At 48.9% G+C, this 57,671-nt stretch carries 41 protein-coding genes (2 of these 41 running past the window's edge); 23 read left to right on the forward strand and 18 right to left on the reverse strand.

Translation table 11 applies throughout. From position 1 onward, the window contains the following. From P0M28_RS08365 to P0M28_RS08405, 9 genes are all read left to right on the forward strand, one after another. Positions 1-3,134, forward strand: the 3' portion of a protein-coding gene (locus P0M28_RS08365) for a SusC/RagA family TonB-linked outer membrane protein (protein WP_302209335.1). 343 nt of this gene lie to the left of the window's left edge; 3,134 of the gene's 3,477 nt are visible here — the last part of the coding sequence; its start codon lies beyond the left edge, outside the window; its stop codon occupies positions 3,132-3,134. Between the two features lie 12 nt (positions 3,135-3,146). Then, positions 3,147-4,688: a RagB/SusD family nutrient uptake outer membrane protein gene (locus P0M28_RS08370; RefSeq protein WP_302209337.1), complete on the forward strand. Its 1,542-nt coding sequence runs from the start codon at positions 3,147-3,149 to the stop codon at positions 4,686-4,688. Between the two features lie 65 nt (positions 4,689-4,753). Further along, positions 4,754-5,878 carry a hypothetical protein gene (locus tag P0M28_RS08375; protein ID WP_302209338.1) on the forward strand — a complete coding sequence of 375 codons (1,125 nt, stop codon included), beginning with the start codon at positions 4,754-4,756 and terminating at the stop codon, positions 5,876-5,878. Between the two features lie 21 nt (positions 5,879-5,899). After that, a complete protein-coding gene (locus P0M28_RS08380; RefSeq protein ID WP_302209339.1) occupies positions 5,900-6,904 on the forward strand; it encodes a glycosyl hydrolase in 1,005 nt (334 codons plus the stop codon). Beyond that, positions 6,901-8,316: a hypothetical protein gene (locus P0M28_RS08385; RefSeq protein WP_302209341.1), complete on the forward strand. Its 1,416-nt coding sequence runs from the start codon at positions 6,901-6,903 to the stop codon at positions 8,314-8,316. The genes P0M28_RS08380 and P0M28_RS08385 overlap by 4 nt, the downstream gene beginning before the upstream one ends. Positions 8,317-8,352: 36 nt before the next feature. Next, positions 8,353-10,560 carry a sulfatase-like hydrolase/transferase gene (locus P0M28_RS08390; RefSeq protein ID WP_302209342.1) on the forward strand — a complete coding sequence of 736 codons (2,208 nt, stop codon included), beginning with the start codon at positions 8,353-8,355 and terminating at the stop codon, positions 10,558-10,560. 160 nt (positions 10,561-10,720) lie between these two features. Continuing rightward, entirely contained in the window at positions 10,721-12,946 is a 2,226-nt protein-coding gene (locus P0M28_RS08395; protein ID WP_302210868.1) for a T9SS type A sorting domain-containing protein, read from the forward strand. A 588-nt stretch (positions 12,947-13,534) separates the two neighbouring features. Then, a complete protein-coding gene (locus tag P0M28_RS08400; protein WP_302209343.1) occupies positions 13,535-14,161 on the forward strand; it encodes a hypothetical protein in 627 nt (208 codons plus the stop codon). A gap of 517 nt (positions 14,162-14,678) precedes the next feature. Then, complete coding sequence (locus P0M28_RS08405; protein WP_302209345.1) at positions 14,679-15,350, forward strand: RNA polymerase sigma factor; 672 nt, start codon at positions 14,679-14,681, stop codon at positions 15,348-15,350. Positions 15,351-15,424: 74 nt separating this feature from the next. Here the strand turns inward: P0M28_RS08405 and P0M28_RS08410 are convergent, their stop codons facing one another. Beyond that, complete coding sequence (locus tag P0M28_RS08410) at positions 15,425-15,592, reverse strand: hypothetical protein (RefSeq protein ID WP_302209347.1); 168 nt, start codon at positions 15,590-15,592, stop codon at positions 15,425-15,427. A 148-nt stretch (positions 15,593-15,740) separates the two neighbouring features. Here P0M28_RS08410 and P0M28_RS08415 point away from each other — a divergent pair, with 148 nt between their 5' ends. The 6 genes from P0M28_RS08415 to P0M28_RS08440 all read left to right on the forward strand — a co-directional run bounded on the left by P0M28_RS08415 (position 15,741) and on the right by P0M28_RS08440 (position 21,040). Beyond that, the gene (locus P0M28_RS08415; protein WP_302209349.1) at positions 15,741-16,985 is read left to right on the forward strand and encodes a mandelate racemase/muconate lactonizing enzyme family protein; all 1,245 of its coding nucleotides are present in this window, start codon (positions 15,741-15,743) and stop codon (positions 16,983-16,985) included. A 330-nt stretch (positions 16,986-17,315) separates the two neighbouring features. Further along, the gene (locus P0M28_RS08420) at positions 17,316-17,726 is read left to right on the forward strand and encodes a hypothetical protein (RefSeq protein WP_302209350.1); all 411 of its coding nucleotides are present in this window, start codon (positions 17,316-17,318) and stop codon (positions 17,724-17,726) included. A gap of 27 nt (positions 17,727-17,753) precedes the next feature. Next, on the forward strand, positions 17,754-18,389 hold the full coding sequence (locus tag P0M28_RS08425; RefSeq protein WP_302209351.1) for an outer membrane beta-barrel protein: 636 nt from the start codon (positions 17,754-17,756) through the stop codon (positions 18,387-18,389). 98 nt (positions 18,390-18,487) lie between these two features. Then, complete coding sequence (locus P0M28_RS08430; RefSeq protein ID WP_302209352.1) at positions 18,488-19,648, forward strand: glycoside hydrolase 5 family protein; 1,161 nt, start codon at positions 18,488-18,490, stop codon at positions 19,646-19,648. 83 nt (positions 19,649-19,731) lie between these two features. Continuing rightward, the gene (locus tag P0M28_RS08435) at positions 19,732-20,325 is read left to right on the forward strand and encodes a Crp/Fnr family transcriptional regulator (protein ID WP_302209353.1); all 594 of its coding nucleotides are present in this window, start codon (positions 19,732-19,734) and stop codon (positions 20,323-20,325) included. 37 nt (positions 20,326-20,362) lie between these two features. Continuing rightward, positions 20,363-21,040, forward strand: a complete 678-nt coding sequence (locus P0M28_RS08440; RefSeq protein WP_302209354.1) for a cysteine hydrolase family protein — start codon at positions 20,363-20,365, stop codon at positions 21,038-21,040. 200 nt (positions 21,041-21,240) lie between these two features. Here the strand turns inward: P0M28_RS08440 and P0M28_RS08445 are convergent, their stop codons facing one another. Further along, positions 21,241-22,467, reverse strand: a complete 1,227-nt coding sequence (locus tag P0M28_RS08445; protein WP_302209355.1) for a mandelate racemase/muconate lactonizing enzyme family protein — start codon at positions 22,465-22,467, stop codon at positions 21,241-21,243. Between the two features lie 217 nt (positions 22,468-22,684). On the opposite strand from P0M28_RS08445, the gene P0M28_RS08450 reads away from it, so the two are divergent. The 6 genes from P0M28_RS08450 to P0M28_RS08475 all read left to right on the forward strand — a co-directional run bounded on the left by P0M28_RS08450 (position 22,685) and on the right by P0M28_RS08475 (position 31,705). Continuing rightward, positions 22,685-23,626 carry a FecR family protein gene (locus P0M28_RS08450; RefSeq protein WP_302209356.1) on the forward strand — a complete coding sequence of 314 codons (942 nt, stop codon included), beginning with the start codon at positions 22,685-22,687 and terminating at the stop codon, positions 23,624-23,626. A 93-nt stretch (positions 23,627-23,719) separates the two neighbouring features. Beyond that, positions 23,720-27,208 (forward strand): SusC/RagA family TonB-linked outer membrane protein, encoded by a 3,489-nt coding sequence (locus P0M28_RS08455; RefSeq protein WP_302209357.1) that lies wholly within the window; start codon positions 23,720-23,722, stop codon positions 27,206-27,208. Between the two features lie 18 nt (positions 27,209-27,226). After that, complete coding sequence (locus tag P0M28_RS08460) at positions 27,227-28,666, forward strand: RagB/SusD family nutrient uptake outer membrane protein (RefSeq protein ID WP_302209358.1); 1,440 nt, start codon at positions 27,227-27,229, stop codon at positions 28,664-28,666. 36 nt (positions 28,667-28,702) lie between these two features. After that, positions 28,703-29,611 carry a hypothetical protein gene (locus P0M28_RS08465; protein WP_302209359.1) on the forward strand — a complete coding sequence of 303 codons (909 nt, stop codon included), beginning with the start codon at positions 28,703-28,705 and terminating at the stop codon, positions 29,609-29,611. Positions 29,612-29,650: 39 nt separating this feature from the next. Continuing rightward, positions 29,651-30,559 (forward strand): twin-arginine translocation signal domain-containing protein, encoded by a 909-nt coding sequence (locus tag P0M28_RS08470; RefSeq protein WP_302209360.1) that lies wholly within the window; start codon positions 29,651-29,653, stop codon positions 30,557-30,559. Between the two features lie 18 nt (positions 30,560-30,577). Beyond that, on the forward strand, positions 30,578-31,705 hold the full coding sequence (locus P0M28_RS08475) for a CapA family protein (protein ID WP_302209361.1): 1,128 nt from the start codon (positions 30,578-30,580) through the stop codon (positions 31,703-31,705). Positions 31,706-31,985: 280 nt separating this feature from the next. On the opposite strand, the gene P0M28_RS08480 is transcribed toward P0M28_RS08475, so the two are convergent. The 11 genes from P0M28_RS08480 to P0M28_RS08530 all read right to left on the reverse strand — a co-directional run bounded on the left by P0M28_RS08480 (position 31,986) and on the right by P0M28_RS08530 (position 51,079). Then, positions 31,986-33,311 carry a GntP family permease gene (locus P0M28_RS08480; protein ID WP_302209363.1) on the reverse strand — a complete coding sequence of 442 codons (1,326 nt, stop codon included), beginning with the start codon at positions 33,309-33,311 and terminating at the stop codon, positions 31,986-31,988. 103 nt (positions 33,312-33,414) lie between these two features. Continuing rightward, positions 33,415-34,542, reverse strand: a complete 1,128-nt coding sequence (locus tag P0M28_RS08485) for a mandelate racemase/muconate lactonizing enzyme family protein (protein ID WP_302209365.1) — start codon at positions 34,540-34,542, stop codon at positions 33,415-33,417. 30 nt (positions 34,543-34,572) lie between these two features. Continuing rightward, complete coding sequence (locus tag P0M28_RS08490; RefSeq protein WP_302209367.1) at positions 34,573-37,392, reverse strand: glycoside hydrolase family 2 protein; 2,820 nt, start codon at positions 37,390-37,392, stop codon at positions 34,573-34,575. Between the two features lie 18 nt (positions 37,393-37,410). Then, positions 37,411-38,811 carry an alpha-L-fucosidase gene (locus P0M28_RS08495; protein WP_302209368.1) on the reverse strand — a complete coding sequence of 467 codons (1,401 nt, stop codon included), beginning with the start codon at positions 38,809-38,811 and terminating at the stop codon, positions 37,411-37,413. A 20-nt stretch (positions 38,812-38,831) separates the two neighbouring features. Further along, positions 38,832-40,349, reverse strand: coding sequence for a sulfatase family protein (locus P0M28_RS08500; protein WP_302209370.1), 1,518 nt, complete (start codon positions 40,347-40,349; stop codon positions 38,832-38,834). 51 nt (positions 40,350-40,400) lie between these two features. Continuing rightward, complete coding sequence (locus tag P0M28_RS08505) at positions 40,401-42,791, reverse strand: T9SS type A sorting domain-containing protein (protein ID WP_302209371.1); 2,391 nt, start codon at positions 42,789-42,791, stop codon at positions 40,401-40,403. A gap of 39 nt (positions 42,792-42,830) precedes the next feature. Next, entirely contained in the window at positions 42,831-44,255 is a 1,425-nt protein-coding gene (locus tag P0M28_RS08510; RefSeq protein ID WP_302209373.1) for a sulfatase family protein, read from the reverse strand. Continuing rightward, the gene (locus tag P0M28_RS08515; protein ID WP_302209375.1) at positions 44,252-45,706 is read right to left on the reverse strand and encodes a RagB/SusD family nutrient uptake outer membrane protein; all 1,455 of its coding nucleotides are present in this window, start codon (positions 45,704-45,706) and stop codon (positions 44,252-44,254) included. Before P0M28_RS08515 ends, P0M28_RS08510 begins: the two co-directional genes overlap by 4 nt. 17 nt (positions 45,707-45,723) lie before the next feature. After that, positions 45,724-49,254: a SusC/RagA family TonB-linked outer membrane protein gene (locus P0M28_RS08520; protein ID WP_302209377.1), complete on the reverse strand. Its 3,531-nt coding sequence runs from the start codon at positions 49,252-49,254 to the stop codon at positions 45,724-45,726. A gap of 73 nt (positions 49,255-49,327) precedes the next feature. Further along, positions 49,328-50,305 carry a FecR family protein gene (locus P0M28_RS08525; protein ID WP_302209378.1) on the reverse strand — a complete coding sequence of 326 codons (978 nt, stop codon included), beginning with the start codon at positions 50,303-50,305 and terminating at the stop codon, positions 49,328-49,330. A 153-nt stretch (positions 50,306-50,458) separates the two neighbouring features. Further along, entirely contained in the window at positions 50,459-51,079 is a 621-nt protein-coding gene (locus P0M28_RS08530) for an RNA polymerase sigma factor (protein WP_302209379.1), read from the reverse strand. 908 nt (positions 51,080-51,987) lie between these two features. Here P0M28_RS08530 and P0M28_RS08535 point away from each other — a divergent pair. Continuing rightward, a complete protein-coding gene (locus P0M28_RS08535; RefSeq protein WP_302209381.1) occupies positions 51,988-52,440 on the forward strand; it encodes a DUF4920 domain-containing protein in 453 nt (150 codons plus the stop codon). Between the two features lie 159 nt (positions 52,441-52,599). Here P0M28_RS08535 and P0M28_RS08540 read toward each other — a convergent pair whose 3' ends face one another. The 4 genes from P0M28_RS08540 to P0M28_RS08555 form a co-directional block, all read right to left on the reverse strand. Next, positions 52,600-53,235, reverse strand: a complete 636-nt coding sequence (locus P0M28_RS08540; RefSeq protein WP_302209382.1) for a porin family protein — start codon at positions 53,233-53,235, stop codon at positions 52,600-52,602. A gap of 110 nt (positions 53,236-53,345) precedes the next feature. Continuing rightward, positions 53,346-53,654 carry a protease inhibitor I42 family protein gene (locus P0M28_RS08545; protein WP_302209383.1) on the reverse strand — a complete coding sequence of 103 codons (309 nt, stop codon included), beginning with the start codon at positions 53,652-53,654 and terminating at the stop codon, positions 53,346-53,348. Between the two features lie 57 nt (positions 53,655-53,711). Continuing rightward, positions 53,712-54,128, reverse strand: a complete 417-nt coding sequence (locus P0M28_RS08550) for a hypothetical protein (RefSeq protein WP_302209385.1) — start codon at positions 54,126-54,128, stop codon at positions 53,712-53,714. Positions 54,129-54,145: 17 nt separating this feature from the next. Continuing rightward, complete coding sequence (locus P0M28_RS08555; RefSeq protein WP_302209386.1) at positions 54,146-55,240, reverse strand: C1 family peptidase; 1,095 nt, start codon at positions 55,238-55,240, stop codon at positions 54,146-54,148. A gap of 573 nt (positions 55,241-55,813) precedes the next feature. Between P0M28_RS08555 and ald the strand changes: the two genes are divergently transcribed. Further along, complete coding sequence (ald, locus tag P0M28_RS08560) at positions 55,814-56,926, forward strand: alanine dehydrogenase (RefSeq protein WP_302209387.1); 1,113 nt, start codon at positions 55,814-55,816, stop codon at positions 56,924-56,926. Positions 56,927-56,955: 29 nt separating this feature from the next. Here ald and P0M28_RS08565 read toward each other — a convergent pair whose 3' ends face one another. Beyond that, positions 56,956-57,671: the 3' portion of a DoxX family protein gene (locus tag P0M28_RS08565; RefSeq protein WP_302209388.1), read on the reverse strand. 166 nt of this gene lie beyond the right edge of the window; the window shows 716 of its 882 coding nt (coding positions 167-882); its start codon lies off the right edge, out of view; it ends in the stop codon at positions 56,956-56,958.

Here is a 57,671-nt window from a genome sequence, read left to right on the forward strand (position 1 = left end):
ATGTATACATTCTTCAAGAGGCTAAATCTCAGCTAGCTCCGCTACCCCAGAAGAAGCCTGATGCTGACGAACTAGCTAAGCCGACAGGTTTGATAAAAAAAGTAGAAAGCTTAGGCAATCAGCTACCCGCCGGTACCAGTAAAAACGAGGAGCAAACCATCGCTGGGCAAGTAATTGACTTGTCAACAGACGAGGGTCTGCCAGGGGTCAACGTATTGGTGAAAGGAACTACTGTAGGAACGGTCACCGATGTTGACGGCAACTACCGATTAACGGCTCCCGACGATGCCGAAACATTGGTGTTTTCCTCAGTAGGTTACGAAAGTGAAGAAGTATCCATCAACGGACGCAGTACCATCGACTTAGCACTGGCCCCGGATATTCAATCGCTCAGCGAAATAGTGGTGGTGGGCTATGGTACGCAGAAACGAAGCGATCTGACCGGGGCAGTAGGCTCTACCAAAGCCGAAGAGATCACAGCGTTTCCAGCGGCTAATCTCAACCAAGCACTGCAAGGACGGGTAGCCGGGGTGAATGTTACTTCTACTAACGGCAACCCAGGATCTAATCCGCAAGTAACCATTCGGGGGATCACCTCGCCTTTTTCCAATAGTGCCCCTCTGTATGTAGTAGATGGTTTTGTGGGAGGAGTACTGCCCCCACCGGAGGATATTGCATCGGTAGAAGTACTCAAAGACGCTTCGGCAGCGGCCATCTACGGTTCGCGCGGTTCTAATGGGGTAATTATTGTAACTACTAAATCAGGAAAAGCCGGAGAACCGGTCGTCGAAGTAAACACGTCCTACTCACCTCAGCAGGTGATCCGGCAACTGGATTTACTGAACCGCTCACAATTTGAAGACTTAGTGCTAGAGGTTGATCCTAATTACAACCTTATTGAAGATCCGTCTATTGATACTGACTGGCAAGATGAGATATTCCGTACGGGAAGTATCCTAAACACACAATTGTCTATTTCCGGTGGATCAGAAGATGTGAAGTACTTCGTCTCCGGAAGTTACTTCGACCAGCAAGGCACCATTGTCAACTCTAATTTTGATCGGTTTAGCCTTAATAGCAATCTGGATTTTAATGCTTCGAGCTGGCTATCGCTGAGTGCGAACCTTTTATACCGCAGAAGTACTTCCAGCGGGGTGGTGACCCAAGAACGTACTGGCGGCCCCTTATTTCAGGGCGCAGTTTCGTCGGCCTACTTATTTGCGCCCGATTTAGGGATATTTAACGACGATGGCACCTACACCACAGCCCGTACCGGACAAGGGTTTAACAACCCAGTGGCTATTGCTAACGAGCGCATCAATGACGCTACGAGCGACGATGCTCAGATGAACCTACGGGCGAATATAGAATTTACGAAATGGCTGGACTTCACTTCTACTTTTGGCTACAGCGTAAATAACCGAAACCGGGGCAGATACATTCCCTCTACGTTAGTAGCCGGAGAGCCAGGTGGAGTAGCCCAAGTCGATTCACGTCGAAACACGAACCTGATTAGTGAAAACTACCTGACTTTTCAGCAGAAAATCGGCGAGGCCCACGATCTTAAACTCATCGCCGGAGCTTCGTATCAAGACGAAGTGTTTACTGACAATGCATCGGGGAACGAAAATTTTATTACCGACAACTTTGGGTACTGGAACTTAGCCAATGGGATACTCATTACGCTACCGGAATCCCGCTTCCGCCAGGCCGAGCTATTTTCGGTATACGGTCGGTTGGAGTATGATTATCAGTCACGCTACTTTATCACGGGTACCCTACGCTACGATGGGTCGTCCCGGCTGTCAGAAGGAAATAAGTACGAACTCTTTCCGTCGGTCGGTCTTGCCTGGAACCTAAAGAATGAAGCCTTTCTGGACGGGGTGTCTAGCATTGAGCTGTTCAAGCTCCGCGCCAGCTTGGGCACCACCGGTAACCAAAATATTGGAATTTATTCCACCTTGCCCACGCTCAATACCGACATATATTCTGATGAAAACAACAACATTGTGACTGCTCTCAATCCCGGACAAATCCCTAACACTGATTTGACGTGGGAAACTAGCCGTCAGCTAAATGTAGGATTTGACGGAGACTTCTGGGGAGGCAAATTGTTTTTGTCGGCTGACTGGTATCAGACCAATACCACAAACCTATTGTTTGCAGTACCTCTCAATCCACTGGTAGGCGGTTCGGCCCAGCAAAACCGGAACTTAGGTGAAATTCAGAACCGGGGACTTGAGCTAGCTATTGGTACCAACAATACCTTCGGTGACCTGCGCTGGAGTGCCCGCTTTAATATCAATGGTAACCGAAACCAAGTAGTCTCGCTGCCCGAGGGTGAAGACGTATTTTATACTACGGTGCCCGACCACATTAATGGGCTGAATAGTAATACCCAGTCGCAGGTACTACGCGAGGGGGAACCTATTGGGGTATTCTTTGGCTTCATCTACGATGGGGTATACCAAGAGAGTGACGATTTTGTTGAGGGATCCGGCTTTGAGCAGGAAGCCGGGGGCGAGAGGTTCCGGGATATTGCCGGAGGGCGCGATGACGATAACCAAGTCATCTTTGAGCCAGACGGTACTCTAAATAGTGATGACCGCACTATTATCGGTGACCCTAACCCTGATTTTACCTTTGGGTTTGATAATACTTTTTCTTACAAAGGCTTTGATCTGAACATCTTCTTTACCGGCTCGCAGGGTGGACAGATTTTGAACTTCACCCGAATGGAGCTAGAGCTACTGAACGGGGGAACTAATGCCACTACGGCCGCCCTGGATCGATGGACCCCACAGAATACTAATACCGATGTTCCGAGAGCATCGGTGAATGGCCGACAAGCTAGAATTTCTACCCGTTTTCTAGAAGATGCCAGCTTTATTCGGTTAAGAAACCTATTATTGGGATACAACTTGCCGAAAAGCGTACTAGACCGGATCGGAATCAACCGTCTACGTGTATACATCAGTGCCCAGAACATCCTTACGTTTACCGACTACCAAGGAGTAGACCCAGAAGTAGCCTATCGCCGTGGTGAGGGCGGCCGATCCCAAAATCTGGGGATGGACTACGGCAGCTACCCTAACAGTAAATCGTATACCGTAGGACTAAACTTAGCTTTCTAAAATAGCAATCACATGAAAAATATCAATAACATACTAAAGACAATAGTCTGGAGCGCATTGGTACTAACCATTAGTGCCTGCACTGATCTGGAAGAAGAACCAGTATCTGAACTATCGCCTCAAGTGATCTCCGACGAAAAAGGGGTAGAGAGCATTGTAGTAGGAGGGTACGCCCACCTGGCCACCAGCACCTTATTTGGGGGCAACCTAAACACTGCCCTAATGGTACGAAGCGATATGGTGAGTACCTACGTAAACACCAGTGCCGAGCGCCGGGGCCTTGACAACTTTGCTGAAGATGACGCTACCGGGATTATGAACGGTGTCTGGAATTTTTTCTTTAAAACCATCGCTTCGTCTAATGCGGCTATTGCTGCGTCCGAAAATATTGAAGATGTAAACGGCCGTAACCGTATCGCTGGTGAAGCCCGGTTCATTCGGGCACTTAGCTACTATCATTTGGTACGATTATTTGGCGATGTGCCCTACGTTGACTTTCAGGTAAGTTCGTCAGAGGGAGCCGATGGGCTGAACGATTTACCCCGGGAGCCGGTAGCACTGATTTACGATGAGTTGATTATTCCTGATTTTCAGTTTGCCAAAGACAATCTGCCGCAGGTGAAGAACGGCGGCACCCGCACCCGGGCTACGCAAGGCACAGCAGCAGGGTATCTATCCTCGGTATTTCTGACCCTGGAACGCTACCAAGAGGCTTACGACGAAGCTAAATTTGTGATTGACAACAGTGGGGCGTTCGGCTACCGGCTAGAACCTAATTTCCAGGATTTGTTCAATGCCAACCAAGCGGCTTCAATTCAGGAGCCCCTGCTGACAGTAGCCTTTACCTCTCAAGTGTTTGATTTTCCTTTTCAGGACGATATTCTTCCTGCCCTCACGGGAATTCCTATCGCTGGTTCATTTAATGGCTGGGGAGCCTTGGTACCACCGATGGAGGTATACGAAAGTTTCAACCTTGGTGATTACCGCACCCAAGTGAGCTTCCAAACAGAGGTTGTTAATTCCGGTGGCGATACAATTTCTTTTGAGAATTATCCGGAATTCTCCCGGAGCTCTTCGCAACCGGCACTACCGCACGTAGCAAAGTTTCGCCGATTTCCAGGCATAACTAAACGGCCTATTGGTCGCGAAACCGATAACGACTACATCGCGATGCGCTACGCTGAGGTACTGCTTATTGCTGCTGAAGCGGCCAATCGCTTAGGTAATGCTTCGGAAGCCATTGGGTACATAAATCAGTTACGTGAGCGCGCCCGCAATGCCGATGGCGTTGCCCGAAGCGAACCGGCCAATTTATCGGGAGGTTTGAGCGGGGAGGAACTGCATGAAGCAATCATTGAGGAACGACGGGTAGAACTGGCTTTTGAGTTCAAGCGGTGGTACGATATCAAGCGTTTGCGACTGGGGCAAGAAGTGTTTCAAGGGGCTAACTCACTAGACCCTCAACCTACTTTTACCGACGATAGGTACCTATTTGCTATTCCAGCCAACCAGCTAATATTTAGTCGGTCCTGGCAACAAAATCCGGGGTACTAATTATCTCAAGCAGAAGGGCTATTATCCCCTTCTGCTTTTTTTACACATCCTGATAATCTACGTAGATGAAGGCATCCATTATTCTCTTTTACTTATACGGGATGATCGTATATGGGACCCATGCTCAAACAGATGATCCCTACGGAGGGTATCCGCTGGGGAAAAGTGAGGCTACCGGATTTTTTCGGATAGAGAAGATGAAGAACCGATCTTTTTTCATCACTCCTACCGGGCACCCCTTTTTAGCACTGGGCATCAACCATTTTCATACACTGGATAACCCCGACTACGATGCAGTAGTAGATAATATTCAAGCATGGGGTTTTACGGCGGGGTGCTATCAGGGCCCTGAATGGATGTGGCAGCGATTTCCTTACAGCAAGGGGATTAACCTACTGGAGATACGATCTTACAAATCAGACGACGATTTTGCCTTTCAGGATGTCTTTGATCCAGCCTACTTACAAGCGCTGGAAAAGAAAATTGCCACTATTGTTCAACCCCAAGCCTCCAACAAAAATCTACTGGGCTACTTTCTGACGGATATGCCCGTATGGACGAACAAAAGGGCCGGAGGCTGGATTGCATTCTTTAAAAACCTGGATCAAACCGCCCCCGGCTACGCGGTATGGCAACGTTGGAAAGCAGAAAACCCCGACCTACCGGAGGAAGCTTTTCTAGGTATCATCGCCCGGCAACTGTACCAAATGGGTACAGACTATATCAGAAAGTACGACTGCAATCATTTGATCTTCAGTGATCGTTACAATGAAGAGGACGTTTCAGACTACGTTATCCAAGAAGTGCTTCCGTACGTAGATGCCATTGCTACCCAGCCCGCTGGAGAGTTTCATCTGGAGTATTTTGAACACCTTAGCTCGTTCGGTAAACCCATCTACATTGCCGACCATGTAACTTCATTCTCCACCGAAGAACATCCGGTAACTATGGGACAGGTGGCTAACAGTCAAGATCAGTACTTAGAGCATTACACCCAGTACTTGGAGAAAGCCTTTGCCCAACCCTACATTATCGGTTACAACAAATGCCAATACGTGAACGAACCTCGGGAAACGCTGCTCAAGCAGGGGTTGGTAAACGAAGAGGGTGTTCCCTACTCGTATGTTCACAAGCTCAATGAAATTCACACCTCTGTATTACAAAAGGCTTACCAAACGCACCACAAATAAACACTACCCAACCGATCAACCATGAAAAGCAGCCTGTGTCTGTTTGTACTCAGTTTAGCGCTTTTTCTCAAAGCCAGCCTATCAGTCGCCCAAGCAGTCCCAGTGAACCCAAAGGCAAGTAAAGAAGCAAAGCAGTTACTTTCCCTCCTCTACAAAACCCGGGGCGAACGCATCCTGTCTGGTCAGCATAACTACCCGCATGAGCTTTCTGTGTATTCCGACAGCGTGGTGACCATCACTGGGAAACGACCCGCCCTATGGGGCAGCGACTTTAGCTATAAGCCCGAAGCGGTTCCCCATCGACAGAAAATCATTGATGAAGTCATTCGGATGCATGAGCAAGGGCACATTATCACACTCATGTACCACCAGGTGCGCCCTCAGGACAGCGAACCGAATGGCTGGAAAGAAAGCATTCAAAACGAAGTAACCAAAGAAGAGTGGATCGACTTACTCACTTCGGGTACCAAGATACACCAACAGTGGCTAGAAAAAATAGATACGGTAGCTTACTTTTTAAAGCAGCTCCAAGACCGTCAAATTCCAGTACTGTGGCGACCCTATCACGAGATGAACGGGGAATGGTTTTGGTGGGGCGGTAAAGAAAGTTTTGCCAAACTATGGGTCATGCTGTACGATCGTTACGTACACCACCACCAGCTCAACAACCTACTGTGGGTATGGAACGCCAACGCCCCCACCGATAGCACAATGGCCTACGCGGATTATTTTCCGGGGTCAAGCTACGTAGATGTGCTAGCTGCCGACGTGTATCACAACGACTATCGGCAGAGCCACCACGACGAGCTACTGGAGCTCGCAGAAGGAAAGCCGATTGCGCTGGGCGAATGCGGAACCGCCCCTACTCCGGCCATTCTAAGCCAACAACCGCAGTGGGCCTGGTTTATGATCTGGACGCACTTCTTATGGACCCATAACCGCCCAGAAGATATTATCAAGTTGTACGACGACCCGCGCGTAATGACCTTGAATGAAGTTGGCTCACTAAACGTACCAAACCGATGAAGCGCAGAACCTTCGTTCGCCGAGCCGGTTCAGCTGCCTTGCTAGCTACGGGCCCGCTCGGCTTGGGTATACGTCCGAGCCTATCAACCAAGTGGGACCGGTACGGTGGGTCGCCCAGGGTGAAGGGGGAAAAGACCGGCTACTTCCACCTAGAGAACATCAACGGAAGGTGGTGGTTAATCTCCCCCGAGGGAAACTCTTTTTTGTCCTTTGGCATCAATCATATTTACCCGGAGCTGATGAAACGGGACGAAAACCGGAATTTCTGGGAGAAGCGTTTGGGAGTTGCCGACCTGGAGGATAAGGTAGAGTTTTATCCTGCTCTAGAGAAAAAGGTGGCTGCCGATATGGAGGCTTTTGGCTTCAATGTATTTGGTTGCCATACACCCACAGAGTACTACACTAACCTACGGTTTCCATACGTAAAACAGATTTTATTTGCGCCTATCTGCCACTTCCGCTCGCTCACCGAAGAAAGTTTTGCCGACGTTTTTTCGCCGGACTTCGCCCGAATGTGCGATACGATGGCCAAAGTAATATGCCACCCTCTTCGCGATGACCCTTACTTAATTGGGTATAAGTTTGCTAACTGTCCGGTATGGCGGGAGGAAGAGTCCCGGGCGAGAGAGGTCGTTATGTACGGTGGGCCTAGAAAGGAAACCCCTACTTGGCCGCGGGTGCTCCGGAACCTGCCCCCTGAAGCTCCGGGCAAGCGGGCCTACGTAGGTTTTATGCAGAAGCGGTACGATAAAAATATTTCTCACTTCAATCAGGTGTACACTACCTCATTTTCCTCTTTTGAAGAACTTCGGAATGCCACCGACTGGCGAAAAGAAGCTGACACTGACAATCAGGCCGAGCTACAGGACCTAGATAGCTTCTTGCTGACAGTTTTGGAGCAATACTACGAGGTGATTTGTGGGGCTATTCGCAAATACGATCGCCAGCATATGATACTTGGGGATAAAATCAATGGTAATACCCAAACCCCGGTAGAGATCGTTCGGCTGACGGCAAAATACAGCGATTTGATCTACTACCAATGGTACGGGCTGTACGATGAGCAAAAACCACGGTTGGATGCTTGGTCAGCCGCTACGCAGGTACCGCTGTACAATGCCGACTCCTGCTACTCCACTCCGTCAGAAAGGATGCCCCACCCCAATGGCCCCCACTGCGCCAGTCAGGAACAGCGGGCGCAGGTTTCGGCCGCCTTTGCCCGACAAGCATTTGCCCGGCCCGATTTTGTGGGTTGGGACCACTGCGGCTGGATGGATAGCTGGAACACGGCACCCAAACAGCAGGATCGGCAGCACAGCGGGTTGCAAGATCCCTTTGGCAACTATCACGAACCTATGCGAAAGGCCTTTCGCCAATTCTCTGACGAAAAATACCGAATTGTGGGTGGTTAACTAAAGAAGTAGAAGCAACACCAAGAAAAAGAAGCCATGAGACTGAGCCAATTTTTGCCCCGCCACTCTAAAATAAAACACCCAACGGCGTTAGTAACCTTGCTCGCCCTACTACTACCAATAGTGACTTGGGCTCAGACGACTAGCGAAGCAACGCCTCCCAATGTCGTGCTTTTTCTGGCGGACGACCTAGGCTACGGCGACATTAGTTTTGAAGGAAATCAGGCGTTAGAAACTCCCGGCATTGACCGTATTGCCCGGGAGGGGCTTCGGTTTACTCGCTTCTACCAAAGTGCTGGGGCGTGTGCCCCCACCCGAGCCTCTTTGCTTACAGGTCGCGACCATTTGACTACCGGGGTGTGGGGAGTACACTGGGGGCGGGACTTTATGCACCGGGATGAACACACGCTGGGTAACTTGTTCCAGCGGGCGGGTTACCGGACGGGAGCCTTTGGCAAGTGGCACAACGGCAAAACTTGGGCTTACTATAGTTGGAACCGGGGCTTCGACGTGGGGGTCCACCCTCGCCTTTACGATTACTACGACGCGCAAGTGCTGTTCAACAACAAGATCGTGCGCGTAGCTGGCCCCGTACCGAACGTGCTGGGTGACCAGGCAACCAAGTTTATCCGGAAAAACCAAGACCGTCCGTTCTTTTGCTATCTTCCATTTCTCTCGATACACGGTTCGCACAACTGCCCTGATGACCTGTTTCAGAAATTCAAAGCCCAAGGCTTTAGTGACCATGTGGCAAGGGTGCTGGGTATGACTGAGCAAATGGACAAAAATGTGCAGCGCGTATTAGAAACGCTGGACGAGCTTCGCTTGGCCGACAACACTATCGTAATTTTTATGGTGGATGATGGCCCCTCCGGTGCCCCCGACCATCAGCTAAAGCGCCGTATGAACGCCGAAGAATCTGCGGAAAGGGCTGCCCTATGGGGGTACCACCTCAAAGGCACCAAAGCTACCATCTGGGAAGGGGGTGTAAAGTCGCCTTGCTACGTACGCTGGCCCCGAAAAATAAAGGCCGGACGACAGGTTGACACGATTGCGGGAGTGCTGGACATCTACCCCACCCTGGCGGACATGTGTGATATTGCCTTCCCGCCCGATCAAAAAACATTAGACGGAAAAAGTTTGTACCCGCTGATTAAAGGCGAAGACACCTCCGAACTACTGGCTAACCGTACCTACTTTGACAATACCAATCTGTATCTGATTGAAGAAGATCAGTTTGACAGAAGTGCCCCCCGGTTACGTGATATTTCGGTGCAGCATCAGGCGTACAAACTCGTACGAAAAGACAACTACCTAAACGGACGAGATACGGTGACCTATTTCCTGCATAACGTGATCGACGATCCGCAGGAGACCGAAAATCTAGCTACAGCCCAGCCTGAACTGACAGACAGCTTAAAACGCTCAGTTAATCGGTGGTACCAAAACATAACAGCTTCAGGGCGGACGTTTCAACCTGCTGTGTATTGGGTGGGGCACTGGGAAGAGCGAAGCAGCCCTATTAACGCAGATGGTGTTAGCCAAGTGTACGGCGACCTGGAAAGAACCGGACCTGGCAAGTTCTATTTTACCAACTGGGCTTCGCCGGGCGATGGCCTGAGCTATCAACTGCACGTAGCCGATAGCGGAGACTACCAAGTTGAGCTGCTGATTTCGCCGTCAGATAGCAGCTCCCAGGCTACTATGAAGGTATTCACCGAATACGATACCATTGTGGGGTCGGTAGATAAAAAACCTGCTACCTCGCTGTTCAACCAAGCGCTCACCTTGCCTTCGGGCAAACAAGTACTCACGATCTTATTAGAAGACACTCTCTCGCCAAGCAGCGGGCTCACTCAACTGAAAGGAATTGTGTTGCACCGAGTGGCTCAGGAAAGCGATCAGGTATTGGTAAATGCAGGTATAACACTCTCAATTGGTGATTCTCTAATCGCTAAAAGTACGCTCGCTCAAGAAACGGTTGATTTCCTCTTTCGCTTAGGTCGCCCGGTATACCCGTTGGTTCAACATGAGAACTTTACCATTACTCCCTTTGCCGACAATCCGGAGGTGATCCACTCTGTAAAATACTTCATTGATTTTGAATTAGTAAAGGTAACAAGCTCGCCCGACCATCGCTTTCGACATTCATTCAAGGATAAGGGACAATACACAATCAACGCCGAATTTAGCGACACCAAAGGAGTGAAAAATTCCTCACGGATATTGGTAGAGGTGATATGATTAATGGATAAGTACTTAACAGAATACTATACAATAAGATAGTCTTCAACTAATACTTTCAACTAAAAAATCTACTTATGAGAAATGTAAATTATCTATTAGTCACATTAGCCCGCCTGCGTGGTGTGGCATTCACACCACGCAGGCGGGCACAATAGTTATTACCCCAAACGATAATCTCAACAATGCTATCAATAATGCTTCGCCGGGGGATGTGTTGCTAGTACAACCCGGCAAGTATGATCGAATCGACATCAGCAATGTAAACGGTACGGCCAGCAACCCAATTGTTATCAAATCATCCGATCCTGGACAGCTTGTACGCATCGATGGCAACGGCCAGGGTAAAATTGGTACCATCAAAAACTGCCGATATCTTGTATTCGAGCGAATTCAATTTAGAGATGGTGACTTGGGTGTTGAAGTGTTTGGTAGCGACCATCTTATTTTTAAAGAATGTCAGATCATCAACACAGGAGGCTTCGGGCTCAAAATGCGTAATCGGAGTAACTCCTCAGTGACTGACCGTGAAGACCAGTCACACCACATTGATTGGTTAGGTGGCAAAGTATCGGAAACCGGTCAAAATAACGGTGGGAAGTTTGGTGAGGGAATCTATGTTGCCCAAGCCCAGCAGGCACAAGACCCTACCCATAATATTTGGATAGAAGGAGCCGAAATATCCAATACCAACGGAGGAGAGGCGGTCAATATTAAGGCAGAAGCCTATCGGGTGATGATTAAAAATTGCACCATTAAAAATGTAGAAATCTACGCAGTAGGTGGCGGTCAAACTAACGACTGCGCTATCGGTGTGGAAGCAGGTAATAGTGGTGTCCATAACGCGGAGGTCGATAGCGAAGTATGGGTGGTAGGAAGTACTATTGATGGAGTACGTAGCATTACCGGACAACCTTCGCGAGCGGGAGGTATCTTGGTCTACAATAATCCTGGGGTTAGAATCAAAAATAATATTATCAAAAATGTGCAAGGGCGGGGTATTGAAGGATTTGGTAACGATCGAGATTACACCAACTATCGCTTTAATAATACCTTCATCAACACTGGTTTAGGAAATGTTAGTAACTCAAATCAGATGATTTTGCTCAATCAAGACCCCGGTAATCCTTCTTTTGGTCCCCAAACCTGGTACGATGATGTTGACTCCGATCCGAACCCGGGGCCCACTTGCGGCCCAGTAATTAATTGGCAGAACAATAGCTTGGCTACCCAAGATGGCAACTTCACCGCCACCTGGAACATGACCCCCAACGGCAACAATATGGACGGTGCCCTCGGACTCTCCGATGGTGCCGCTTCCGCCTGGTCCGATCTGGCTATCACCATCCGGTTCAATGCTAACGGACAACTTGATGCCCGCAATGGCGCAGCCTACGCAGCCGATGCTTCAGTCAACTACCAGGCCGGTACTACCTACGCTATCCGTACCGAAGTAGACCTGGCCAGCCACACCTACGATGTGTTCGTTACCCCCGACGGAGGTGGTGAAATACCGCTAGCCACCAACTTCGCTTTCCGCACTGAACAACAGAATATTCCCCAGCTCACTCACAGAGTTATCAACACCGTTAGCTGCGATCTTACCATAGCCAACTTCGCCGTCAGTAGCAATGGAGGAGGACCCGACCCTAATCCTAGCGACCTGAGTGGTACTTACTTCTTAGAGAACCGCGATGCGGGTAGACGGATGCAGAGCCCGAGTGGAGCGGGGGGCGATATGTTCTTAGGATCTGCTACGGGTAGCGGCGATGCTTATCGGTTTACATTAGTGGCCGTAGCTGGGGAAGAAGATACCTACTTCATTGAAAGTGTGCTTACTGGCTTCCGACTTAGCCCTGATGGGGGCAGCAGTCAGGCAGGCAAGGTGATAGAAGCCTATTCCGGTGGGGGCAATAGGGTCAAATGGAAGGTCTTCGCTGCCGAAGCAGACTACTTCTTCCTGGAAAGCAAACTCTCTTCGGGTAGCAACTTACTCAAGATGCGCAACGATAACTGTGCCGATGGACAAAACACCAAGGTAGAGACCCACGTGGGCACTGGCAATTGCACCCAGTGGAAGCTTATTCCTACCACCAACGCCAGAATAGCTAGTGGCAAAAGCAATAAGATAGTAGAGAAAGGTGAGCTGAGTAATCTAGCCGGAGTACGGTTGTATCCCAATCCGGCGCATGAGGCATTGCACTTACAACTTGACGGCGAGTACTCCTATTCCATTTACGATCTACACAGCCAACAACTCCTACAGTCTGGTAAGGGTCAAAACCGGACAGCTATCAATGTTAGCAATTTTCAGCCAGGGCTTTATATATTAAACATTGTGATAGGTTCTAAAGAGTTGATCAAAAGAAAGTTAATGGTAAAATAATAAACATCAATCATTCTGACCGTTTACTATAAGGCTTACTATTTGCCAGACCAGGCTTCTGGATTAAAGTAGTTAGCGGGTGAGAGTAAGCAGTAGTCCTTTGGCTATAGTTATTCCAGCTAACTGCCTACTGCGGGGCAACCACCCGCTTTCTGCCTGCTACCGAAAAACTACTGCAAAAAATCAGAATAAACTCTAATAGAAAAGTCGAGACCCTTACTATCTAGAAAACTGATGCAGTGAAAGATATGTCAGGTATCTCTTCACTAAGGTTAAAATAACTGAACCTTTTTTTTATAAAAGTTTAGAAAAAGTTAAATAGCTAGCAACCTAATAGTTTTACATTCGTAAATGATAGCAATGCTACTAATTTGGTTGCTATGAACCGATATATATCTGTATTTTTTGCGCTAGTTGGATTGATTTTTTTCTCTTGTGATGATGATGACAGTACCTTAGATGAGGTACGCTTTGAGCGAACCTGAACTTTCTACCTTTAACTTTTCCTCGAACTATCCTTATTGGTCTGTAGAGGTCTCTCGGATAACTTTTTTCTATGTTCTACTTTAATTCTAACTTTTATCAATCATGAAGCACTTAATATCAAAATTAACGCTTATACTTAGCCTTATCTTTTTAGGAATCACCACCACAAGCTACGCCCAAGATGACTCCCGTACTTTATTCAACAATCCGGGCTCGCTATCGGAGCTGGGTTTTTATATAAATCCTACTTATCAAATTGGCAACTTAGATGAAGCTACCGCTCACATTTTTGGGGTACGCGGTGGGGTGATGTTAAGCCCGAACCTCACTGTAGGAGGTGGCTACCACTGGACAGTAAACAACATTGATCCGGTTAGTGAACCCATGAATAACCTTTACTTAGACATGCGACTGGGCGGGGCGTTTGTGGAATACACTGTTTGGTCGAACAACACCTTTCACTTAACTTTTCCTCTGATGGTGGGTATGGGCGAGGTAGAAATGGATCGGGAAACCAGCAACGATACGGACACTAATCCGTTTGGTGAGCAAAACTTCTTCTTTGTAGAACCTTCGGCGCAATTGGAAGTAAACCTTATGCAGAATGTTAGGTTGCACACCGGTGTAGCCTATCGGGTTGTAGGTAATATGGATTATCGGGCATTGGATCAGTCCAACATTGATGGGCTAACAGGGGTCGTTGGACTAAAGGTAGGGTTGTTCCGTTAAGATTTTTTTAGTGAGGGGGGCCGGGGCCAGGATTTCTGTCCGGTTCCTCACTTTCATTTACAATATTTAGATATACACCTTTACAGTTTACTCAAAAGATGGAGCGCTCGCTCCGAAGATTATCACCACTGGTAGTATAGTTACCACACTACAAGGCACTGAAGTGGAAATAGAATAACCTCAATCCCAACCGCGGTATTGAGGTTTTTTTTTACGGTGTGTCCAACTGAAGTTCTTACCTTTAGCTTCCCGATGATTTTATGTGGTTGTGGAAGCAGACACCCTAACGGGTATAGAAGATGTCCGACGCTTGGGCAACCCAGTGCTTTTCTGGGCAATCGCTTCTGAAACGTCGGACATCTTGTCCGCTATAACCACTTGGATTCACGTAGAACCACCTCTATTAAGACTATACCAATAATCATTTCGCGTTGCTCTCAGGGGCACTTTACTAATACTAATTCTATGATTTATCAAAAATATTTGAATATTAAGTTCTATTTTTCTAAAATTGATAATGGGCAATCCTACTCACAAATGTACTGCCAGCTCCCTCGCCAAAGAACATGATCCTTTTGGAAAGCATACTGCTAACAAGCCTTGGTCTGAATACCAAAATTGCGAAGTAATTAGCGACCTGCAAAGGGGTGATCACGCTATGTTTACTAGAGTTACTCGTGAGTATAATGAAGATTTGAAACGCTTTGCCCAGCGGGAGTTAAAAAGCGAAGCCTTAGCTGAAGACGCTGTGCAGGAAGTATTTAGTAAGCTTTGGCAAAAACGTAGTCAACTAGACCCTTCCCGATCATTACGAGGTTTTTTATTCACCTGTTTGAAGAATTACATCCTTAATGCCGTACGTACTCGCCAAAACGATATACTGAAACATTATCATTTCTCACTTGTGCAATCGGCTAGCTGTCATGATACCGAACATGCCGTAACCACTCGTGAAATAGAGTACCGGATAAGTCGGTGGATGAGCGGTTTATCTGTGCTGAAACAGCGTATTGTGCAACTTGGGTTGTACGGTGGACATTCCAATGCACAAATTGCCCAAGAGCTGGGAGTTTCGGTTACTACCGTAAAAATCTACCTGAGTCAAACCTCCCGTCAGCTACGTCACTTAATTCAGTCTTCTAAACTCAAAGTGTGGTGGATACTTATTGCCAGCTATTTTATACAATAAACGAGGTAAGTAGTTACCCCTTCTACCAGGAATATTACCTACTAGAAATAGTGGCGTACTGATAATTAACGTTACTAATGCGATTGGTCGGAGTCAGTCTTCGTTACTGGATGCTGACCTAATAGTGCTCGGTGCTCAGCAACTACCGCTTCCATTTCTGGTTGCAGGATAACGTTTACATTCTCCGCCGGATCATTTTGCCAGCCTATGGGCAAGAGAATAATTGGAACCAGCGTTTTCATTTTTACAGCTTTCAGTTTGCTTAAAAAGAGAACGGCTGAGTATACGCCGAAAATCAGGAGATTTACAGTACGAAGCAACCGAACTCCCTGATAGTTTATCAACTTTTCAATACCTTCGTCAAATTCGTATACCTCGTTACCATCAATTATGTCTACCTCTCGTCGTCAATTTCTGAAAGCAGCTTCAGCCATTACTGCTGGAAGCAGCTTGCCTTTCACTGGTTATTATTCTTCTTCTCTGGCTAACCCTCTAGACGATATCTTAGCTCAACCCGTACTTAAGCGCGAACTGTTCCCCAATCCGGTAATCATTGATCGGCTCGAGTTGCTGCGCTACGAAAATAGTTTTCTGTGCCGGGTTACTTCTACCGACGGAGCCGAAGGTATATCGGTAGGACATAACCGCAAGCTCCAAGTGCTACACCCCATTTTCACTGAGCTACTACAACCCTTCTTTCTGGGTAAAGATGCCCGCAACTGGGAGCAACTGCTGGAGGAAGTGTATGTGTATAAGAGCAACTACAAGATGCAAAACTTGGCTCTGTGGGTGCCGTTGGCAACTATTGAGTTTGCCGTACTCGATTTGCTAGGACAAATTGCCCAACAGCCCATTGGGGCACTCATCGGTGATATTCACCACCCTGAAATTTCAGTCTACCAAGCGAATAACTTCCGAGGTAAATCTGCTGAAGAGTCCATTGATCTGATTAAGCAGCAGGTGTACGAAACCGAAGCCCAGGCTATGAAATTTAAAATGGGCGGCCGGATGAGCAAGAATAAAGACTACCCGGCCGGACGTAGTGAACAGCTCATTCCGCTGGTACGCAAAACCTTTGGTGACGATATGGTGATCTACGCTGACTCTAACGGTAGCTACAATGTGGCCGAAGCCATCCGCATCGGTAAAATTATGGAAGAATATAAGCTTGACATGTACGAAGAGCCAGTACCTTTTGATTGGTATCCTGAGACAAAACAAGTAACTGAGGCGATGGGCATTCCGGTATCAGGTGGCGAACAGGAACCTAGTATGCGGAATTTTCACTGGCTTATTCGGGAGGATGGGTTAGACATTGTGCAACCCGATATTTTTTATTTTGGTGGCATGGTGCGTGCTATGAAAGTAGCCCGGATGGCCGCCAGCCGAAGTAAAACCTGCGTGCCCCACATTTCAGGTACCGGGTTAGGCTATCTCTACATGATGCACTTTGTATCAGCCGTACCCAATGCCGGACCGTACCATGAGTTCAAGGGTTTTAACAAGAAAATTCCATTGGAATGCCCCACCTCCGACTTAAAAAGCAAAAACGGTGTGGTAAAAGTACCGACCGGTCCCGGGGCGGGCATTGTTCTCGACCCTGATTTTGTGGCTAAACATAAGGTAGTAGGATGATGAGGCAGATACTAAACTACTGCGTAAGTTACTACACCAGGCCAAACTGTAAGATTGTGTAAGTACGTGTAGTAAAAACACTTAAAATAAGAATTAGGATGAGGATAGCTACCTGACAGACAATGGCAGAAAGCGCGTACGAGCCTATTAGGCACTATTCCTTCTTAGCCTATTTTATAATCTTTATTTAGTCACGTAAGTATGCTATAATCGCTTTATTCATCTCAAATTAACAAGTAGATTATTATTATTGCATATCAAAATATTACAAACTCTGAATTTTTGGTTATGCAAATTTTACAAAAACAGCTTTCAGTCGTATGGCTACTTGTGTTGGCTGTCGCAATGCTTTCCTGTAGTAAAGACGATGAAGTGAAGTACACGCAAGCCGATGTTCTCGGAGAATGGAACATCACTTCGGCTACTCCTGATATAAAAGTAACTGACTTAGAGAAAGTTAATACTGATAGTCTTCTTCAGCATGGAAACATTTTGTTAGAGGGTTATACTTTTTCCTTTGAAGAGGAGAGTGAGATGACGATGGGTGTCATCCTTTTTTCATTGGAAGGAACTTGGAGACTCTCAGGTGAAAGGCTTTACCTATCTTGGGAAGGTGATGAAGATGAAACGGAGACAGAATACGTCATTCAGTCTATAGATCAAGAAACAGCGGTGCTATTGCAGCCTATGACATCGGAAGGAATTTCGTTTAACTACGTCTATAAACTGGAAAAGCAGTAGTTATTACTTGCGTATAATCTGATGGACATGATACTAATTAAAAGGACTTTTACGCTATTGACGCTTGTTATCTTCGGAGCATACGGATCACTGCTGGCCCAGTCCAATACCGAAGGTTTGTTTCTGAACATCGGGATAGCCAGCAGCAGCCACAGCTCGGATCTTCGGGTAGAAAATACCAATCTGGATGTGTTTGATGGGGATAGAGGAGCAGGACTGAATTTGAAAGCAGGCTATGGATTTTCGCCGTTGTTTACTCTGTATGTGGGCTACCATATTGCGGGTATGGAACGTGACGGTACTGACATTCCGTTCTGGAACGGTGACGACGAATACGCACTGAGCCTGTTTGAATTAGGTGGGCGGTTTACGTTTTTGGATAACAACAGTAGTTTTCGGCCCTACGCCGATGTAGCTCTATCCAGCGTAGTGGCTGTGTTTGATGATGATCCGGAAACCAGTGCTAAAGGTGGAGCTATCTCACTAGGGGGAGGTGCCCAGTACTTCATTAACGAAATATTTGCGGTAGACGCGAACTTAATGCTAAGCCCCGGTGCTTTTAACGACGTAGTTTTCTTTGACAACGATGCTGGGGTAGATGACGATAAAGGCTTTTTTATTACCCGATTATCCTTAGGGCTGAACGTGTATCCTTTTCAGTAGTTAGTAGCCCATCGTCGTAGAAGGTGTGACAAACCAACGGACTGAATACGTTCGTTGGTTTTATTTATTATAAGGGTTTCTAAACAATATTACCATAGATGACTAACATTGGGCGAAGAACCTTCCTAGCTTCAGCTATTAGTAGTCTACTACTTGGTACAGCTATCCGGGCAAATCCTGTAGGGATAAAAAAGAGCATGGAGGAACCTTCTTTCTCCCGGCTGGAAAAGCGAAAAGGTCGCTGGTGGCTGATACAGCCCGATAATTCGCTCTTTTTTTCGCTGGGGCTGAACCACGTAGACCCTGCCAGCTTACGCTACCCTGAAAACATTCATATCTGGGAAGACAAGTACGGCAACTCTATGGAGCGATGGCTGAAAGAATCAGTGCAGCCACGCCTACTGGATTGGGGCTTCAATTGCTTGGGCTGGAGCCGGGAAGTGATAACCCGGGGACTGACCCACCACCGGCACTCCCGCCACTTTACCTACGAAGAATACCAATGGCTAGACATGCCCTACTGCCATCAGTTACCCTTTGCTGAGTTTCATCAGTGGGAAGCCGAAACTCGCCACCCCGATTTCTTCTCCCCAGTATTTGCCGAGTGGTGTGATTTTGTGGCTCGGGAGCACTGTGTGCCCCTGGCAAACGATTCCCAGCTGATTGGCTATTTTTACATCGACTGTCCTACTTGGGTACACACCCGCCCGGAAAACGAGTGGAAGGGACCGCTGTTTGATCCTGAACGGCTTAAAACCACGACCGGACGAAAAGAGCTAAAGAAGATGGCCACTCAGTGGTACCGGGTCACCCACGAGGCTATTCGGCGCTACGATCCCCATCACCTCATTTTAGGCGACCGCTACGAAGCCAATGAGCCCTTACCAATGGAGGTAGTAGAAGCTGCCCGTCCCTACGTGGACGTACTTTCCTTTCAAGATTTTCGCGATCCGGTGAACCATTTAAAAGAATGGCATCAGCAAACCGGTATGCCCGTACTATGGGCTGATGGAGCAAAGAAGCTATCTACCGATAACCCGGACATTCACCGTAATGACGGTCGCTGGTATGCCGAGGTGCTCAGCGGGCTTCGGCAGAATCCGGGGTGTGTGGGAGCCCATCTGTGTGGTGCCTACCTTCGCAACAAAATTAGAAAACGTGGACTGATTGACCGTAACAACGTGCCAGATGAAGAAATGATTAGCTTTATTCGGGAGGCAAACCAAGAAGTACAAGCGTGGGTAGCTTCGCACCGCTAACTAGGGCGGTTGACAGTCAACATGAACCAGTATAACCGGCTTTGAGTTAGATCAATGTACTTTACAGCAAACTGACTTTCTTCATGTTACTCAGTCAAAAGCCGTTTCATCTTCAGCATTTAAAAAAAGAACTTGAGCACTTCGGCAAATTGTCAGAGGCCTGTTGGACTGATATTCGGGGTAATCTTAAGGAAAAGACACTGGAGAAAGGTCAGTTTTTCTCACGAAAAGGGCAGTACAACCGTGAGTTTGCTTTCGTTTCTTCTGGAATCGGCAGAATATACATCACCACCAAAAATGGAGATGAGTTCACTAAGTATTTCTTTCAGCAGAATGATTTTTTGATAGCAAGCATTGAACCCCAGATGCCGAGCCAAGTAAACGTTCAAGCACTTACGGAAATTTGCTACACTTATGTTCCATTTTCGACCTTCGATTCGCTGATTAGCAGATATAATGAGTTATCTCAAATTTTAAATAGGCTTCTCCTGGGCTATTTCGGAAAAAAACAGCAGCGAGAGATTAATTTACTTTCCAACAGTGCCACGGAGAACTATAAGCTTTTTCTACAAGAATATCCGGAGTTAGAAACCAAGATTCCTCACTACCACATTGCCAGCCATCTAGGAATCACACCTGTACAATTAAGTAGAATCAGGAAAAATTTAGCTCATTAACATTTGTTAATGCATCTGGCATAGAATCATCCGAGCTTTGTCTCAAACGATTGAATTGATGATTCAAAAAATAAAATTTTCACTTCTTATGGCGACAATTTTGAACAGCTCTCTAGCTTTTTCCCAGAACGTGTATGATAGTTTGCAGCTTGACAGCTCAAATACTGCGATTATTGTAATCGAATTTCAAAAGACCTGGACACAAAAAGGAAACTTTCTGAATCGCCTTATTCGTAAGCCACTCAGAAAAAACAAAATAATCCCTAAGACTAAATCCTTCCTAGACTCAGCCAGACAAAGAGGGTATACCATTATCCATACCCCACTTATACTGGATAAAAACAACAAAGAGGAATATAGGAAGATGCCGTTTATGCCTAAGTTGATGGGTGCTTTCACTGCTAACACCTGGAAAGCTGAGTTTGAAGAAGGCATAAGAAAAGATACTGATATAGTGGCTGTTGGAAGAACAGGGTTTGATGCGTGTGAGGGAAGTAACCTTCAGGAGTTAGTGCAGGGCTATCAGAACTTACTAGTAGCAGGATTTCTGACCGATCAGTGCGTGGAAGCAACGATGAAAACACTGAAAAAAAACGGTCATAACTGCATTATGATCTCTAATGGTACAGCTACCAACTTTAAAAGCGTACAGCGAAAGGTAGAAAAGCGAAACCATTCCATAAAAACAGATGAGTTACTGACTGTTATGAACTAACTATAGGCACTAAACAAGTAACGTATAGCGTACGCCTCTTTACATTAAACGCTATCCGCAAATCAGATACTCTTGTATCACATAGCTGGCAGCACGTAACAAAGGGGCTAACCTACTACTACCCGGCTAATGTACGATAGGGTAACTGAATGTATGCAAGCCATTCGCACTTAGCAAACGCCCCTAAACGGTCAATCATCCTATACTGTCTTAAATTTCTTCAGAAAATCCAGGTCGTAGTCCACTCCAAAACCTGGCTCAGTAGGCACTTGTACCATACCGTTCTTTACCGGGAAGTCAGGCGATAGGTCAGAGTAGCCATCCAACTTCGCCCGATACTCCTGAAAGGGGTCAATATTGGGAGTGATAGCCGCAAAGTGTAGCATACAAGAAGCAATGGCGTTACGTTTAGGCGAGTGTAACGTACAGTCAATTCCCGTGTCGGCAGCCATCTTCGCTACCTGTAGCGTGCGGATCATCCCGCCGTTGTACATAATATCGGGTTGGGCAGTATCAATCGCCCCACTCTTAATCATCCACTCCCATTTGGGTAGACTGCTATCTTGTTCACCGCCCACTACAGGCATAGCCAGTCCTTCGTTTACGGCTTTGGTACCGGCAAAATCTTCCCAGAACACCGGTTCTTCGTAGAACCCAATATTGTAATCTTGCATGAACTTACCCATCTCAATGGCGTTAGGCACATCGTAGGAACCATTAGCATCCATGTAAATCGTAAAAGCATCACCCCAAGTTTCTCGCGACAACCGGATAAGATCTTCTGACCGGCCGGGGTAAGCATCCACGTTTTTGCTCATCCGTCCCCCAATTTTGAGCTTAGCAGCTTTCGCGCCGGTCTCCGCAATTCGTTTGCCAACCCACTCCACTTCTTCTTCAGCAGTAGTAGAACGTAGGGTGCTAGACATATAAATAGGTACCTCGGTACGCACAACTTCACCTAAAAGTTGACTCACTGGCAATTGAGCGGTTTTACCTAGCATATCCAAGGTAGCCAGTTCTACTTGCGCCACACTATTCCACAGGGTCATTCCGGCGTACTTATAATTCCTCCGGAAGTTCATTACCGCCTCCAGCAGAGGCTCAATTTGCGTAGCGTCTTTTCTTTCAAAAAAAGGTTTGATCTGCCGACCAAAAAATGTGAGCATACTAGCCAACTTGCCATTGCCTACGCAAATACCCTGCACCCCATCAGTAGAAGTAACAATAGTGACAAACTCTTTTTTATACTTAAGCAACTCCACTGATTCAATCATCACCGGGCCACCGAGCTTTTTCTTAAGGTCAGGAATAATCGGATCAGCAATAGAAGGGCGAGACAGACCGGGCAGTACGGGAAGAAAAATGGCCCCTGCCGAGGTAAGAGTCGCTTGCTGTAGGAAGCTACGGCGATTGATTCGAGGTGACATACAAAAACAGGTTAGATAAAATACTATTTGTAGCTGTGCTAATAGAAGTTATTGTCGCTAAAAGTAGTAATCAAACCAGTAATTCCCAAAAGGATGAACTGGATAATAGACCAAGTTTAGCTAGAACAGAAAAAAGAATTTCTCAACTTTTTTCATATTTTCTATATACAATCCATCCGTTGCTGTGTAGTATATTATAGAGTATTAAGATAAACTCATGTCAGCACCCGACTATAAGCATTTACAACGTTACTTTCGCGAGCAGGCCACCCTGGAAGAAGCCCAAGAGGTGCTAACGTGGTTGGCTACTGCCGAGGGGCAGCGTTTTTATAGTGCCTACCTCGACGAACGTATCCGCAAAGAAAGCACCGGGGCTAATCTGACTGGTGAGGTAGATATACGAATGGTAATACAAACCATAGAAAGCCAAACCAGGCAGCCGAAGCAACTGTATCCCTACTATACGGTAGCGGCAGCGATTGTACTGCTACTCCTGGCGGGAGCTGTCTTCTGGATAAACCGAACGCCTGAGTGGAGTACACTGAGTACGGTTTACGGAGAAACTCAGTCCGTAGCATTAGCTGACGGCACCCAAGTGATACTCAACGCTAACTCTGTGATGCGCTACCGTACTGAAGACCCGCGTGAGGTATGGCTGGAGGGGGAAGCTTTTTTTCAGGTAAAGCATACCGAAGCAGATGCCCCCTTTCACGTTAATACTTCAGATTTGGTAGTATATGTGCTAGGTACTGAGTTCAATGTAAATACCCGCCGGGCTAAAACCGATGTAGTACTGAACCAGGGTAAAGTAGTGCTGTCACTACCTGCAAACAATGCTGATTCTACGGTAGAGATGCAGCCAGGTGACCGAGTACGCTATTCCAAAGCTAAGCAAACAGTAGAAAAGCAAATAGCAAACCCCCAGGTGTACACGGCCTGGACCCAGGGCACTATGATCCTGAACCATACTCCGCTACGCGAGGTGTTTCAACGGATTGAAGATATTTACGGAGTGCGCGTAGAGGCCTCTGACCCATCTGTGCTTGGGCAAGAACTTAGCGGTCAGGTAGACCAAGACCTGGAACTTATTATTTTACTGATAGAAAAAAGCTTTGATATAACCATCACCCATCGGGCCAACGTGCTTTATTTGAACTAGCCCGGTTCCTGTTTCTTGTCAGTCATACCGTTGCCAATAAAGTAGTCATGCTGGCAACCTGATATAGTATTGTGTAAATTTAAATCTAAACCTATGAAGTCAAAACGTACTCGTTTTCTGTATGTCTTTACCCAAAGGCTAATGTACGGCACTTTCCTCCTCGGGGGAGTACTCAGCAGTGCATCCATCGCCCAAACGCAACAACTGGCATTAAATGCGGTTGCTCAGTCAGTTCCTGAACAGCAAACCTCCCAATTGCACAATGTGCTTGACCAGTTGGGACAAACCTACCAGGTCCGGTTTGTCTACGACAGTAAACTGGTAGATGGCAAAGAAGTGGCTTCCGAACAACTTCAGACTACTTCAGATGCTGAAGCCCTTGAGGTTGCCCTACAAAGAATTTTGCGGTCGCACCGCCTTACTTTTGAGAAGGTACAAGATGGTTACTATGTGATTAAGCAAGGTACCTCCAGGTCTCCTCAAAAGATACCTTCCGAAGAAATAGAAGCTGTAACTGCGCCCCCTACGATAAATAAGCGAGTATTGGATGGAGCTGCTGGCTCCCGAGCGGCACCTCTTGCCCCAGTGGAGCAGACAATCAGTGGTACGGTGACCGACCTTACTGATAATTCTCCGCTACCGGGGGTCAATGTACTTGCTAAAGGCACTTCTGCCGGAACGGTAACTGATGTGGAAGGTAAGTATCGCCTCACCGTAGAAGATGACGTTACCACCTTAGTTTTTACATCAGTAGGTTTCAGTACTGAAGAAATTGAAATTGTGGGTCGGTCCACGATTGATGTAGCGATGGCCCCAAGTATTGAATCGTTACAAGAAGTGGTTGTAGTAGGCTACGGCACCCAAGAACGCCAGGATGTGACCGGAAGTATCACTTCGGTGAGTCCGGAAGAGATTCAAAACGTACCGGTGACAGCAGTAGATGCCTTATTACAAGGTCGGGCGGCTGGGGTGCAAGTGGTGCAAAGCTCCGGCGCACCTGGCAATGCCAACTACGTGCGGATACGCGGTAATAATTCGCTGTTCGGGGAGAACCGCCCCTTGTTTGTGATTGATGGGGTTCCGATGAATGAGGTAGATGATGAAGTGTTGGGAGGGGGAGGACAGCAGGCTACCGGTAACAATGATATTAATCCTAACGACATCGCCTCCATTGAAATACTAAAGGATGCCTCAGCTACCGCTATCTATGGTTCGCGGGCTTCTAACGGGGTAGTGCTGATTACAACCAAGCGCGGAAAATCCGGAAAAGCGAAATTTGAGTTCAATACCTACACCGGCGTGCAAGAGGTATGGCGACAACTCGATGTGCTTAACGCTCAGCAGTACGAAAACTATGTTGTAGAGTCTATTACAAACGAAAACCGGTTTCGCAATCCCAACAATCAGATAGCCATTCCGGACGAAATCAGGGCGAACGGTACAAATACCAACTGGCAGGATGAAATCTTCCGAACGGCTCCTATTTCCAGCTACAATCTATCGATGACGGCCGGAAACGATAAGACCCAGTACTTTACTTCCCTAAGCTACTTCGATCAGCAAGGCACCGTACGAGGACAGGCCTACGACCGATTTACGGGACGGATTAACATTGACCACCAGGCCACGGAGCGAATTAAAATAGGCAGCAGCTTAACGTTAAGTTACTCTAACAACGAACGGGTTTTTGCAGATTTCGACGGGCGCAACCCTATCGGAGCAGCACTCATCGCCCGGCCTAATCTACCCGTAACCGATGAAACCGGAAACTACACCCAAGATCAGCTTACCGACAACCTAAACCCGGTACAGCTTACTCAAGAGATTCCGTTTACCAGCGTTCAAAAAAGGGTGATTGGTAATGTATTTGCTGAGTACCAACCCCTTGAGAACCTTACGCTGAAAACAACCTGGGGAATAGATAATCTGAGCGACCGGCAACTGCGCTACATCCCCAATACGCTACTGGGAGTTGAGTTCGCTGAATCGCGGGCGGCTCAGTACGAAGAACTTGTTTGGTTGATTGAAACTACCGCCGCCTACAACCTCATTCTTAACGAAAATAATGATTTCACTTTTTTAGTAGGAAACACGCTGCAAAGCTCTGACGAGAACTTTCTGCGAGCGGGCGGAAGTCAGGCGGGTAGTAATATTGTGCCTACGGTTAACGCTATTTCCGTGGCCGAACTACCCCGGCAACAAGTATCCACCTGGGGCCTCGTCTCGTATTTTGGGCGAATGAATTATACCCACCGGAATAAGTATTTGGTATCGGCTACCTTACGGGCGGACGGTTCATCTCGCTTTCCGGAAGGAAACAAGTGGGGCGTATTCCCGGCTATATCTGCCGGTTGGCGAATTAGTGAAGAAAACTTCTTGCAAGAGGTCAGTTTCTTGGATGACCTGAAAGTAAGAGCCAGCTACGGGGTGGTTGGAAACCAGGAGCTCGGTAACAATTTTCCCGGGCGAGCCGCCTACGTTACTGGCTCCAACTATACCAGTTCCTTCCCTGGCATTAGGATTGCTAATATTCCTAACCCCGATTTATCTTGGGAATCTACGGCTCAGACTAATATTGGTCTAGATGTGTCCGTATTCCGAGGGCGGGTTAACGTTACGGCTGATGTGTACCGGAAACTGACCAGCGACCTTATTTTCCGCAAAAACATCCCACGAACCGCCGGATTCTTCGGGATAGCTAATTTCTTCAATCTGGGTGAGGTCGAGAACCGGGGACTCGACTTAGCCATCAACACCGTTAATCTTGATGGCGAACTTAAGTGGTCTACCACCTTTAATATCAATTTTAACCGCAACAAAATAGAAAGCTTACCGGGCTTCGATCCCGAAAACCCTACCGCTACGGATTTCTTTATAGAACAGGAAGGCGGTTTCGATACGGATGGCACCCGCACCGTATTTCGGGTAGGCGAACCCATCGGTTCGTTTTACGGCTGGTTTGTGGCGGGGGTTGATCCGGAAACAGGCGGCGTGTTGTACGTAGACACCAACGATGACGGAGGGCTGGGTTTTGACGATAGAACGATCTTCGGCAACGCCCAACCATTGCATACCGGAGGATTCTCTAACGACTTTAGCTACAAGGGATTAGACCTGTCGGTGTTTATGCAGTGGTCTTATGGCAACGATGTGTACAACCAAACCGGGGCGGTGCTGGAGCAGATGTCGGGCTACAACAACCAAGGCACCAATGTTCTGAATCGCTGGCAAAACCCTGGAGATCAGACGGATATTCCTATCGCAGTGTTTAACGATGTAACCGGGCGGTTTACTCCGGGGGCCAACAATACCGAAATATCCGATCGGTTTTTGGAAGATGGTTCCTTCCTTCGAGTAAAGAATATCACCCTGGGGTACAGTCTGCCCAATAGCTTGATAGAACGAATTAACCTAAGCCGCCTGCGGATTTATGGCTCGGTAAGAAATGCTTTTACATTTACCGACTACTCAGGCTTTGACCCCGAATCGCAAAATACGGCAGCGTCTACGTCCATTGGGGTTGACTATCTTACCCAACCGGTTCCCCGAACGTTTATCCTCGGCTTAGACCTACAATTTTAATTCAAAAAATACAACGTTATGAAAACGAAACTATACATTGGACTAATCGTGTCCACTCTTTTCTTGCTAGGAGCCTGCGGCGACCTATTGAACCCGGAGCCGGTAGATAGCATCTTAGCCGATAATTTTTGGCAAACCGCCGAACACGCCGAAGCGGGCATCAGTGCAATCTACGACGGAGTAGCTTTTGACAATATGATGAGAAACCTGATCTCATTTACCGTTATTGCTTCGGATGAAGCCCGAAACGTACCCGGTACCAGTGGTGCGCGGCAGCGGATGGAAGACCACCAGTACACGGCACAGCGGCAGGGTAATACCCGCGACCTCTGGCGAAACACCTATCTGAGGATGCAGTGGGCTAACGATGCGTTAGAAAATATCCCGCAAATCAGCGACTCTAGATTAGATGTTAACAATAAGCGAGAAAATTTGCTGGGGGAAGCACATTTCGTAAGAGCCTATCAATATTTTTATCTTACCCGGCTCTACGGACGCGTGCCGCTGGTGTTGGATGTGACCAAAACAGTAGAAGAGGAAGCCGTGAATGTTACCCGAAATTCCTTACCGGAGGTTTTTGATCAAATTATCAGTGACTTGGAGCAAGCCATTGATCTTCTTCCCGAAGAGCAGGAAACCGAGCAGTTTACCCGGATCAGGGCTACCAAAGGCGCAGCCCGGGCACTACTGGCGAAGGTTTACCTGTGGCGCGGACATAAAGATTTTGGAGGCGGAAACGCAGACTTCGAAGAGGCTGCTAGCTTAGCCGAACAAGTGATCTCTAGTTCGCTATATAGCTTAGTAGACGGGGTGAACTATGCAGATATTTTTACCGTGAATGGGCAGCTTACTTCCGAATCTATCTGGGAAATTAGTTTTGAGAACGATGAAGTAAACGGGAATGCCCTTCATAATGAATTCCAGCCCGGACCCATTGGCCGGGTGAGAAACGTACCTACCCAAAAGCTGTTGGATGCGTTTGACGCCCGGCCCGGTGATCTAAGAAGGGCGATCACAATTAAAGAGGTTGATGTACCGGAAGATAACAACAATGAGCTCTTTTATACCGGCAAACACGAACAAGTAGGGCTCGACGATCCTAATGTCGTAGTTCTGAGATTGGCCGACATTATTTTGGTACGGGCGGAGGCACTAAATGAACTAGGACGTACCACCGAAGCCATCGACCTGTTAAATCAAATTCGGACTCGCGCGGGACTTGCTCCGGTCACCGTTTCCTCCCAAGATGAAGTGCGGAATGCCATTCTCGAAGAGAGGTTGGTAGAACTGGCTTTTGAAGGAAAAAGGTGGTACGATCTGAAGCGTCACGATATTGCGGTACAGGAGGTAGAGTCTCTTTCCGAAGAAAACGGCAACACCCATCAGGTGCTATGGCCCGTTCCGCAAGATGATCGGGACCGAAACCCTAACTTGGATCAGAATCCCGGATACCAGTAAACTTATAGTAATACGTACTTTAAATAAGAAGAACTTATGTCAGAATATATCACCCACATTGCTGTACAGGAAGATACACAACGGTTAGCGTTACACGCCGACGAGATTTGCGAAGCCTTCAAAACCTGTATGCGAGAAAGTCCGGATGCCATGCGCATGGGCAGTGCCAGTCGGGGTAACTCCACCTTTATCATCCAGAATATTCATCACTTCCGGGATTTGTGGAAAGAGCGAAAACCCGAAGATCGCTTGGAAGATCAGTTGGCTTACACACTGGGATGGATCACCCACCGGGCGGCCGACCGCTACTTCAAACCGCGCTACGGCATTTTTGATAAGAACCCCGAGAACCTGCATCCGGTGGATATTCGGATTTACCACGACGTTGTGATGTACGATAAGGTGTACGGAAATGGTAAGAACTCGCCTTTTTCGGCTGGGTTTGCCGAAGAAAACATGCAGTCGCATCCCGCCGCTAACCAAATTAATGTTACGCAAGCCGAAGCTATTTTTGGCCCACTCTATCAGGCTGATTTTCTGGCACTGCAATCGTTCGATGGGGTCAAGAGTGGTAAAGAGTTTATGAACCGTATGGAGTCGCAGTTCGCTACGTTTACTGTAGATTTTAAACGACTGGTCAACCTGGTTAATAATCCGGTTCTGGAGGATATGCAGCAAATGATTATTGCGCCTAATTTCTACAATGATCAGGACCCGATCATCAAAATCGCCCGAAATATTCAGCTAGGTGAGTCGGTAGAAGGAATGAGTATGGCCGAAGCTCTAAATACCGAAGGACAGAGTCAGTACGCCCAAACGCTCAGCAAAGCGTTCAACTGGATTGCCGAAGCCAGTAAGTACTTTGAATATCAGTCGGACAAAGATATGGAAGGCATGTACGATGCGTTTAATATTAACGACGATCAAAAAATAGAGAGATACTAAAGCCGTTCTATCCAGATAGCGCAAAAATCAATACATCAAATGAAAACAATTCAAAAAACAATACCGGAAGATAAATCCCGCCGATCGTTTATCAAACAGTCTGCATTAGCCGGAGCGTTGCTAGCCATCCACCCTTATGATCTTTTAGCAAAACGCGGACAAGTAGCAAGTAGCCACCTCACTGCTGCGCCGGCTCATCGGTATACTCCGGTAGCAATCGTTTGGGATGCGGCTAACCTGATGATCAAAGACGCAGATATTGCCTGGAAAATGAAAGACTCTATTTCCGAACAGTTCAACAAGATGGTAGCCGGTCAGGTACTGGATCGAGGCCTGCCCTACATTTCAGAAATTTTAACGATCATCCAAGGAGGTAGCGGCTGGAGCGAAGAGATTCACCCTCAGGTGGCCCTTGTCGCCGGATGGCTCGTCTACCGCGAAACTGCCAAGGTGATGAACGCGCAGGATACTAGTCCCGACCAAATTCTTAGGCAAGACGTTGCGGTACTGAAGCATACAATCGGAAAAAGTTCGTCGGCCTCACCCAGTGCAGCCGATGTGGAAGATATTCTTAAGCTGTTGTACCACCGGGCTACTTTTCGCACGCATACCCTTACCCCAGATACCGAAAATTGGAACGAGTGGGTAATTAATTACATGGATTGGTACCGGGAGGATCGCCAGCGTATGCAGTCGCTAGCCCGAGCCTGGGTATCCGGTGAAGAAGCCAGTACGGACTTTTTTAACCCAAATGACGAACTTATAAAAATCGCTAGTGATTATTCAGTTAGTCAGATTCGGTTGAACGAATCGTTTGTCGAGGGGAAAGGAAGCAGCGCGTATACTCAAGCCCTGGCTCAGAGTGCGCTAGCCCTTAAATCGCTGGACGAATTCTTCAAAGGAAATATGTCAAAATCAGCGTTCATGCAAAAACACGAAATAGCTTAAGTGAAGTATTCAGCGTTTATGAAAACATTTCTCGGCAGCATCGTAGGTATTGTTCTTTCTTCGGCCCTTTACGCGCAGGATGAACCCTGGCCTTTTGAAGTGCAGGGTGAGCAAACCATCTTACTATTAGGAGACAATAATTTTCAGTACCGCAAGAAGCCAGAGGACGCTTTCCGGCACGTGATGGCAACGCTAAACGAAGCTGATTTCCGGCTGCTCAATCTGGAAGGACCGTTTGCCGGGGGAACTGATGACTCGACCAAAACCGACATCCCCCACAAAAACTGGCGACATTCCAATCCCGATCAGGTGCAAGCTCTCGTGGCGGCTGAGATCGATGCGGTAGGAGTAGCGAACAATGTGACCTATCCTTGGCAGGCCATGATGAAAAGTAAGCAAGTGCTAGATGAGGCCGGTATTCCGTTTGTTGGGGGCGGCAAAAATCTACCGGAGGCTCATAAGCCCATCATCCTGGAAAAAAACGGTCTAAAAGTTGGTTTCATGCAGTACGCTGCTACCGTATTTCCGTATAACCACGCGGCTCGGGAAAATCAGCCCGGTATTGCTGAGATTAAGGTGCATACCGCCTATCAACCGCCTAAGAATCTGGATAAACCCGGTCAGCCTCCGTACGTAATCACTTGGTTGGATGAAGCCTCCCGGGCTTTGATGGTGAGCGATATTGAGAAGCTACGCAAGCAAGCTGACGTAGTGATCGTTTCGTATCATTGGGGGGTTTCGGATACAAAAAAGCCGGTTTCGTATCAAACGGATATAGCGCAGGCCGTTATTGATGCCGGTGCTGATGTAGTCTTCGGGCACGGGCCGCATCGCTACCAGAAAATAGAAATCTACCGTGGTAAACCGATTTTTTACAGTTTAGGGCAAGCGGTCTTCGATGACATAAGGGATAATCGCCATCGGCGTTTCCGTGAAGGTCTACTGGCTCGGTTGGTCTTGGAAAACCGCCAGCTCAAGAGCGTATCATTGGTACCGACTTGGCGGGATGATGATAATTTTTTACGTCTTTACGACCCTAACTACGGTAAAGGGCGCGAATTACTGGGCTATCTTCGATCGGTTAACGAAGGCGGCGCTCCCTTGAAACTAGTAGGAAAAGAAATACAGGTAATCAATAACCCGTGATAGTAAAGGGCTACCTTCTTCTCCTTCGCCGCCATCGGTTTAAAGTAGAACGTAGTATTTTATTTATCCCTTTTGCATTAGACCAAGACCTTCACATTTTGAAGTAGTGAGAAGCAACCCTAACCTTATCCAAAATTCAGGGTAGGTAGGTGCCGACGAGTAAATAAAGAGATAATTGGCATCCGTTACTGCATTTTAGCCAGGGCGTTCAACTGCGGGTGCCAACTTTTTTCAATCAGCAGTCTTTATCTGACGGCGATTTGTCACGCAGGTGATCGTCTCACGTTATTCCTAAAAGTAAAAGAACAAACACCCCCAGCAAGCCTGACAACCCCATGACTAACGACTGCAAGGTATAAGTACGATACAGAGTACTGACGGGCACCTCGTGCAACCGCTGCAACAACCAAAAGAAGCTGGCATTGGCGTGAAACACACAAAACGAGCCACTACCGATCAACGCTGCCATAATCTCAGGCGAGTACGGTAACGTACCTGCCAGAGGGCCAAGCAGCGAAGCCGTGCTAATCAGTGACACTGTGATAGAGCCCGTCGCAGTAGTCAGCACAGCGGCCAACAGGAACGGCAGTAGAAAACCCAGTGATTGGTAAGCCACCAACGTATCTACAAAGGGCAAGTGTACTTCCGTCGCTTTGATTACCTGCCCAAAGGCCCCACCAGCCCCGGTGATCATAATTACTAAAGCGGATTTGACAATCGCCTGCTCTACCAAGTGGGCCAGTGCAGTTTTTACCCCTGAGAAATGGTACGATAATCCGGCCACCACCGCTCCTATCAGCACCGCCACCATCGGTATACTAAAAAATCTACCGAGCTGGCTGAGCAGTCCCTTGCTGTCTTCCGGCAGTAAGGTACCTCCCGCCATCAACACGATGGGCAGGACAATCGGTAGTAAATCCAACCCTAATCGCCCCGAAGCACCTGCCATCAATGGGTCGGAAGCTGAATATGTTCGGACTAATTGTTTATCGTATTCCAGATGAAACCGGCGGCAGTAAGTCATCGCCCAAATAATACCCCCACTCATCGCAAATACCGCGACCGTAGCATTGATTAAGATCAGTCGCCCCAAATCAGCCCCGAGCAGTGAGGCCACAGCCAAAGGACCTGGGGTAGGTGGCAGTAAGGTATGCGAAACAGTGAGTCCGGCAGCTAGCGACAACCCTATTACCAGCACTGGCTTCTTACTACGGACGGACAGAGCTTCGGTAACAGGTTGCAGCACGATATAGGCGACATCCACAAACACCGGGATCGAGACAATGTAGCCAATCACACCCATTGCCATAGGCACTTTCCGCAGTCCAGCCAACCGCACGATACGCTCGGCAATTCGTACCGCCCCACCGGTTTGGTGCAATACTTCCCCAATGAAGGCCCCAAGTACCACTACAATAGCAATCCAACGCATGGTAGTACCGAACCCATCTAGTAAAGCATTTACCGTGGCTGTTCCACCCAAGTTCATCAGCAACCCCAGAGCTAACGCAGCTAACAGTAACGCAACGAAAGGGTGTACTTTACCCCAGGAGATGGCCAATACTAAACCAAGCAGTACGATGACTAAAACGATCAACCCGTACATAGGATAGGCAATTGAAAGGGGGCAATGGATAATGGGCAGTGATGGTACATTAGTGTATCATTATAATGGAAGCCGGGCACTACATAATCTCAAAACAGCCAGGTTACTGGGAGAAATGCTGAAGTAAATCTTCGTCTACCTCAATCCCCAGCCCGGACCCGCTAGGTACGGTCAGCTCTCCGTCCGTTGGTACAAACTGAGGTGACACCAGCTTGTCACGCAGGTCGTTTTCGGTGCGATCGAGCTCTATGAATGCGGGCGGTGGTTGCCTCCGGCCGGGGGTGATTTCCAAATTGGAGATAAAGTGCAAGGCAGTCGCCACCGCGATGCCGGTTCCCCAGCTGTGGGGTACCACCGCTACCCCGTACGTCTGAGCCATCGTAGCAACCTTCTTGGCTTCGGTGAGTCCGCCAGTGGCACAGATGTCCGGTTGGGCAATATCGACCGACTGCTGCTGAAATAATTGCTGGAAGCCGTAGCGCAAGTATTCGCACTCTCCCCCAGCGATAGGAATGGTTGTTTTGCTCCGCAGTTGCCGATAATTGTCATATTCTTCCGGCGAGACCGGCTCTTCAAACCAGCCGATGTTAAGTGGTTCTACCGCCTGAGCCAGCTGCGTAGCTTCCCGTAGCGAGTACGCATGATTGGCGTCGATCATCAGGTCTATCTCGTCGCCAATCGCTTGGCGTACGGCCTTCATATTCGCTAGATCATCTTTCAAGTTCAATCCTACTTTCATCTTCATAGCTTGGAACCCTTGTTCAGCGTAGCCTTGGGCTTCATCGGCCAAACGTTGGGTGAGCCCCTTCCCTTCGGTAAAGTACATCCCCGTAGCGTAGGGGGTAACCGCTTCGCGCTTGCGTCCACCCAGCAGGGTTGAGACGGGTAGGTTCAGTGCTTTCCCTTTGATGTCCCACAAGGCGATGTCAATAGCCGAGATGGCTGCCACTAGCACCCCACGGCGGGCGTAATCCAGCGAACGGCGGTACATGGTTTGCCAAACGTTCTCGTGGGCGAGGGCATCCATTCCCAGCAGGAAAGGGCTGAAAAAATCAATACCCGCTCGGATCACGGCGGCAGGACCGTAGCCTTCCCCCCAGCCGCAGAGTCCGGTATCGGTCTCAATTTTCACCAAGCAGATGGTGCGGGTGTCATACTGCCACTGGCTGAAATAGAAGGGCTGATCTAATGACTGCTGTACTACGTAAGGCGTGATGCGCGTGATGTTCATTGTATTTATTGTGTAGTGCTTGTCTAAAATTTACCGTCCTTCTCCGGGTGTTGCTACCTCACCCCGAAAGTCGAAGTAAAGCGTAGCTCCCCAGAGGCGACCCGGTTGTTCGTTGGATTTGAAGTAATTGGGCTGCCCACTCGGCCCTAGCATGTCCGGAGATTTGAATTTGGTGCCGATAGGGCTGATGGCATCCAGCACCGAAATATCACCCTCTGGAAACTGTCCGTCCGTATGCTCGTTAAATGCCCCCTGCGGTGGCTGGGGGGTAAACAAACGCAAAAACAAACCCTCGGTGGCCGATACCACCGTGAACGGCTGTTCGTCTGTCTCGAGCCGAGCCCAGTGCCAACCGGCGAAGTAGCCTTTGAACTCCGGATACACCCAACCACTCTCACCCGTCACGGTATTGTTGTAGTCATTGTGGTGTACCGCAAACTGCGTACCCCGCATCCGGTTCTTCCACACCCGGTAGGGTCCCTGACCAAGCCAGGTGATCCCGCGTACCTGGTTTTCGGGATAGTTGAAGTTCATCCCTACGTAGGGCTGGGTTTCTTGCGGAGTATAGGTGTAGTCAAGGCGGAGCCAGCCGTTGCCCATCAGGCGATAAACAACAGTGTCTAGCGCCCCTTCGTAGCAAAACTGCGCCACGTAGTCGTCGCCCTCGGCGAAATGATCAAACGAGGTTAGGCGCGCCTCACCCATGGCGGGCAGCGGACCGTTGGTCAGGGAGATAGGCCCTTCAGCATTGCGCACCTGGGTCAGCGTTCCGTTTTGCTGACTGATGCCAATGCGCACGTCGCTGGCTTCCAGGTACAGGGTATCGCCAGCGATGCGTCCCTGAGCGACCGACGAACCGGTGCTGTTGGGGACAATGGTTCGGGCGGTTGTTTCAGCGGAAATAATGGGCCACGTCCAGGTCAGCACCGAACGACCGTGTGGGTCGGTGGCCGTCAGATAGAGAGCATGGTGATCGCGCCAGTCATCCGGAAGCTCCAACGTTAGGTACGCGCTAAGTCCGGGAACCACCGAAGGCACCACTACCGAACCAGACGCTACCACCGTAGAGTCGGTGGCTCCAGCGCTGGGGTTCGGAAAGTCAATCAGTTGCCAACGAAAGGTGCACTGGTTTAAGTTGGTGAAGTGGTAGCGATTTTCTATCCGCAGCTGTCCGGCGAACGAAGCGTTAAGTGCGGGCGGGTCGATGTGGATAGGCGACCAAACCTCTTTGATTGTATAAAAGCTGCCTTCCTTCTGCCGGAAAGGGCCTACAATGCCATCGGGAGCATTGCTGCCGTTGGTATCAATAGAATCGTTCAGATCGCTGCGCACGACACCTTCGTCGGCAAACACCCACAGGAAGCCCCCAGCTGAGCGAGGGTGGTTCAGCATCGCATTCCACCAGGCATGCAGACCGGCCCCGTGCCCACCGTCGTACAAGCCGTGCAAAAATTCAGTAGGAAAAAAGACTTCTTCGCCCTGGAAGAAGTAGCCTCCGCAGCACCCAAACACCGGATAGTGTAGGGTGTTGGCTCCGTTGATGGTATTCCAGGGGTGAATAACCAGCCGCTGCTGTAGGTCGTAGCGGGCGTATTCATCCAGCAAATCGTAGTTGTGGCCGCCTTCGTTACCGTTGGCCCACATCACCACCGAAGGGTGGTTCACATCGCGCACAATCATTTCGCGTACCAATTGCTCACCCACCAGCGTGTCGTAGGCATCTTGCCAGCCGGTGAGTTCGTCAATGACAAACAAGCCGAGTGAGTCGCATACTTCCAGAAAGTGCTTATCGGGTGGATAGTGCGACATGCGCACCGCGTTCATGTTCATGTCCTTCATCAGCTGCGCATCCTGAACACTCAGTGCTCGGCTGGTGGTTCGTCCTGAGGTGGGCCAGGCACTGTGGCGGTTCACCCCTTTGAAGCGCACCTTCTGCCCGTTCACATAGAAGCCATCGCGGGGGCGTAGTTCGGCGGTACGGAAGCCGAAGGTTTCGGTAAGGGTGTGCAGGGTCTCCGATTTTCCCAGCAGAGACACCCGCACCCGGTAGCGATTGGGAAACTCGGCGGACCAAAGCGCAGGGTTGGTCACCGTACTCGTGAGGCTTACGCTGGTGTCGCGCCGTCTCACCGGCACCGAAAAAGCGTCACCGACCGCCTGACCGTCCAGGGTCTGAATTTGAGCCTCAACGCGTTGCGCTTGGCGGACGTTTTTAGGGTAGACCCGCAGGGTAAACAAGCCGTCAGCCCGAGCGTCTATCGCCGTCCAATCAATATGCTCTCTCGGATGCGCTTCCAGGTAGACGGGTCGGTAGATGCCGCCGAAAATCCAGAAGTCTGCATCCCGTTCGGCCCGGTTCACCGATGCATTATCCGACACATTTTTCACAATCACTTCCAGCGTATTCTCTTCGCCGTAGTTGAGCAGCTGGGTGACGTCGTGTTTAAAGCGGTAGAACGAACCCTGGTGCACCGGCCCGGCGGACTGACCGTTGAGGGTCACCTGGGTGTCGGTCATCGATCCTTCAAAGACGATATTAACGGTCTTGTTTTGCCAATCGGAGGGTACGGTAAACCGGTGGCGGTAGGTGCCGGTGGCGGCTACGTCGGGCAGCTGATCGCGCCAACTGCGACCGTAGGTGAAGGTACCGTAGCCCTGAAGCTCCCAGTTAGAAGGCACCGCAATGCTGCCCCACTCCCCGCTTCGGTGCCCCTTGTCTATTTTAAATTCCCAGTCAACCGTTCGGTCTTTGTCTTGACCGGAAAGATACTGAAACTGGGTGGCTTGCCCTAATACATCGATGGGTAGCAGGAGAACCAACAGCCACCCGCTCAACTTAGCGATATTCATAGTGAGACAATTAGTAGATTACTGAGCGACAGCTAATGCAGTCTCAATCACCAGCACGGGGGCCGGTTGGTCTTGATGCGTCGCCGATAGTGTCAGCGCGTTCGCTGCTGGGTCGGCAACTACCTCCTGTCCATCAGCTAACCAGTAGGCGCGTTGTACTGTCAAGGCTTCGGGTAGGGTCAGCTGATTGCCTTCGGGCCAGTCCAGTACGTGGGCGTACAGCTTACCGCCTTTTTGTGTATATCGCCCCCAGTCCGGGGCTTCGTACGGACTGGCACTGCTGCCGTAGATGGCCTCGCCATTTACCGCTAGCCACTCACCCAGTGTTTGCAACCGCTCTACACTCGGCTCGGGAATCAGCCCTTCGGCCGTAGGGCCTACGTTGAGCAAAAAGTTGCCCCCTTTAGAGGCTATGTCAATCAGTTTATGCAGTAGCTCCTGGCTGCTTTTCCAGTTATCGTCGCTTTGTTTATATCCCCAGGTGTCGTTCATCGTCATGCAGGCTTCCCAGTCTACCCCGGCCATGCCCGTGTCGGGTATCTCTTGCTCAGGGGTACCGAAGTCGCCCACAAAATCCCCCTCCGCATCAAAACCACTCATTCCTTGCCGACCAATGTCTATTCGGTTGTTGATAATGAGGGTTGGACTTAGCTCCCGCAGATACTGATACATAGCTACCCCGTGCTCGTGCGTCCAGTCGGGTATCCACTCCCCGTCAAACCATAGTACGTGCGGATCGTACTGCTCAACTAGCTCGGTGAGCTGCGGCTTGAGGTAGTTCTGTACATACTGATCGAACTCGGGGTTGATGCGAGCGGTATCGCGGGTGTTGTACTTAGGATAGTTAGGAGCTTGCGCCTGCGGATGGTGCCAGTCCATGATGGAGTAATAGATACAGAATTTTACTCCGTATTTTTCGCAGGCGGCCTTCAGTTCGGCCAATACATCACGCCGGAAGGGCGAAAAATCCATCACATCGTATTGGCTCACTTCGGAGTCCCACAGCGCAAAACCATCGTGGTGTTTACTGGTGACGACCAGGTACTTCATGCCCGCATTGTGAGCTAGCTTCACCCAGGCATCGGCATCGTACTGCGTGGGATTGAACTGCCGGGCATACGCTTCGTACTCGGCTATCGGAACGCTAGCTTTGTCCATGATCCATTCACCGATACCTTCCACTTCTTCGCCTTGGTGTACTCCGGCGGGTACCGCGTAAGGCCCCCAGTGGATAAACATCCCGAAGCGAGCGTCGCGCCACCAGCCCATTCGTTCGTTGAAGGCTTCGGAAGATTCGTTCAGTATGCCAGTGGTATCGGCCACTGCCGGGCGGCTTGCTTCATTGGTGGGTGTAGACTGGCAAGCGAACGATAAGGCTACGATTAATAGGCTACCGTAGTTAAGCAAAGAATTCATCATAGATTGTCAAGTAGTTTTTGTTAGTGACCGTTAGCTTTTGATTCAGTAAGTTGACGTAAACGTTGGAGTCCCTCGGGGTTGCGTTGGCGCATTTTTTCGTACCAGCTCATAATCACAGGTACCCCCCACCCCGGCTGGGTAAAGTCTACCGAGTCGCCCATGCTGCGGAGCTGACTCTGCAACTGCTGCCGGAGCTGCTGTACCTGCGAAGCGTAGGCCGACCGTTCGGCCAGATTATCAGTTTCGTAGGGGTCTTGCCAGCGATCAAACAACTGCCAGTGGGTTTGACCTCCTACATTATAGCCAATCAGTTTGTATTGATCCGTCCGCAAGGCTCGCTGGAAATTCTTGTAGGCGTGCACACTGCTCGAGCGCCCGCCAGACTCCTTAGGCCGAAGCACCACTGCGAAGCTGGGCATGGTTACCGAGGCGGGAACCTCCATCCCCAGCCATTCGCAGAGCGTCGGGTACACATCGCTCAAGTAAACGAAAGCGTCGCTGGTACGATGGGCGGCAATGCCCGGCCCGGTGATGACCAAAGGCACACCGATGCTATGCTCGTAGAGGTTTTGTTTGCCCATCAGTCCGTGCTGCCCGAGGGCTAGCCCGTTATCTCCCGCCAGCACGATGATCGTATTTTCTAATTGATCGTTGGCTCGCAGAGCTGCTACAATGCGACCGATGGCATCGTCCAGGTGGGTAATCATTGCGTAGTAATCGCGAAGGTGCCCTTTGATGCTGGCTCGACTTCGCGGAGTGGGCTCAGTCCATTCGTCGCGAATGTCGAGTTCGCCGTTATCGCAGGGGTGCTCAGGCAGAAAGTTGACCGGTACCGAAAGCCGGGCGGTATCGTACAAATCCAGATAAGACTGCGGTACCTGCCGGGGGTCGTGGGGTGCCTGAAAGGCGACGCTCAGGAAAAAGGGTGATTTGCCGGAATAGCTCGCCAGGAAGGCAACCGCCGCTTCGGCGTACAGGTCCGTACTGTGTCGGGTGGTGTCGAAATACACCGCCGCATCAGGATACACTCCGCTGCTATCAAAAGGATGCAGTGGTACCCGGTAGTGGTCACTCATACCGCCGAAGAAAATGTGCTTACCCCCGGTAAAGCTGCGGGCAAAGCTGGCTTTTCCGTTGTGCCACTTACCCGTATGAAAAGTACGATAGCCCTGCCGCCCCAGGTATTCGGGCAGGGTATGATGGGCTGAATCGACCGAGTGCCCCCCCGGATCGATCTGCCACAGGCTACGGCCGGTCATCAGCATAGCGCGGCTGGGGGCACACACCGCTCCGTTCATCGCCCCCATGATCGTTGCCTGCCGAAAAGTTGTACCCCGCCGCACCAAGCTATTCAGGTGAGGAGTGATCACTTCGGTATTGCCCAGCGCGTTGATCGTACCCGCCCGCTGGTCGTCGGTGAGCAGCAGCATTACGTTCGGACGGGCTGACTGAGCGTACCCTACCGAGCCCACACGCCCCCCGGATACCATACTCAGTACCCATCCACAGCTGAGCAATACGAAGACCATTTTTTTCATTTACGTTCGGATCATTGTGTCATCCAAATAGCAAGATTTTATCATGACAGCTTACTGCTTTGCCCACCTAGTTTGGTGCATCTGTCCGTTAGCATAGGTTTTCAGCAGGTACAGCCCCGGGGTGAGTGAGGCTACATCCACCTCAGCTTCTTCAGCCTGGCTGCCAATGGGTTGATGAAGAACCTGCTGACCCTGTACGTTGTATACCGCTAGCTGTGTACTGCCCTGGGGCACCTGCACGTGTAAGTAGCCCTGCGCGGGATTAGGGTACGCCTGTAGTGGTGTAGTACTCCCATCCGCAAGGCTGGAACCATCCGTAGCACCCTGCTTGGTTGTTACCTCTGAGGCTGTTCGGCTGCTGGCTCCACTACCGGCTTCTACAAAATTCCACTGCGTCCAGCTACCCATGCAACTACTACTCGTCATACGTAGCTGCACCCCGCCGCCTTCTGACCCCGTATCCGTATCGGTATCGTCTAAACACTGTAGGTAACTGCCGTACGAAACGTTCTCTAGGTTGTACTTACCTGATCCCCTGCTCACCAACTTCCATCGAGGGTCAGTACCCGTACAGGAGGTAGATACCGCCCGTACCGCTTTGCCATTCGGGTCGCCGCACACCTCAGTACCGGGCACGTTGGCCACGGCATCGGCTACGTTAGTGGCTTGCAGCCAATGACCGTGCTGCCTATTCTCTAAGCGGTATTCGTTATTACCCGTTGGGATAAAGCGCCATTGCGTCCAGCTGCCCGTTTTGCTAGTGCTTACCCCCCGTACATTCTCTGAGGTAGTGCCGCTACAGCTCGCCGACCCGGTAGCGTCAGGAGTATCAGTACCCTGGATGTACTTGTTGTGTTGTACGCTGCGAATGTGATACCACTTATCCGGATCAGGAAAGCCTCCCGAAGGTGGCGGTGGCGGGGTATCGCTACTGAAAGACACTCCCACCCCACTCCCAATAGAAAACTTACCCAAACTATTATCAGTGGCCTTGCTCCGGCTATTGATTACCTGCCCTTCAATCTGAAGGTTCTCAAAGACAAAGTTACTTACATTGCCGGTCATCTGCGAGGACTTGCCTAAACCAGCTAAGGCTCGGAAGTTTTTGATCGTTACATTCTGAACATAAGTAGGGGTACTTCCCCCTTCATCTCGGTTGGTTCGGTTGATGGCTCTAATTTCAAAATGCTTGCTGGCCGGGGCTTCTTCTATACGAATGTCTTCCAGCAAAACGTTCTTGATCGTTACGTTAGCATCAGCTACCTCCTCGGGCTCAATACGCACCGTATGACCACCTGCCCGGATAATATCAATTCGCTTCCAACCGCTGTTCTTAATTTCCGGCGTGTAGGTCTGCCACGCCATGTTGATCGCATTCCCTTGCCAGCCCACTTTATCACAGACTAATATACAATCCTCAAACCATACATCTTCGGTAATTTTATGATGAGGTCCCTGATCGTACTGGTTGTAGTTTCCATAACTAGTGTCGGTGAAACCTTTAATGCAGGAGGCATCGTCAAACGCCCGAAAGAATCCTCGTTTGATCATCACGTTACGACAGCTACCAACGTTGGGGCCGTCCGAAGTGCGAGCGTGGCCAATATACTTGAGGTTGTCTACTACTACATCGTTACACCACGTCAGTTGTAGACCAAAGCGACTGTAGGCGGTTTCGTTAGCATCGGTGTAGCCTAGCACAATAATGTCACGAATGGTAAGGTTATTAGCCCGACGGATGTTAATCATTCGGTCGAAGGTAGTGGTGATACCGCTGCCCTCAAATTGTAAGATGCCCCGACCTCGGATGGTCACATTATTCTTAGTAGTAGCATCATTAGCCCGAATTATTCCTTTAACCACCGCTCCCCCTGCAATGTAAAGGGTTTGGTCGGAATGTAGTTCTATTCGCCCGGGTACCCCACCATCCGCTGGAGTATGTACTCCTGGTCCAAAATAGCGCACATTAGCATCGTTAGCATTAGGAATATTAGTTTCCAGCGGATTGGCAAAGATATGCAAGCTGTGCCGCCAGTCGTCGTTGATCTTCAGCACTAATTGCTTCGGCGGGCCAGTTAAGCTAAAAGTAATAGTGTTACCCGAACGTGAAGCACTAATGCCTGCCCGACTAGGATACAGCTTGTAGCTATTTACTGAAGTATGGTTCACAGTGACTGATATAGTGACTGTGCCCGAAAAGTCGAAGTAGGCCATCGCCGCTTCATTGTCGCGGTGAGCCCAATTGCTATACTGCACCCGAGCATTCGTCCAGGTGCGATACACATCTAGAGTTTGGCCTTCTACGCTGACATCGTAATCATCACTCATCACCGGGGCACCTGATCCGGTTGGCGCGGGGTAGGTTACTACGGTCTGCGCTAACGAAGGCACGATTACGATTAACAACAATCCTACTGTCAAAGGGCGGAATAGCTTTTTCATTACATCACTAGTTTGTTAAGAATAGATAGTTTCTCTTTTCTAGCGGTCATCTTTACACCGCTCAATCCATCGTGCTAGTGCCTGGCTCATTTCGTCGGCCAGCTCAGGGCGTTCGAGGGCCAGGTTCTTACTTTCTTGGGGGTCACGAACCAGATCAGTAAGCCATAGGCTATCACTGTTGACCGTGCGGTGTAGCTTGTAACGGTTACCCATCCAGACCTGATGTTCGTTTCCCTCGAACCGTGATTGAAAGCCAATGGCTTTTTTCCGAGGCTGTTCTGCGTTTTTCGTCAGTAAGTCCTTCATACTTTCTCCATCCAGGTGCAAGCTGGATAGGTCAATCCCCAGCAACTCGCCCAGCGTAGGCAGTATGTCCGACGTGGTAACTGGAACCTCAGTGCTTTGCCCGGCGGGTATTGCAGCTGGCCACACGACCACGCCGGGTACCCGAATTCCCCCCTCGTACAGCGACCCTTTCCTGCCTTTAAGCCCTCCGGTTAATCCCTGCTGCCGTCCACCCGTTTGCCATCCGGGCCCACCCCCACCCGCCGCTGGGCCGTTGTCCGAACAAAACCAAATGAGGGTATGCTCGGCTACGCCCGCCTGGCGAAGTACCTCCCGTAGCCGACCAATTTGCTTGTCCATCGCCGTCAGGCTACCGTAGTAGTGCTGCTTTTCTGACGGGAGATGGGTGTACGGCTGACGGTAAGCTTCGCCCGCTACCACCGGTGAATGTGGCGTGTGGAACCAGATAGTAGCGAAAAAGGGGGTATCCTCTCGCACCGCTTGTTCCACAAAAGGAATCACCCGATCCATAATCACCCGCGAATCATCGCCCGTCAGATTATTGGTAGCCAATCGGCCCGGCCCTGTCCAATAGTAGGTACCGAACGAATCACCTTCGCTCTGCTTTTTATTGGCACCGGCTACCGTGTGCGGCGGATTCACCATCGGGTTCCAGGTAGGCACCTTCGATTCGGTGGCAAAGCACTGGTCGTAGCCGTGCTCCCAAGGCGGAGCGTAATGCTGCTGGTTCTTGGCGATGCCCCCGCGATTGCTCTCAACAACAAGGCTATCCATCAGTCCCAAATGCCACTTGCCGAAGTGACCAGTGCGATACCCCTGCTCCCGCAGCAGTTCGGGCAGGGTTACCTCTTCTTTGGGTAGGTGCCCAACGTTGGCGTAGTAGATGCCGTAGCGGTAGGGATGTCGACCGGTCAGCATACTACCCCGGGTAGGAGAACACACCGGAGCGGCCGCATAAAACCGATTAAAAACCAGCCCATCGGCGGCCAGGCTATCCAGATAAGGTGTTTTAAGCTCCGGATGATCTTGATAACCCGCATCGCCCCACCCCTGATCGTCGCTCATGATCAGAAGAATGTTAGGGCGAGCTGAGGACTGCGGTGGCTTAATCATCAACCCTGTCAATCCTATCACTATAGCACCAACCAGGGTGATCATTCCCATCCGGTATTCTGCTCCAGATTATTGTTGAGTTGCACCTGATCATCCGGGACCGGGAATAGCAGCATAAAATCCATTACCGTTTTTTCCTGATCCCGTACTGCCTCCAGAAATAGCCCTCGGCGTTTCAAATCCCAAGCCCGTTGCCCCTCGAAAGCCAGCTCAAACCGCCGCTCTTCCAGCACCGCTTCTCGGAATACTTCCTGGCTCAGTCCGGCTAAGTTGGGGAGGTTCTCTTCTACCCCGTTGCGCGCTCGGGTTCGCACTTGATTGATCCAATCGTACTTTTGGTTGCTTCCTGCTTCTACTTCATTCATTGCTTCGGCTGCAATGAGTAGTATGTCTGCGTAGCGGAACAGGGTAAGATTCATCCCTGACTGGAGCTCGCCAGTTCGGTCGTCAAACTTACTGATGTAGAAAGGAAACTCCCCACCGAAGATTTCTTCCATGGTGATGGTTCCAGTCACTCCGTCAATATGCTCGTACTGATCGGCAATGGTGACCGAGCGACGATACGACACAGGACTCTCGGCTATAAATTCGTCAGTAGGTGCTGCTAAACCCGGAATGGTAGTACCCGCCCAAAATGAGTTGGTAAATTCCCCTCCCGCGGGCATTCGGGGACCAAACCTACTGGGCAAGTTGTTGTTTCGCTCTCCGCTTAAATACTGTATCTGAAAGATATGCTCCGCGCTATTATTATTTTGAGGATCAAATACCGCAGCGTAGTCAGGCAGCAGTTGGTACTGCCCACTATTGATTATGTTCTGAGCGTGGGTGAGTGCCTCCTGATAATTGCCTAGATATAAGTGTACCCGAGCCAAATAGGCGTTAGCCACTCCGCTGTTAATCCGTCCGGCTAAACTTTCTGACTCCAGCTCGTTGGCAGCTGCTTCTAGGTCGCGAATGACTAGCGCGTACACGTCTTCTTCACTCGCTCGGGGTGCGTAGATGTTGTCAAAGCTAGTAGTAGGTGTTTCGTAGAGGGGCACCCCGCCGATAGCTCGCACCAGCGCAAAGTAATACAGCGCCCGGAGGGCTTGGGCTTCAGCGATGAGATCAGCCTTACGCCCCGCCTCAAAATCAATCGCCTCGGTGTTGACGATTACTTCGTTGGCGCGGTTAATTCCCTGGTAGGCGCTGTTCCATAGCCCCCCGGTAATCTCCGAATTATACGTAAAATTATCCCACTCGAAGCGATCGGGTACAATGGGAGAGATTGTCAGATCGTCGGCGTTTATCTCCCCATAATTGATTACGTTGTCGGGCGAGTACACATCGTATAGACTGTTGTAGGCTCCGTAAAGTCCGGCTAATGCATCTTCTTCGGTTTCGTAGAAGTTAGTAGAGCCAATGTTGCTAGGTGGATCTTCTTCTAATAAATCATCACAGGCCACCGTGAGCAGCAAGCTCAGGAATAGTAGTAAGTATTGGTGTATAATTTTCATAGTTTTTATATTTTTCGTTAAAATCCTAACCGAACTCCGAATCGGATGCTGCGAGCTGCCGGATACCCGCCGTTGTCTACCCCCACCTGCACGCTGCTGGACGAGTACAAATCTACTTCTGGATCAAAACCCGTATAGTTTGTCACAGTGATCAGATTGTCGCCCGCTACATATACTTGCGCCCGGCGTAACCAATCGGCACCCAGTGCGTTGGTAGGCAGTTCGTAGGCCAACGTGATTGTTTTTACTCGCAAGAAGGAACCGTCAATCACATCACGATCGCTGAAGTTTTTCCACTCGCCCGCGTTTGTGAGGGGGGCCTCAATAGTATTGCTGGTGCCTGGTCCCGTCCAACGTTCGTCAAAGTACTGCTGAAGTACATTATGCTTCTGGGGCTGGGCTAGCAATCCAATTCGGTTCAGATCGGCAATTTCATTACCGTACACCCCATTGATAAATACGGTAAGCGTAAAACCTCCGTAAGAGAAATCATTAGAAAAGCCGTAGATAAAATCCGGGTTAGGGTCACCCACGATCTCCCGGTCGTCGTCGTTTCGCTGAAACCCGTCACCATTTAAGTCAGCGTAGCGAGGCAAGCCAGGTCGATTTACCCCGCCTACCGTATTGCCGGCTTCAATGATTTCTTCTTCGGTTTGCCAGATACCCTCAAAACGGTAGCCATAAAAAAGACCGAGTGGCTGCCCCGGCAGGGCAATAGAGCGACCATGAGCTGATTCGCCCCGACCGATACCAAAGAGCAGTCGCTCTACACCATCGGGCAGCGAAATCAGCTCATTGCGATTGAATGAAATGTTGAACGAAGAGCGCCACCGAAACCTACCAAAAGTATTATTAAAGCCCAATTGGAGTTCTACGCCCCGATTTTCTATTTCACCAATATTTTGTACGGAATTAGCGTAACCTGACTGGTTCGGAATAGCCACATTCAGCAGCAGATCGTTGGTTCGCTTCACATAGTAATCAGCGGTGAAGTTGACGCGTCCTTCCCAGAAAGCAGCGTCAACGCCTACATTAAACTGCGCTGTGCGCTCCCACCTCAGATCGGGATTGGGAATTCGGTTCGGTATCAGGCCAATAGCGGGTGCCCCACCAATGATCGGACGGTTTACATTGTAAAGTGACAGAGAAGAGTACGGACTGATACTTTCATTACCGGTAACCCCGTAGGAGGCACGCAGCTTCAAGTCGCTAATCAGAGCATTATCTTGCAGAAAAGCTTCGTCACCCAGGCGCCAGGCTACTGCCGCCGAAGGAAACAGCCCCCACTTATTATCTTCCCCAAACTTGGACGAACCATCGCGCCGTACCGTGCCTGTGACAATATACTTATCCCGAAATACGTAGTTGACCCGCCCTAGGTAAGACAGCAGGGCAGTCTCTACCGCATTGCTTGTTGATGGGCGAGGATCAGCTCCTAAACCTAGATTATTAAACTCCAGCTTGTTCGTAAAGAAGTCATCAGTACGACTGAATACTTCCTCTGTATTGCGGGTTTGCACCGTATAACCGACTACTGCATTGAGCTGATGATTAGCTCCTAGGTTGGCATCGTAGTTCAGCGTGTACTCCTGCAACCAGTTAGCACTCTGAATATTCCCTACCGAAGCCACCCCCAGGTTAGGAAGAGCCTGGGTTTCGGCCGTATTCGGAATGTAGACATTGCGCTTAGACGTAATTAGGTCGGCTCCAAAATTAGCCCGGAAGGTAAGCCCTTCGGTTAGTTGCAGATCGGCAAATGAGCTACCGAGAATACGATTGGTGTACGTGATGTCGGAACGAGTGCGGGCAATAGCTACTGGGTTTTCTAAAATCTTCACAGTTTCATCGTGGTTATCTACGTAATTACCCTCTTCATCTACCACCGGAATCACCGGGGTGGTGGTTAGCGCATTCCACAGTGGGGAATCATTTCGGAATCCAGTGCCATCCGAAGGCACCGCATCATTTACGGTGCGGTTAGCGTTGAGATTTACCCCGAATTTGAGCCGACTACTTACCTGCTGATCCAGATTAAACTTTAGTCCGCCTCGTTTGAAGTTAGACTCGATGATAATTCCGTCTTGATCGAAGTAGTTGCCCGAAACTAAATATCGGGTATTTTCGCTCCCCCCGGATACCGTCAGGTTGTAAGAATGGACGAGTGCTGTACGAAAAATTTCATCTTGCCAGTCGGTGCCCTCGCCTAGCTCTTCGGGAAGCGGGCGATTTACACCGTCATAAATAGGATCGCGTCCGTTGTTAGCAGCCCACTCATTGTTCAGAATAGCTAATTCTTGGGCATTTGCTAAATTGAGTGTTTTACGCACATTATCAACGCGCAAAAAATAATCAAAATCAATTGTAGGCTTACCCACTTCACCCCGTTTGGTGGTGATAATAACCACCCCGTTAGCGCCTCGGGCTCCGTAAATAGCGGTAGCTGAGGCATCTTTTAAAATCTCAATTGACTCAATATCGTTGGGACTGATGGATGATAGAGGATCGGCTCCAAAAGCGTTGTTACCGGCTGCTTGGGGAGTGAGCGGCGTACTGTTATCAATCGGAAAACCGTCGATCACGTAAAGCGGATCGCTAGAGGCATTGATGGAATTGGCTCCCCGAATACGTACCCGAATACCCCCGCCCGGCGCGTTGGAAGCGGCTCGCACATCTACGCCTGGGGCGCGTCCCTGCAACGATTGCACAAAGGTGTTGGCCGGAGTTGTTTGCAAATCCTCCCCTTCTACCGAAGAAACTGACCCTGAAAAATCGCTTTTCTTGACGGTACCGTAACCAATTACAACCACCTCCGATAGCGACTGAACATCCGGGTCTAGCCCTAAGTTGATAGTACTACGTCCGTTGATAGCTACTTCTTCACTGGTGTAGCCTACGGACGAAAACACCAAGGTTTCGGCATCGTCGGGCGCGGTGAGGCGATAGTTGCCGTCAATATTGGTAACCGTACCTACGGTAGTGCCTTTCACCAATACGTTGACGCCGGGCAGGGTTTCATTAGTAGAAACATCCGTCACTTGGCCAGTAATGGTTTGCTCCGTGACTTTTCTCTGAGCCAATGCTACGGGGGAGATTTTGGTCAGCCTACTGCTCGGCTTGGCAGAGCTGGTTGGTCGGGGAGTCACGGGAGACACCTCTAATGTAGGGGTTGCCTGTGCCTGAATGACGAAATAATGCTGTAACTTCCGATAGCTGAGTCCGAGTGGAACCAGGATTTTGGTTAGCGCATCTTCAATCTGAGTAGCATCAGGGTTTAGGATGCGATCATCAATGCGTACCGTTTTGCCCTGCACTAGTTCATCCTCAAACACAATGCTGGTTTGATACCTAGTGCCGATGTTCTGCAACAACGTTTTTAGTTGTTGCGCTTCTTGCTGGAGCAGTGCGGGGGATACCCCACCAGCCGGGTGTAAAGAAGCCAGACGCTGCGCCTGTCCCGAAGAAACGATCAGCAACATACTGGCTACTACTAGGTAGCCTGCTTTCGGGATCGTTTTCTTACCAAACGTCTTCGTTAGAAGTGATTTCATAGAAGGTAATTTTAGGTTATATAATTTTATCGTTCTTGTTCAATGCCTGTCGTCGTATTTATCGCAATGGTTCTCAATCTCGGATGATGATTTCGTCTTTGGTTTGCACTATCCCTACCCCAAAGGTGGCTTCAATCAATTGCAGTAAGGTGTCCAATTCCCGAAGCGGCACCTCGGTAGTAGCCGTAAACCTTCGCTGAGGCAGCGTCTCACCCTCAAAGGTCACCGAGTATCCGTATAGGTCCTCAATAATAATGGCTAGTTCAGCGAGCGAGGTTTGGTCAATACGTAGCTGCTGCTCGGTGTAGGCGGTGTACGATTCGGTATCCACCCGCTGCCGGGTCAAAGGGGCGTTCTCAGTAACTGATACTAAGTCGCCCGGTTGCATCAGGGCCTCTTCGCCACTGGGGGTATGCCGTAGTGCTACCGATCCGCTACGCAGCACAACTTGGGTCTGGTCGCGGCGATTTTTTACGTTAAAGCTGGTACCCAGTACTTTTACTTCCACGTCATTGGCCCGTACGGTAAACGTTCTCCCGTGATCTTTACGCACATGGAAAAAAGCTTCTCCTTCCAGCACCACCTGCCGGTCGGGCACTTCGGTGTACCAGTACAGGGTAGAATTGGCATTGAGGGTAACCGCCGACCCGTCGGGCAATCGAACGTCGGCTACCTCGCCAAAACCAGTTTCGTACGTGAGCATAGCAGGGCGGGTTAGCCACCATATAGCTAAGGCACTCACGAGTAATACTCCTGCTAGGGAAGCAGCTATTCCCCACGAAGGGCGGTACAGTGGGCGGACTGCCGCCGTTGGGGCAGCAATGCGCCGCTGAATACTTTGCCGGATTTTTTCTACTCCTTCTTGGGGAAGGGACTCATATTCCTTATCGATGTTCAGTATGATTTGGCGGGCTTGCCGGATTTCCGCTTCCTTGTGCGGGTGCTCGATTAAAAAGTTTTGCCAGAAGGTATTGTGCTGCTGTTGCAACACCCATTGCCGGAAGCGTTCGTCCAGCACAAAGTCTTCGGTTTGATAGTGTGTATAGTCCATACCTGGTTGTTGGGTTCGGTACAGACAAGTGTAGAACAGAGGCTAGTTCTACTCAGTAAAGGTGTATTATTTTTTCATAATTATATCAACAGCATAAAATCACCATTTCTTTTGTTGATATGGCAAAAATACAGATCGAAATATAAAATTTTACTAAGCAGCTTGTAGTTGAGAAGCAAAGCTGAGTACCACAATGAGCCATTCCACCGCTTTTAGCTGAAGGGGTAGCGTCTTCTTGAGGTGTGTAATGGCTCGATGAAGCAGGTTGTAAACCGACTGCGGTTGCAATTGCATAATCGTTCCGATCTCGTCGCAAGATAGTTTTTCAAAGAAATGAAGGCTGATAATCTCTCGCTGCCGCACCGGAAGTTTTTTGATCACCTTTCTCAAGACTTCGTACTGAAGGTCAGCCGACTGGCGGATCACAATATCTTGCTCGGGCGAAGCAGTACTGATGGTGGTATCGACGGTTAATGCGGAGAAGGAGCGTCGTTTTTGCTGCTTTTTCTTTTGGTGAATGATTTGGTAACGCAACGCCCGAAAGAGATACAACCGGGGTTGATCGGGCACACTGAGGGTAGCCCGTCGCTGCCATAAGTCAACGAAAACATCCTGGATAGCATCTTCTACTGACACTTGTTCTTCAGCCACTTTACGTCCGTAGTTGTACAGCGGTTGCACGTGCTTTAGGTAGAATGTATCTAGGGCTTGGCGGTCGCCTCGGCAGAATGACTGCCAGAGAGCTTGATCTTGTTCGGGCACTCGGTCTTTCAATTATGAATATTGACACAACAATACTTGAATCACCTTAAATTTTACAAAATTTTCTGAATTAACAATACTTTATTAATTTTTTATAGATCAGAGTCCGCTAGCTAGTGCTTCCTGCTGTAGGCAGCCTGATACCTTAGCACATCGTGATTGAGCTATATTTTATTTGCTGCTCAAACGCCAATACCAAGTGGGAGTATCAGCATAGAGCGATGGCAGATAGGACTAACGATACATAGCCTTTTCATAAAAAAAATATGTGCTAGGGTTGTAGCATTCTACGCGTTGGCCTAAAAAATTACTGTAGTTCAACTGCTTACAATAGCAAGCAAGTGCGTTCACCCTGCGAGCAATATGCATAGTACTGATTTTATTCAAACGCTAAGTGAATTAACCACAATATGTAGTCAGAGTTACGACTAACCAGCAGGCAGTCGTCTTTGCATTGAAAGCAGCTAAAGGTCAAGTTTGCGTTACTTTATCGTTTGACGGACAAAACGAAAAGATCACCGCTTGCCGAGAGTACTACTGCTGCGGGGCATGCTTATGAAAACACAATAGCTGTGAGAGCTTTCGAGAGACAGGAAGAGTCATCCGGAAAGGGTTCTGTCAGAGCAGCCATATTGTTGGGCATAAACTACTTGAGCAACTTGATGGTCAGGGTGCGGCATTCGACCAGCAAGCAAGAGAACGGATTTTGCCTAGTTCTGAAATGATCTTCATTGGCTACGGTGGTGGCCTGTAGTGTGGATGAGGAGGTGAAAGAAATTGATCCTTACAAAATGCCAGATACCACTACCTATCATCGGAAACCAAGAATAACATCCGACGGCCCTACGCAGTAAAGAGCTAAACTGAGAACTCAAGCATTCAAACTGCTGTTAATTGCTTTAACCATTAAATACTTTTGTATGCCTATGAAACCTCTATTGTATACCTTATTGCTTTGTTTCTTCGTCAGTGTAGCCTCCGCCCAACAGTACTTCGGCGAGAAAATTACTGACCAAGATGCCATTGCCGCCACTGAATTGCCCGAAACTTTAGCGGATGAAGAAAGCGTAGAAACCAAGGTGAGGGGCGAGGTTACCGGTGTATGCCAGATGAAGGGCTGCTGGATGACCGTTAATGTGGGCAACAACCGGGAAATGATGGTACGCTTTAAAGATTACGGCTTCTTTGTGCCCAAAGATATTACCGGGCAAACTGTGGTTATTGTGGGCGAGGCTCTGGTAGAAACCGTATCAGTAGATGACCAACGCCACCTAGCCGAAGATGCTGGACAATCAGCCGAAGAAATTGAGAAAATCACTGAGCCCAAATCTCAGCTCTCTTTTGTAGCTGATGGGGTGATTGTGGAGGAGTAATTATTTCTGCGATACTTTGTTATTCAACAAGGCACAGAAGAGTATTTCTCCGTGGGCAGGGGCAAGAGTAATCAGATCACACAGTTTAAAGCGCGACTTTCTTTTGTGGCTGACGGGGGTAATTGTGGAAAAGTAGATGAACTGTCTGACTGTCTGGCTCTAGTTTAATTGATAAGCCAACGATAGTTGAAACACACGATTTTGCGATCGGAAGTCAAAGGTAGCTAGCGGGTCTTGAGGATCAGCCCACCGATAATTGTTAGGGGCTACATCCCTCAGTCCGTGTACATACCTGATATCTACGTTCACCCTCTGGTTGATACGATAGCCTGCGCCAGCCGCTAGTCCATAATCAAACCCTTCTTGCCAAAAGAAACTAGTATTGTTGCTTTCTGAGTCAACCCTGGTTCGAGCCGCCATAAGATAGCTAACTTCAAGCCCCACCATCACGAAGATTCGTTCAGTGATAGAGTATCCACCAAAAACAGGTAAACTCAGGTAATGCAGATGCACACTGTGACCCTGAGGTGATCCACCTACTGCAATGGGGGGAGCATCGGCTCGAAACCCCTTGTTAGCGTACAGTAGCTCGGTTGTAGAGAAGAACCGCTTGCCCATAACTTGGGTTCCGTAGAAGCCTGCTTGATACGATAGGCGATACTGGGAATTACTTATTCCCGGCTGATTTAAATCCATACCGGTTAGACCAACTCCACCCTTAATACCGTAATGAAACTGGGCGAAAGTAGCTTGGGTAGCTAACAGTAGCAAGGTTGAGGCGAAAAGTAGCTTCATACCACTAGGGGTGATCGGTAAAAAATATAATTATCTAAGGAACGGCCTTAAGCCACTAGAAATTGCTCTAATTACGAAGTTTTTTAGAAGGGCTACGTTCTCTCTAAACACTATTCAAAAGTAAGAGTGTAGCTAGCTATCACATCATTGCTATCCCACGGTCGACAGTTTCGAAGCTTTAAAGTCCCGGTTACTGGTTCAGCTTCTGGCCGAAAGTTGAAAATACGGATTCCAGAAGCTCCTGCGGCCTTTGCTGTAGATTTTTCCAGATTTTTAGAAACAACGGTTACGTTGGCAGGCGTTTGTTCTACATCCCACAGGTAGCCCGATGTAGGCGTTTCCAGCAATCTTATTGTGATAGATTGGGTGCCTTCGGGCAGCTTTACAGTACGTCCATTGTCTTCGTCGGTGAGTTGCATAGATAGAAAACAAAAGGGTTGCCTAAAGTTAAACAACCCCCTTGCCTTAGTTAAGGTTTACCAAACATAAATTTCGTGAATCTTATTATCGTTCTCTTTACGATAATTCACATTGCGGTTTTCCTGTCGGGCAACACAGCCCATCAGGTACATAGCGTGAACGCTGTCGGCATTGGCATCGTTTAGCTTCACCCAGCCTACCCCGTGGATGTGCAGATACGCATTTTTATTATTATTTGAAGCCCAAACCCCCGTGACTTTTTTGGAATTGAACCACGCAGTAGCCTGCATATCACCTTCTGCGAAAATACCCGCTTCAGGAGGGTTTAGTGATGGCTCCCCGGCCGATGTAGATTCCTGGCTGGCATCTTGTTGAAGATCATCCGGATTCATTTCTGGTTTCGGTTGCTCATCTCCCTCGGTTTGGGATTGGGCTGCAAAATTAGCTTCTGGTTTTGACACTTTCTTAGACATAATAACTATTTTTATAATTAGGCATATACTTGTTCTATCTTTCCATCTTTAATGTAAATACTTGGAGCGGCATCTCTATTTTTTGCGTTAATCAACGCACTCAAAATCATGAAATGGTTCTCTCGATTGTTGTTAGCAATCTTTTTCCAGCCCTCGTCTTGTATATACGCGTAGCAATTCAGCCCGGCACTGTTAGACCAAAGCCCCGTGATTTTCTTTTTGTAAATCCAGCCGGTATCGACAATGCCTAGCACACCCCACATACCGTAGTGTTCAATAGAACATTCACCGTATTTAATCTTCAGATAGCCTTCTTCGCCCCAGTTAGTGCCCCAACTGTTTTTTCCTATCCAGTATCCACCCGCATCATTATAGCCTATAATGGATATACAGTGCCACCCCTCGGAGTCGCCGGAAACATGCCGGTAAACCCCGCTTTGGTAGCTATAAAAATCACCGAATACTTCAAAGCATGCACTTACCGGGCCTACGTTAGCAATATGCTCCTTAATAGCGTTTACGTTGCTTAGTGCTTTGTAGTTAGTAATGGTAAGCTTCTCATTCTGCCAGCCATTGCTTACCAAACAACTCTGCTGGCTGCTTACGTACGGAAAATAACTTTCTTTGGCTACGCCAGTATCTTTTACTTTATCGTAAGCCGTAGTGGGCCACCACCCGTTTCTACATCCGTTAGGATCGCCTTTGAGGCAGTAGAACAGGTGGGCTTCCGAAAGATCGGTGTCATAATTCGGCATGTTCTTCGTGATACGCACCATTGATTCTACCACTGAGAGCACTCCAAATGCCACACAAGAGCCACAGCCACCTTGGCTTTTAATAGCAGTAACGTAGTTACCACCATCTTTACTGCGCCAATCGAAGCTACTGGGGTGTGCCCCGGCTCCCGTTCGGGCGCTTACCCGCTGATGTTGGGCCAGGGCCGATTTTTTGGATGTTTCTTTCTGAGTTTTTGAAGGTGGGCCATCGGGAGGAGTTGCCCCTAAAATAATAGTTTGCTCTTCATCACTCATTTCAGTGATGGGGTTCGGGGCAGCGTCCCACGCTTCGTCAATGAGTTGGGCCTGCAATTCAGCAATTTCTAATTTTGCCATAATACATAGTTTAAGTGTGAAAATTGATTTTGTGGTTTTTTACAGGGCAAGCACACTAAAATCTGGATATACCAATTTTGAAGAGTACGGTTATTTTCGTACCGAACCTTCTCTTTGGTTGGAGCGAAGAAAACGTGCTTTGTCTACTAGAAAGGTCTCTTAGAATATTAATGCGTTTGCCCCAGGCTCTTTACGTCTGCAAAATTCCAGGCAGCTACAGTACCTGTAGGGGGCAGGGCTGGTATAGTCGGATTCATACGTAGTCTCTGAATCTCATTTGGCTAATAAGGCAACTTCATTTGCCCGGTAGAATTGCTAGCTTTTATTGGTTAGTAGTGCAGCATCCCAATATGTAACCCGGTACATTAAAATTTTTTATTAGTATGTTCTCAACCTGGCTTGATAATAAACTAAAGAGGTACGGAGAGAGATGATTGTCTTACCTACGTACGATAGGTCGGGAAGTATGGATAGAGATGAAACGATAATTTTTGAAAGATTTCAATCGAATAAACTCTGCCAGATCACGTATATTTGCAGCCTGATTTCACTACCAACATTAATCCAGTATTTATGATTGTCGGAGTACCTCAAGAGATAAAAAATAATGAGAACCGGGTAGCCCTTACCCCCGCCGGAGCTAAAGAACTTACCAAAGTTGGCCATACCGTATACATTCAGCAAAATGCCGGAGAAGGCAGTGGGTTTACTGATGCAGAATATACCGAAGCAGGTGCCGAAATACTCCCAACTATTGAAGCTGTCTACGAATCGGCCGAGATGATTGTGAAGGTAAAAGAACCGATTGCCCCGGAGTACGACCTAGTGCGTAAAGATCAGCTGGTCTTCACGTATTTTCACTTTGCTTCCAGCGAAGCCCTTACCCACGCTATGATTAAAAGTGGCGCGGTTTGCTTAGCCTACGAAACGGTAGAACTGCCCGATCGCAGCTTGCCACTGTTAGTCCCCATGTCGGAAGTAGCCGGACGGATGTCTATTCAGGAAGGAGCGAAGTATTTGGAAAAACCCATGCAAGGGCGAGGTATTCTGTTGGGCGGAGTGCCCGGCGTACGTCCCGCGAAGGTGCTTATCTTGGGCGGAGGTATTGTGGGTACCAATGCTGCTAAAATGGCAGCCGGCTTAGGGGCTGATGTTACCATTATGGACATCAGCCTAAATAGGCTACGTTATTTAGATGATGTACTGCCGGCTAATGTGAACACCTTCATGTCCAGCGAATACAACATTCGCTCACTTATTAGTTCGCACGATTTAATTGTAGGTGCCGTGCTCATTCCGGGTGCCAAAGCCCCTAAGCTCATTACGCGCGATATGCTGCAAGAAATGAGGCCGGGCACAGTACTGGTTGATGTGGCCGTTGATCAAGGGGGCTGCATCGAAACTTGTGAGCCTACCACTCATGAGAACCCAACCTATGTGATTGATGACGTGCTGCACTACTGCGTAGCCAATATGCCAGGGGCAGTACCGTATACGTCTACCTTAGCATTGACCAACGCCACATTGCCCTATACACTACAACTGGCTAGACTAGGTTGGGAGCAAGCCTGTCAGCAGTCTACCCCACTTAAGCTCGGCCTCAACGTAGTGCGAGGAGAAGTGGTTTACCAGAGTGTGGCTGATGCTTTCGGTTTGCCGTATGTGCCGGTAGAAGAGCATTTGTAATAGATAACTACAACGTAGTGGCAGTACAACTACTTTAGCTCCCGTCGGGTCAAGCGCATAGTAGTACCGTTCTCTAACATCCACTCCAGAGTATCTTTACCCATCAGTGCGTAATTTCCCTTGAGCGTATCTGACTTAGTGAAGACTTTCAGTATCTGATCTTCTTCGTCTAATTTATACGCTTTGCCCAGAGGTTCGTTGCTTCCTGGTAAAAACTCCGTTACCCAGTCTTGAGGATGGAAATAGTACCGAGGATGCCCCTGTTCGTAGGGGCTATTTATTTTATTCACTTCCCCTGCCGAGGTAGTTTCCGTAACCACCCAGACATTGGGGCGACCATTGTACCAGTCGCCCGTCAAAAAATTTCGCTGATCCAGATAACTGAGCACCTGATCCAAGAAGAAGTAAGAAACAATTCCTATCAGCACTATATTAACTGCTGTTTCTACTCCTATTCTCTTTACAGAACCTATCGAGAATATCTTCAATACAAAATCTCTCAAAATGGGAAAATGAAACATCAGTAAAGCAATATTGAGCAATAGCAATACCCCCGAGATACGCTGGATACCTTCCCACAGATCTAAGGCGATATTGATAAGAAACACATTGAGTACTACTGGTAGCAACAATATTGCTCCCAACAGTCTAGTCTTTCGGAAAAGCAGCAGAATAGCAGGCACAAGCTCCAGTACACCGAGTAGCACAGTAAACCACTTAGAATAACCTAAAAATGCCCAAGTTA

This window comes from Tunicatimonas pelagia, from assembly GCF_030506325.1.
In the GTDB taxonomy this organism is placed as follows: domain Bacteria; phylum Bacteroidota; class Bacteroidia; order Cytophagales; family Cyclobacteriaceae; genus Tunicatimonas; species Tunicatimonas pelagia.

Coding starts and splice junctions, on each gene's coding strand:
- P0M28_RS08370 (WP_302209337.1), top strand. CDS start 3,147: ATGAAAAATATCAATAACATACTAAAGACAATAGTCTGGAGCGCATTG.
- P0M28_RS08375 (WP_302209338.1), top strand. CDS start 4,754: ATGAAGGCATCCATTATTCTCTTTTACTTATACGGGATGATCGTATAT.
- P0M28_RS08380 (WP_302209339.1), top strand. CDS start 5,900: ATGAAAAGCAGCCTGTGTCTGTTTGTACTCAGTTTAGCGCTTTTTCTC.
- P0M28_RS08385 (WP_302209341.1), top strand. CDS start 6,901: ATGAAGCGCAGAACCTTCGTTCGCCGAGCCGGTTCAGCTGCCTTGCTA.
- P0M28_RS08390 (WP_302209342.1), top strand. CDS start 8,353: ATGAGACTGAGCCAATTTTTGCCCCGCCACTCTAAAATAAAACACCCA.
- P0M28_RS08400 (WP_302209343.1), top strand. CDS start 13,535: ATGAAGCACTTAATATCAAAATTAACGCTTATACTTAGCCTTATCTTT.
- P0M28_RS08405 (WP_302209345.1), top strand. CDS start 14,679: ATGGGCAATCCTACTCACAAATGTACTGCCAGCTCCCTCGCCAAAGAA.
- P0M28_RS08410 (WP_302209347.1), bottom strand. CDS start 15,592: ATGAAAACGCTGGTTCCAATTATTCTCTTGCCCATAGGCTGGCAAAAT.
- P0M28_RS08415 (WP_302209349.1), top strand. CDS start 15,741: ATGTCTACCTCTCGTCGTCAATTTCTGAAAGCAGCTTCAGCCATTACT.
- P0M28_RS08425 (WP_302209351.1), top strand. CDS start 17,754: ATGATACTAATTAAAAGGACTTTTACGCTATTGACGCTTGTTATCTTC.
- P0M28_RS08430 (WP_302209352.1), top strand. CDS start 18,488: ATGACTAACATTGGGCGAAGAACCTTCCTAGCTTCAGCTATTAGTAGT.
- P0M28_RS08435 (WP_302209353.1), top strand. CDS start 19,732: ATGTTACTCAGTCAAAAGCCGTTTCATCTTCAGCATTTAAAAAAAGAA.
- P0M28_RS08445 (WP_302209355.1), bottom strand. CDS start 22,467: ATGTCACCTCGAATCAATCGCCGTAGCTTCCTACAGCAAGCGACTCTT.
- P0M28_RS08450 (WP_302209356.1), top strand. CDS start 22,685: ATGTCAGCACCCGACTATAAGCATTTACAACGTTACTTTCGCGAGCAG.
- P0M28_RS08455 (WP_302209357.1), top strand. CDS start 23,720: ATGAAGTCAAAACGTACTCGTTTTCTGTATGTCTTTACCCAAAGGCTA.
- P0M28_RS08460 (WP_302209358.1), top strand. CDS start 27,227: ATGAAAACGAAACTATACATTGGACTAATCGTGTCCACTCTTTTCTTG.
- P0M28_RS08465 (WP_302209359.1), top strand. CDS start 28,703: ATGTCAGAATATATCACCCACATTGCTGTACAGGAAGATACACAACGG.
- P0M28_RS08470 (WP_302209360.1), top strand. CDS start 29,651: ATGAAAACAATTCAAAAAACAATACCGGAAGATAAATCCCGCCGATCG.
- P0M28_RS08475 (WP_302209361.1), top strand. CDS start 30,578: ATGAAAACATTTCTCGGCAGCATCGTAGGTATTGTTCTTTCTTCGGCC.
- P0M28_RS08480 (WP_302209363.1), bottom strand. CDS start 33,311: ATGTACGGGTTGATCGTTTTAGTCATCGTACTGCTTGGTTTAGTATTG.
- P0M28_RS08485 (WP_302209365.1), bottom strand. CDS start 34,542: ATGAACATCACGCGCATCACGCCTTACGTAGTACAGCAGTCATTAGAT.
- P0M28_RS08490 (WP_302209367.1), bottom strand. CDS start 37,392: ATGAATATCGCTAAGTTGAGCGGGTGGCTGTTGGTTCTCCTGCTACCC.
- P0M28_RS08495 (WP_302209368.1), bottom strand. CDS start 38,811: ATGATGAATTCTTTGCTTAACTACGGTAGCCTATTAATCGTAGCCTTA.
- P0M28_RS08500 (WP_302209370.1), bottom strand. CDS start 40,349: ATGAAAAAAATGGTCTTCGTATTGCTCAGCTGTGGATGGGTACTGAGT.
- P0M28_RS08505 (WP_302209371.1), bottom strand. CDS start 42,791: ATGAAAAAGCTATTCCGCCCTTTGACAGTAGGATTGTTGTTAATCGTA.
- P0M28_RS08510 (WP_302209373.1), bottom strand. CDS start 44,255: ATGATCACCCTGGTTGGTGCTATAGTGATAGGATTGACAGGGTTGATG.
- P0M28_RS08515 (WP_302209375.1), bottom strand. CDS start 45,706: ATGAAAATTATACACCAATACTTACTACTATTCCTGAGCTTGCTGCTC.
- P0M28_RS08520 (WP_302209377.1), bottom strand. CDS start 49,254: ATGAAATCACTTCTAACGAAGACGTTTGGTAAGAAAACGATCCCGAAA.
- P0M28_RS08525 (WP_302209378.1), bottom strand. CDS start 50,305: ATGGACTATACACACTATCAAACCGAAGACTTTGTGCTGGACGAACGC.
- P0M28_RS08535 (WP_302209381.1), top strand. CDS start 51,988: ATGCCTATGAAACCTCTATTGTATACCTTATTGCTTTGTTTCTTCGTC.
- P0M28_RS08540 (WP_302209382.1), bottom strand. CDS start 53,235: ATGAAGCTACTTTTCGCCTCAACCTTGCTACTGTTAGCTACCCAAGCT.
- P0M28_RS08545 (WP_302209383.1), bottom strand. CDS start 53,654: ATGCAACTCACCGACGAAGACAATGGACGTACTGTAAAGCTGCCCGAA.
- P0M28_RS08550 (WP_302209385.1), bottom strand. CDS start 54,128: ATGTCTAAGAAAGTGTCAAAACCAGAAGCTAATTTTGCAGCCCAATCC.
- P0M28_RS08555 (WP_302209386.1), bottom strand. CDS start 55,240: ATGGCAAAATTAGAAATTGCTGAATTGCAGGCCCAACTCATTGACGAA.
- ald (WP_302209387.1), top strand. CDS start 55,814: ATGATTGTCGGAGTACCTCAAGAGATAAAAAATAATGAGAACCGGGTA.